The sequence below is a fragment of the Synechococcus sp. CBW1108 genome, from assembly GCF_015840335.1.
Lineage (GTDB): Bacteria > Cyanobacteriota > Cyanobacteriia > PCC-6307 > Cyanobiaceae > Cyanobium_A.
This window is the reverse complement of the sequence record NZ_CP060395.1, coordinates 1,143,781-1,200,155: the sequence shown is the minus strand read 5'-3', so window position 1 is coordinate 1,200,155 and position 56,375 is coordinate 1,143,781. Positions and strand designations below refer to the sequence as shown.

Annotated in this window: 52 protein-coding genes and 1 pseudogene (2 of these 53 only partly in view); 21 read left to right on the top strand and 32 right to left on the bottom strand. The window is 61.8% G+C overall.

Going from position 1 to position 56,375, the window contains the following annotated elements; translation table 11 throughout:
• The 9 genes from H8F27_RS06465 to H8F27_RS06425 all read right to left on the bottom strand — a co-directional run.
• Positions 1-206: the 5' end (the start) of a tyrosine-type recombinase/integrase gene (locus H8F27_RS06465; RefSeq protein ID WP_197152343.1), read on the bottom strand. The gene continues 1,534 nt to the left of window position 1, outside the view; only the first 206 of its 1,740 coding nucleotides appear in the window; the start codon lies at positions 204-206; the stop codon falls past the left edge of the window.
• A 170-nt stretch (positions 207-376) separates the two neighbouring features.
• Positions 377-2,134 carry a diflavin flavoprotein gene (locus H8F27_RS06460; RefSeq protein WP_197153404.1) on the bottom strand — a complete coding sequence of 586 codons (1,758 nt, stop codon included), beginning with the start codon at positions 2,132-2,134 and terminating at the stop codon, positions 377-379.
• A gap of 65 nt (positions 2,135-2,199) precedes the next feature.
• On the bottom strand, positions 2,200-4,977 hold the full coding sequence (locus H8F27_RS06455) for a cyclic nucleotide-binding domain-containing protein (RefSeq protein WP_197152334.1): 2,778 nt from the start codon (positions 4,975-4,977) through the stop codon (positions 2,200-2,202).
• Positions 4,978-5,142: 165 nt separating this feature from the next.
• A complete protein-coding gene (locus H8F27_RS06450; protein WP_197152333.1) occupies positions 5,143-5,580 on the bottom strand; it encodes an Hsp20/alpha crystallin family protein in 438 nt (145 codons plus the stop codon).
• A 133-nt stretch (positions 5,581-5,713) separates the two neighbouring features.
• Entirely contained in the window at positions 5,714-6,220 is a 507-nt protein-coding gene (locus H8F27_RS06445) for an MEKHLA domain-containing protein (RefSeq protein WP_197152331.1), read from the bottom strand.
• Positions 6,210-7,115, bottom strand: coding sequence for an SWIM zinc finger family protein (locus tag H8F27_RS06440; RefSeq protein WP_197152330.1), 906 nt, complete (start codon positions 7,113-7,115; stop codon positions 6,210-6,212). The genes H8F27_RS06445 and H8F27_RS06440 overlap by 11 nt, the downstream gene beginning before the upstream one ends.
• Positions 7,112-7,435: a nucleotidyltransferase family protein gene (locus tag H8F27_RS06435; RefSeq protein WP_197152328.1), complete on the bottom strand. Its 324-nt coding sequence runs from the start codon at positions 7,433-7,435 to the stop codon at positions 7,112-7,114. The genes H8F27_RS06440 and H8F27_RS06435 overlap by 4 nt, the downstream gene beginning before the upstream one ends.
• A complete protein-coding gene (locus H8F27_RS06430) occupies positions 7,432-7,872 on the bottom strand; it encodes a nucleotidyltransferase substrate binding protein (RefSeq protein ID WP_197152326.1) in 441 nt (146 codons plus the stop codon). Before H8F27_RS06430 ends, H8F27_RS06435 begins: the two co-directional genes overlap by 4 nt.
• Positions 7,862-10,981: a DEAD/DEAH box helicase gene (locus tag H8F27_RS06425; RefSeq protein WP_197152324.1), complete on the bottom strand. Its 3,120-nt coding sequence runs from the start codon at positions 10,979-10,981 to the stop codon at positions 7,862-7,864. The genes H8F27_RS06430 and H8F27_RS06425 overlap by 11 nt, the downstream gene beginning before the upstream one ends.
• Before the next feature lie 243 nt (positions 10,982-11,224).
• On the opposite strand from H8F27_RS06425, the gene alaS reads away from it, so the two are divergent.
• The 5 genes and pseudogenes from alaS to H8F27_RS06400 form a co-directional block, all read left to right on the top strand.
• A complete protein-coding gene (alaS, locus tag H8F27_RS06420) occupies positions 11,225-13,924 on the top strand; it encodes an alanine--tRNA ligase (protein WP_231596559.1) in 2,700 nt (899 codons plus the stop codon).
• A 123-nt stretch (positions 13,925-14,047) separates the two neighbouring features.
• Complete coding sequence (locus H8F27_RS06415) at positions 14,048-14,254, top strand: hypothetical protein (RefSeq protein WP_197152320.1); 207 nt, start codon at positions 14,048-14,050, stop codon at positions 14,252-14,254.
• A 129-nt stretch (positions 14,255-14,383) separates the two neighbouring features.
• Positions 14,384-14,554, top strand: coding sequence for a hypothetical protein (locus H8F27_RS06410; protein ID WP_197152318.1), 171 nt, complete (start codon positions 14,384-14,386; stop codon positions 14,552-14,554).
• 132 nt (positions 14,555-14,686) lie between these two features.
• Positions 14,687-15,940, top strand: a complete 1,254-nt coding sequence (locus H8F27_RS06405; protein ID WP_197152316.1) for an ATP-binding protein — start codon at positions 14,687-14,689, stop codon at positions 15,938-15,940.
• Between the two features lie 358 nt (positions 15,941-16,298).
• Positions 16,299-16,669, top strand: a pseudogene (locus H8F27_RS06400) (alanine--tRNA ligase); the annotation flags it as partial.
• A 158-nt stretch (positions 16,670-16,827) separates the two neighbouring features.
• Here the strand turns inward: H8F27_RS06400 and H8F27_RS06395 are convergent.
• Complete coding sequence (locus tag H8F27_RS06395; protein ID WP_197152315.1) at positions 16,828-18,534, bottom strand: ShlB/FhaC/HecB family hemolysin secretion/activation protein; 1,707 nt, start codon at positions 18,532-18,534, stop codon at positions 16,828-16,830.
• Between the two features lie 337 nt (positions 18,535-18,871).
• Here H8F27_RS06395 and H8F27_RS06390 point away from each other — a divergent pair, with 337 nt between their 5' ends.
• The 3 genes from H8F27_RS06390 to H8F27_RS06380 are packed head-to-tail and all read left to right on the top strand — an operon-like array spanning position 18,872 to position 24,095.
• Positions 18,872-22,111, top strand: a complete 3,240-nt coding sequence (locus H8F27_RS06390; protein ID WP_197152313.1) for a hypothetical protein — start codon at positions 18,872-18,874, stop codon at positions 22,109-22,111.
• Positions 22,112-22,125: 14 nt separating this feature from the next.
• Complete coding sequence (locus tag H8F27_RS06385) at positions 22,126-23,403, top strand: CHAT domain-containing protein (protein ID WP_197152311.1); 1,278 nt, start codon at positions 22,126-22,128, stop codon at positions 23,401-23,403.
• 5 nt (positions 23,404-23,408) lie between these two features.
• Positions 23,409-24,095: a hypothetical protein gene (locus H8F27_RS06380; RefSeq protein WP_197152304.1), complete on the top strand. Its 687-nt coding sequence runs from the start codon at positions 23,409-23,411 to the stop codon at positions 24,093-24,095.
• Position 24,096: 1 nt separating this feature from the next.
• Here the strand turns inward: H8F27_RS06380 and H8F27_RS06375 are convergent, their stop codons facing one another.
• Both H8F27_RS06375 and H8F27_RS06370 read right to left on the bottom strand, forming a co-directional pair.
• Positions 24,097-25,914 carry a CHASE2 domain-containing protein gene (locus H8F27_RS06375; protein ID WP_231596558.1) on the bottom strand — a complete coding sequence of 606 codons (1,818 nt, stop codon included), beginning with the start codon at positions 25,912-25,914 and terminating at the stop codon, positions 24,097-24,099.
• Positions 25,915-25,961: 47 nt separating this feature from the next.
• Positions 25,962-27,455, bottom strand: a complete 1,494-nt coding sequence (locus H8F27_RS06370; protein WP_197152300.1) for a mechanosensitive ion channel family protein — start codon at positions 27,453-27,455, stop codon at positions 25,962-25,964.
• Between the two features lie 89 nt (positions 27,456-27,544).
• Between H8F27_RS06370 and H8F27_RS06365 the strand changes: the two genes are divergently transcribed.
• Complete coding sequence (locus tag H8F27_RS06365) at positions 27,545-28,216, top strand: SIMPL domain-containing protein (RefSeq protein ID WP_231596557.1); 672 nt, start codon at positions 27,545-27,547, stop codon at positions 28,214-28,216.
• Here H8F27_RS06365 and H8F27_RS06360 read toward each other — a convergent pair.
• The 11 genes from H8F27_RS06360 to H8F27_RS06310 form a co-directional block, all read right to left on the bottom strand.
• The gene (locus tag H8F27_RS06360; protein WP_197152291.1) at positions 28,185-29,306 is read right to left on the bottom strand and encodes an adenylate/guanylate cyclase domain-containing protein; all 1,122 of its coding nucleotides are present in this window, start codon (positions 29,304-29,306) and stop codon (positions 28,185-28,187) included. The genes H8F27_RS06365 and H8F27_RS06360 overlap by 32 nt on opposite strands.
• Positions 29,307-29,315: 9 nt before the next feature.
• On the bottom strand, positions 29,316-30,368 hold the full coding sequence (locus tag H8F27_RS06355; protein WP_255517746.1) for a chemotaxis response regulator protein-glutamate methylesterase: 1,053 nt from the start codon (positions 30,366-30,368) through the stop codon (positions 29,316-29,318).
• Positions 30,369-30,389: 21 nt separating this feature from the next.
• Positions 30,390-31,217 (bottom strand): protein-glutamate O-methyltransferase CheR, encoded by an 828-nt coding sequence (locus tag H8F27_RS06350; RefSeq protein ID WP_197152286.1) that lies wholly within the window; start codon positions 31,215-31,217, stop codon positions 30,390-30,392.
• Positions 31,218-31,261: 44 nt separating this feature from the next.
• On the bottom strand, positions 31,262-32,839 hold the full coding sequence (locus H8F27_RS06345; protein ID WP_197152285.1) for a methyl-accepting chemotaxis protein: 1,578 nt from the start codon (positions 32,837-32,839) through the stop codon (positions 31,262-31,264).
• A complete protein-coding gene (locus tag H8F27_RS06340; protein WP_197152283.1) occupies positions 32,836-33,357 on the bottom strand; it encodes a chemotaxis protein CheW in 522 nt (173 codons plus the stop codon). Before H8F27_RS06340 ends, H8F27_RS06345 begins: the two co-directional genes overlap by 4 nt.
• 10 nt (positions 33,358-33,367) lie before the next feature.
• Positions 33,368-35,074, bottom strand: a complete 1,707-nt coding sequence (locus tag H8F27_RS06335; RefSeq protein ID WP_197152281.1) for a methyl-accepting chemotaxis protein — start codon at positions 35,072-35,074, stop codon at positions 33,368-33,370.
• A 1-nt stretch (position 35,075) separates the two neighbouring features.
• Positions 35,076-37,181 carry a chemotaxis protein CheA gene (locus tag H8F27_RS06330; RefSeq protein WP_197152278.1) on the bottom strand — a complete coding sequence of 702 codons (2,106 nt, stop codon included), beginning with the start codon at positions 37,179-37,181 and terminating at the stop codon, positions 35,076-35,078.
• Positions 37,182-37,298: 117 nt separating this feature from the next.
• Positions 37,299-38,750 carry a mechanosensitive ion channel family protein gene (locus H8F27_RS06325; protein ID WP_197152276.1) on the bottom strand — a complete coding sequence of 484 codons (1,452 nt, stop codon included), beginning with the start codon at positions 38,748-38,750 and terminating at the stop codon, positions 37,299-37,301.
• Between the two features lie 36 nt (positions 38,751-38,786).
• Positions 38,787-39,125 (bottom strand): DUF3307 domain-containing protein, encoded by a 339-nt coding sequence (locus tag H8F27_RS06320; RefSeq protein WP_231596556.1) that lies wholly within the window; start codon positions 39,123-39,125, stop codon positions 38,787-38,789.
• A 4-nt stretch (positions 39,126-39,129) separates the two neighbouring features.
• The gene (gene speA, locus H8F27_RS06315) at positions 39,130-41,088 is read right to left on the bottom strand and encodes a biosynthetic arginine decarboxylase (protein ID WP_197152274.1); all 1,959 of its coding nucleotides are present in this window, start codon (positions 41,086-41,088) and stop codon (positions 39,130-39,132) included.
• 40 nt (positions 41,089-41,128) lie between these two features.
• Positions 41,129-41,284: a hypothetical protein gene (locus H8F27_RS06310; protein ID WP_197152266.1), complete on the bottom strand. Its 156-nt coding sequence runs from the start codon at positions 41,282-41,284 to the stop codon at positions 41,129-41,131.
• 7 nt (positions 41,285-41,291) lie between these two features.
• On the opposite strand from H8F27_RS06310, the gene H8F27_RS06305 reads away from it, so the two are divergent.
• From H8F27_RS06305 to ndk, 5 genes are all read left to right on the top strand, one after another.
• The gene (locus H8F27_RS06305) at positions 41,292-41,429 is read left to right on the top strand and encodes a hypothetical protein (protein ID WP_197152264.1); all 138 of its coding nucleotides are present in this window, start codon (positions 41,292-41,294) and stop codon (positions 41,427-41,429) included.
• Between the two features lie 21 nt (positions 41,430-41,450).
• Positions 41,451-42,221 (top strand): ATP-binding protein, encoded by a 771-nt coding sequence (locus tag H8F27_RS06300; RefSeq protein ID WP_197152262.1) that lies wholly within the window; start codon positions 41,451-41,453, stop codon positions 42,219-42,221.
• Positions 42,222-42,331: 110 nt separating this feature from the next.
• A complete protein-coding gene (locus H8F27_RS06295) occupies positions 42,332-42,604 on the top strand; it encodes a type II toxin-antitoxin system Phd/YefM family antitoxin (protein ID WP_197152260.1) in 273 nt (90 codons plus the stop codon).
• A gap of 2 nt (positions 42,605-42,606) precedes the next feature.
• Positions 42,607-43,038, top strand: coding sequence for a putative toxin-antitoxin system toxin component, PIN family (locus H8F27_RS06290; RefSeq protein WP_197152259.1), 432 nt, complete (start codon positions 42,607-42,609; stop codon positions 43,036-43,038).
• 103 nt (positions 43,039-43,141) lie between these two features.
• A complete protein-coding gene (gene ndk / locus H8F27_RS06285; protein WP_197152257.1) occupies positions 43,142-43,600 on the top strand; it encodes a nucleoside-diphosphate kinase in 459 nt (152 codons plus the stop codon).
• 34 nt (positions 43,601-43,634) lie between these two features.
• On the opposite strand, the gene H8F27_RS18235 is transcribed toward ndk, so the two are convergent.
• The 5 genes from H8F27_RS18235 to istA all read right to left on the bottom strand — a co-directional run bounded on the left by H8F27_RS18235 (position 43,635) and on the right by istA (position 48,335).
• On the bottom strand, positions 43,635-44,402 hold the full coding sequence (locus tag H8F27_RS18235) for a glycosyltransferase 87 family protein (RefSeq protein ID WP_197152255.1): 768 nt from the start codon (positions 44,400-44,402) through the stop codon (positions 43,635-43,637).
• Between the two features lie 48 nt (positions 44,403-44,450).
• Positions 44,451-45,404, bottom strand: coding sequence for an IS1595 family transposase (locus H8F27_RS06275; protein WP_197147974.1), 954 nt, complete (start codon positions 45,402-45,404; stop codon positions 44,451-44,453).
• A gap of 66 nt (positions 45,405-45,470) precedes the next feature.
• Positions 45,471-45,659 carry a hypothetical protein gene (locus H8F27_RS17515; protein WP_231596555.1) on the bottom strand — a complete coding sequence of 63 codons (189 nt, stop codon included), beginning with the start codon at positions 45,657-45,659 and terminating at the stop codon, positions 45,471-45,473.
• Between the two features lie 371 nt (positions 45,660-46,030).
• Positions 46,031-46,744, bottom strand: coding sequence for an IS21-like element helper ATPase IstB (gene istB, locus H8F27_RS06270; protein WP_231596186.1), 714 nt, complete (start codon positions 46,742-46,744; stop codon positions 46,031-46,033).
• Positions 46,698-48,335: an IS21 family transposase gene (gene istA / locus H8F27_RS17510; protein ID WP_231596554.1), complete on the bottom strand. Its 1,638-nt coding sequence runs from the start codon at positions 48,333-48,335 to the stop codon at positions 46,698-46,700. Before istA ends, istB begins: the two co-directional genes overlap by 47 nt.
• A gap of 69 nt (positions 48,336-48,404) precedes the next feature.
• On the opposite strand from istA, the gene H8F27_RS17505 reads away from it, so the two are divergent.
• Positions 48,405-48,674 carry a hypothetical protein gene (locus tag H8F27_RS17505; protein ID WP_231596553.1) on the top strand — a complete coding sequence of 90 codons (270 nt, stop codon included), beginning with the start codon at positions 48,405-48,407 and terminating at the stop codon, positions 48,672-48,674.
• 41 nt (positions 48,675-48,715) lie between these two features.
• The gene (locus H8F27_RS06265) at positions 48,716-49,462 is read left to right on the top strand and encodes an IS5 family transposase (RefSeq protein WP_231596552.1); all 747 of its coding nucleotides are present in this window, start codon (positions 48,716-48,718) and stop codon (positions 49,460-49,462) included.
• Between the two features lie 397 nt (positions 49,463-49,859).
• Here H8F27_RS06265 and H8F27_RS06260 read toward each other — a convergent pair whose 3' ends face one another.
• Entirely contained in the window at positions 49,860-50,417 is a 558-nt protein-coding gene (locus H8F27_RS06260) for a WcaF family extracellular polysaccharide biosynthesis acetyltransferase (RefSeq protein ID WP_197152253.1), read from the bottom strand.
• A 211-nt stretch (positions 50,418-50,628) separates the two neighbouring features.
• On the opposite strand from H8F27_RS06260, the gene H8F27_RS06255 reads away from it, so the two are divergent.
• Entirely contained in the window at positions 50,629-51,018 is a 390-nt protein-coding gene (locus H8F27_RS06255) for a DUF6444 domain-containing protein (RefSeq protein ID WP_197152251.1), read from the top strand.
• A gap of 236 nt (positions 51,019-51,254) precedes the next feature.
• Here the strand turns inward: H8F27_RS06255 and H8F27_RS06250 are convergent, their stop codons facing one another.
• Positions 51,255-52,481: an IS256 family transposase gene (locus tag H8F27_RS06250; protein WP_197152249.1), complete on the bottom strand. Its 1,227-nt coding sequence runs from the start codon at positions 52,479-52,481 to the stop codon at positions 51,255-51,257.
• A 158-nt stretch (positions 52,482-52,639) separates the two neighbouring features.
• On the opposite strand from H8F27_RS06250, the gene H8F27_RS18230 reads away from it, so the two are divergent.
• On the top strand, positions 52,640-52,981 hold the full coding sequence (locus tag H8F27_RS18230; protein ID WP_197152247.1) for an IS66 family transposase zinc-finger binding domain-containing protein: 342 nt from the start codon (positions 52,640-52,642) through the stop codon (positions 52,979-52,981).
• A 134-nt stretch (positions 52,982-53,115) separates the two neighbouring features.
• Here H8F27_RS18230 and H8F27_RS17985 read toward each other — a convergent pair whose 3' ends face one another.
• Together H8F27_RS17985 and H8F27_RS17980 are read right to left on the bottom strand one after the other, a co-directional pair.
• On the bottom strand, positions 53,116-53,499 hold the full coding sequence (locus H8F27_RS17985) for a transposase (protein ID WP_197152245.1): 384 nt from the start codon (positions 53,497-53,499) through the stop codon (positions 53,116-53,118).
• 4 nt (positions 53,500-53,503) lie between these two features.
• A complete protein-coding gene (locus H8F27_RS17980; RefSeq protein ID WP_197153402.1) occupies positions 53,504-54,145 on the bottom strand; it encodes a transposase in 642 nt (213 codons plus the stop codon).
• Positions 54,146-54,763: 618 nt separating this feature from the next.
• Between H8F27_RS17980 and H8F27_RS06230 the strand changes: the two genes are divergently transcribed.
• The 3 genes in view from H8F27_RS06230 to H8F27_RS06220 are tightly spaced (at most 40 nt apart) and all read left to right on the top strand, a layout consistent with a single transcriptional unit that may run on beyond the window.
• The gene (locus H8F27_RS06230) at positions 54,764-55,234 is read left to right on the top strand and encodes a reverse transcriptase domain-containing protein (RefSeq protein ID WP_197152243.1); all 471 of its coding nucleotides are present in this window, start codon (positions 54,764-54,766) and stop codon (positions 55,232-55,234) included.
• A 26-nt stretch (positions 55,235-55,260) separates the two neighbouring features.
• Entirely contained in the window at positions 55,261-56,214 is a 954-nt protein-coding gene (locus tag H8F27_RS06225; protein WP_197147974.1) for an IS1595 family transposase, read from the top strand.
• Positions 56,215-56,254: 40 nt separating this feature from the next.
• Positions 56,255-56,375, top strand: the beginning of a protein-coding gene (locus H8F27_RS06220) for a hypothetical protein (protein ID WP_197152241.1). It continues 200 nt past the right edge of the window; the window shows 121 of its 321 coding nt (coding positions 1-121); its start codon is at positions 56,255-56,257; the stop codon falls past the right edge of the window.

The window sequence follows — 56,375 nt, the reverse complement described above, 5'->3', positions numbered from 1 at the left end:
CTGGTGTCAAAAACGAACTCTTTTTCAAGGTAATGGGTTGTGCCCTTTTGCTCTTCCTCTTCCTTTGCCTCTTTGGCGGCGTCTCTTTGCTTGATTTTGCCCAGGACGTTGATGACATCAATGAAGTCGCTGGCATCCAACCCCTTCAGGTCAAGGAGATTTGACAGGGCGTCGATGCTCCGCTGCTGCTGGTCGGGCGGGGTCAATTTTCAAATCTTCCTTAAACGGGTCTGGAAATTCCGTGCCCGAATTCCCAGTGGACGCCCAAATCCTACCGCTTTTTTGAAGCGTCTTCAAATCCCTACCTGCTACGAGCGTATTGGGTAAACCGTTGTGAGAGAGGTCGATCTGGGCGATTGCCCCCCTAAAGTGGCAATCAGTAGTGGTTCCCCACCTTGCGGTGGTGCACGGCGGTGCTGGCCTCGGTATCGGCCACGTTGCCCTGCTCTACCTCGGCGTAGATGATCCAGTGGTCGGGGCCTTCGAGCCGCTGCACTACGCGGCAGCCCAGGTAGGCCAGGGCATCGCCGAGCACCGGTCCGCCGGTGGCGGCGCCCTCGAGGGTGCTCACCCCGGCGAAGCGGTCGGCGCCGGGCGGGAAGCGCTTGAGGAAATGGCGCAGCAGCTCCTGGTGGTTGTCCTCCCGCAGGATGTTGAGCACGAAGCGATCGTCCACCTGCAGCAGGGCTTCGATCGCCCGGTCCTTGGCCACCGCCACCGTGAGGCCGGGGGGCTCAAAGCTGGCCTGACTCACCCAGCTGGCCACCATGGCCGAGCTGCGCGTACCTTCGGCAGTCTCCTGCCGGGCCGTCACCACGTACAGCCCGCCGGCGAGGCGGCCGAGGGCCTTGTCGAGGTCGGCATCGAGGGACTTCATCGCCGCGATGGTCTTTGCCTTGGTGAGCAGCTGGCCCAGGTCGGTGCCGGCCTCCTCGCAGCGCTGGTAGTCGCTGCCGCCCGGCACCTGGCGCACGCGCAGGGGTTCAAAGGCGATTTTCTGGCCGAGGCCGCGCAGCTGGCTGGCGACCGTGTCGATGGGTTCATCGTCGCCGCCGAAGGCGTCGTAGCAGCCCACCCACTGCTTGGTTTTGAGGGCCGCCAGCAGGGTGCCGATCGAGGCCTGCAGCTCGGCATCGGCGCTGGCGGGCCAGGTGGGCACCACCACGGCACTGGCCTCACCGATCAGGGCGGAGAGCTCCTGGGCGTCGCTGGCGCGCAGATCCACCAGCTGCACGGCGGCGCCGGCCTTGCCGATGCCGCGGGCGATCGCCTGGCTGAGCCGGTCGCAGAAGCCGTACTGGCTCACGTAGCAAACCGCCGCGTAGGCCTCGCCCGTGCTGCGCTCGCTGCTCCAGTTGCGGTAGTCATCCAGCCAGAGGCCCAGGTGATGGCGCAGCAGGGGCCCGTGGCCCACGGCGATGGTGCTGATCGGCGGCAGGGCGTCCATGCGCTTGAGCGCCTGCAGCACGCTGCGGGCATTGGGGCCCATCAGGCAGTCGTAATAGAAGCGAAAATCGGGGGCGATGGCGCCGGGGTCGGTGTCGAACAGTTCCTCGGAGCAGTAGTGCAGGCCGAAGGCATCGCAGGTGTAGAGAATGCCGCTGCCGTGGTCAAAGGAAAAGATCGTGTCTGGCCAGTGCAGGTTCGGCGCACTCAGGAATTCGAAGCGGTGTTGAACGCCGCTTGCGGGATTGGTGCCCAGATCGAGCTCTTCGCCGCTTTTCACCGCCCGGCTTTTGAAGGGCCGGTGCAGCTGGTCGGCCAGATAGGCGATCGCCACCTTGGAGGCCACGATCTCGAGCTCGGGGTTGAGGTCAAGCAGGTGGCCGATCAGGCCGGAGTGGTCGGGTTCGGTGTGGGAAACGATCAGGTGATCGATCGCTTTGGGGTCGATCTGCTCCTGCAGCAGGGGCAGCCAGGTGGCCTCAAATTTGAGATGGCTGGTGTCGATCAGGGCGGTGCGCTCGCCCCGCACCAGGAAGCTGTTGTATGTGGTGCCGTTGCGTAGGCCGAATTCGATATCGAAGCGGCTGCGGTCCCAGTCGAGCGAGCGGAGCGCAGTGGTGTCTGGCCCGATCGACTCGCACTGCAGGCTCAGGCGCGGGGTCGCGGGGGCTTTGGTGCTGCTGGCCATTGCGCTCGCTGCCATGGGATTTCCATCTCTGGAGCTAACTCTAGGGAGGGTCGCCCCAGCTCTGGTCACCCTTCGCTGCCCCTGCGGCGCAGTCGCTGGTGCTGGTGCTGCTGGCGTTCGGTCTCCAAGGTCCGCTGCAGGGATTCGCAGCTGATTGCCAGTTCGCGGATCAGCGACTGCTCGAAGACCGGCGACACGTCGAGGAGTTCATTGAAGCCGTTGCGGCTAAACATCAGGGCGGTGCAGCCCTCGGCGCTGGCCACAGGCTTGGCCTGCGCCCAGCCGCTGCGGTCCCCGAAATAATCGGCCAGCCCCACGATTGAGCCGGGCCCATGCTCGGCGAGGGTTTTCGGGGACGAACCCGGGATCAGGCTCTGGCGCTGAGCGCAGCGGCCCGCCAGCAGGATCAGCACCCCGCCGCCAGGGCGCTCGAGCGGATCCCCCTGGCGCCACTGTCGCAGGCTGCAGAGGCGATGCAGGGCCAGCAGGGCGCTGGGCTCGAGGCGCTGGATCAGGGGCTGATCGGCAATCGCCGTGAGGATGGCGCGGCTCGCCAGCTCTTCACCCTGAAGGAAAGCTGTCAGCGTCCCGCTGGCCAGCAGGCCGCTGCGAGCTGCCTGAGTGAGGCGTTGCGCCCGATCGGCGTCCAGTTGACGCAGCACCATCAGGGCCCAGAGCGCCACGTTGGGGTCGCTATCGAGCCAGAGCCCCTCCAGGGTCCCCTCTGCTTCCGGCAGGGGGGAGACCTTGGACGGACTCAGCACCTCACCATCGAGCCAGGTGTTGATCGCCGTAGTGGTGGCATCCTCACTGGCGAGGAAGGCCAGCACGTTGGGCGAGAGGCCGCGCAACATGGCCAGGCAGGCTTCATCGGGCCCTTGCTCCCCTGTGGCCGTGAGGCCGCTGTGGATCAGGGCCACCAGGTCCGGCAGGAACCGGGCGATTTGGCGGTCGTGGCTGAGCACCAGCGGTGCGGCTAATGGCAGTCGCTGGCTCAGGTCGGCCAGGCTCTGTCGGCGGGCCAGGGCCTGGCCCACGGTCTGCACTCTCTGGTTGAGTTGCCGTTCTCTGAATTGGGATCCTGGGCCGAAGTCGTTCAGCAGCTGGGCCCAGCTGGCCTCATCGAGGCCACTTTCCATATGGATGCGGTTGAGCCGCTCGCGGCCATGGGCATCGAGGCGGTCGAGATGCAGCACAGTTGATCCGCTCAGGATCAGCAGGTCTTCGATCTCCTGGGCGGCAGCGTTGCGGCAGAAGTTCAGGCTGGCGAGATCCTCGGGACTCAGGCTGGTGAGCCGGGGGTCTTCGCTGGTGAGGATCTCCAGGGCACTCTGGTGATCGGCGTCATCGAGCCCCAGGCTGCTGCGCAGGTCGGCCAGGGTCTTGAGGGAGGCGGTGCGATCCAGGCGCCCCTGGCTGAGCAGATCGCGCAGCACATCGAGGTAGATGCTGCGGCGCTGGGAGGTTTCCTGTGCCGGCAGGGCATTGGCCAGCACGAACACCTCGCCGGGGCTGAGATCATCGAGTTGGCGCCCGGCGAGCAGGGGTTGCAGTTCCGCCCCGAGCTTGGCCAGGCGCCGCCGCAGGCTGGTGCTGGTGCTCTCCCGTTCGTACAGGACGCGGTCACGCCCCCAGCTGCGATGCAGCCACACCGAACTGATCGCCACTATCAGTAATTGCAGCTCGAGCGACTTCAGCGCTCCGCCGCTGTCGAACAGATTGCCTTTGAAGAAGAAGTAGGTGTTGATTGCCGTGAAGGTGGCCAGCAGCCGGGTGCGGTGGATCGCCCGTTCCCTGGCCAGCTCCGGGGTGGCGGCCTTGAGCCGCCGCCGCTGTAGCTGTTCGATCTGGTGGAACAGCCGTTCTGAGACAAGTCCCCCGGCGCTCAACAGGGCCGGCACGGCCAGGATCCGCGGCAGCTGGGGCCAGTCCGCCGGCAGCAGCGATTGCCAGGCCATGGCCGCAAGGCGGCCGTCGTAGGTGAACAGGTTGCTGCGCAGGTAGTCGATCCCATGGCCGCTGGCTCCGGCCGGGGCGTAGCTCTGGATCAGCAGAAAGAACGCCAGGATCAGGCCGGGACAGGAATACCAGGCCCAGGCCATGCCCCGCTGGCCGCTCAGGCTCTGCCAGTAGGTGCGCTCGGCGTCGATGTCGAAGCAGGGTTTGGCGCAGGCCACGCAGGTGCTGATCTCCTGGCCCTGGGCTCCCACCGTGCGGCACATCGACTGGGGCGTCTTGCTGCCGCCGAGGTGGGCCTGGGAGCTGAAAAGGCTGCGTGGTCCGCTGAGGATGTTCTGGGCTGGCGCGAAGGGGCAGAGGTATTGGCAGAAGGTTTTGCCGCCGTAGGCCCAGCCGCTGATCAGGGCTGCCAGCAGGGCCGCCGCAAACAGCAGGGCCAGGATCGGCCCGTTGCTATTGGCGATCAGCAGCCGCAGGCTCAGGCCGGCGATCAGCAGGCTCCACTGCAGCTGGATGTGGTGGCGCGCCAGCCAGGATGACTCCGAGATGGCCGCCACTTGGGGTTTGCCGGCCCGATTCAGCACCGTGCGCTGCCAGCCCAGGGCCCGGAAGAGCTGGGAGACAAATGAAAGCGGGCAGATGCGCCGCCAAAGCTCATGGCTGAGCACCACCGCCAGGATCACCAGCGGCAGGCCCACATTCCAGAAGAGGTCGTTGCCGATGCCAGGGCGACAGATGGTCGACTGCTCGCAGATGAGGGAGAGATAGGCGGGCCCCAGCCCCGGCTTCAGCAATAAGGCGATCAGGGTGATCCAGCCCAGCAGCAGGGCCCAGCGGGCAATCCTTGCCTGGGTTTCAGGCCAGCGGTTGAACCAGGTGATCAAGGCAGCTCCCAGGCGATGGTGAGCAAGGTTGCGTCCATCAAGGGCAATAATCTTTCATCCATACGTTGGCTGCCCGGCGCAGGCGGCGGCCCAAAAAAAGGCCCGGCATTGGGCCGGGCCTGGGAGGGTTCGCTTCTTTCTCGTGTCTCCTGACGGGTGTGGCGCTCAGCTTTCCACCTGCACTTGCACCGTGGTCATCGTTTGGGCCTTAGGAGCGGTGACGCTGAGCACGCCGTCGCGGTAGTGGGCCTCGAGGCCCTCGCGGTTGATGCCGCTGGGGAAGCGGAAGCTGCGGCTCCAGGTGCCGTAGCGGATCTCGCTGATCAGGGCGGCGGGCTCGCCGACATCCACGGTGGAGCGCCGTTCAGCGCTGATCACCAGGGTGCGGTCGGTGGCCTTGACGTCGATGGAGCCTTTGTCGACGCCTGGGAGTTCCAGGGCGATCGTGTAGGCCTCGAGTGTTTCATGCACTTCGGCGGCGGGAACTCGCTCAGCCTTTTGCGTTTCGGCGCTGTGCAGTTGCTGCTCGAGCTTCTTGAACAGATCGGATTCGAGCAGGTCGCTGCGGATCAGATCGAAGGGTGATTGGCGCAGGGTAAGCATCGGAAGGGCTCCGGGACTTCGTCAATCTGCAGCCGCCGGCCAGTAGCCAACAGGGTGCAGACCGCCCTTGGCGGTACGGCCCCCACGGCTTGGTTCGGCATTCACACCCAATAGCCACCATCACAAGCCAGCCTCATAACAGCCACCAGCGATTGAAGCGGGCGGCCTGGCCGCAGGGCCGATCGGTGCCATCGCGCAGGCTCCAGAGGCAAGCGCCTTCGATCGCGAAGCGGCGGCCGGTGCTGTCGATGCGGATGCCCCGGTAGCCCCTGAGGCATTCCTGGGCCTGGGCGGCCAGCAGGGCCTGGCGGCGGCTGGCCCGCTCGGCCGGCTCGGCGGTGAGCCGCGAGGGCATTCCCACCATTTCCCCCCAGGGCCGCCGCCACAGGCGCAGGGCGGCGCGGTTGGCGTAGATCAAGCGGGGGCCCGGCTCGCTGCTGGGATCGGCGCCGTCGTGGGCCAACACCACCACCTCGGCGGCGAACAGCTCCTGGGCAATCAGCCGGGGCGAGGCATCGGCGGCCAGGCCGGCGAGCAGGGGCGTGGCGAAGGACCGCTGGTGGCTGCTCAGCAGCTGGCCGGCCAGGGCCTGGGCTTCTGGGCTCAGCCAGGGCGGCGGGCCCAGCCAGTCAGCTGTCATCGCCGTTGACCGGCCCCATGGCCTTGGCCATGGCCAGGGCGGCCAGCTGCTGGCCGTGGGCCTGGAGGTGCTCGAGGAAGTGCTGGTTGGCTTCGGGGAAGCGGGGTTCTTCTGCCAGGGGCAGGGGCCCGGCGGCATCGAGGCCCGTGTCGCCCTCGAGGGCTGGAGTGATTACCACCAGATCCGGATCGAGGGCCGCGTCGTAGCGCCACCAGCGGTTTGGGTTCTTGATGGCGGGATGCACCGGGTGGGGAGCGGCCTCGGCGACTGGCTGCGAGCCCTTGGCGGCGGCAGCCTTTTTAGCCTGCCGTGCCAAGGCCCGGCGGCGGCGTTTGGCCAGGTCGGCCAGCAGTTGACCCCTGGTGCGGCCACGCATCTGGAACAGCACGAAGGGGTCTTCGCTGAAGCGATCCCCCATCAGATAGAAGACGGCGCTGACGTGCTTGCAGGGGTTGGCCTTGTCGGGGCAGCTGCACTCGCTGCGCACCTCCTGCAACTTGAATGGAAACAGGCGCTTGCCGCTGGCGGCGAAGGCCCGTTCGATGTCCTGGGGCATGACGCCGGCCAGCAGCTGGGCCGACCAGCGGGCCTTCTGGGTGAGGGCATCGAGCACGTAGCCCCAGTCGTCGTCGCTGAGCACATCGAGCCAGAGCTTCACCTTGTAGGGCTCCTCGCTGCTGCCCTGCACCCGGGCATGCACCCGCCTGCCCTCGAAGCGGATCGAGGTGACATTGCCGCTGCGGGCGTACTCCCAGGCCCGCTCCAGTCGCTTCTTGAAGCGGTAGCCGTTGATCAGCTCCATCCACTGCTCCACCCACCAGGGCTGCTGGGCCAGGCCCTGGTCGCCGAGCTGGGTGTTGATGGCGCTGGCGTAGGTGGTGGGGGTGAGGGTCATGGGAAGGGGATGCCGACGCGTTCGATGTGTTCGCGCAGGGGGGCGTAGCGGAGCGATTCCCAGTGCGTCACATCAAAGAGATAGGGGGTGGGCAGTTGGTCGAGGGCTTCGCGCAGGGCGGCGCTGCAATCCTCGTCGGCGCTGTAGGCCAGATCGATATCGGAGCCCCTCCAGTGGCGGCCCATCGCCCTTGAGCCGTAGAGCTTCAGCCAGTGGATCTGGGGGAAGCGCTTCAGGCAGGAGCGGATCTCGGCCACCGTGCGCTCGGGGATGCCGTGGTTGGTGGCGGCAGGGGCAGAGCTGGTGGCTGGCGCACTCATGGGGCCTCCTGCCGTTTGGTTGTCAGCATGTCGTGCAGTTGCTGTAGGCCACCGAGATAGCGCTCCTGGATCTGATCCACTGCTTTGCGGGCTCTGGCGTCGTCGTAGGTGTGGGCCATCAAGTTGCGCTCTTCCAGCATGTCGATCCAGAGCTGGCCATCAATGATCAGCCCCGTCGCGAAGGCCTGTTTGAGCACTTCGCGGGGCAGCTTGGCATCGATACCGTTGTAGGCGAGGAAATCCTTGAGGGTTTTCCAGCTCAGTTCAAAGGTGAATTCATAGGCCTTGATCACGGCCATGCGGATCAGCTCGTTGTCTGGATCCTGCTGGTGGATTTCCAATGCCCAGCGCAAGCGCTGGTAGGCCCTTTGAAGGTTGTCGAAGCGCTGTTTCCAGCGAACATCAGAGCTCTGGGCCTCCATCGCTTCAATCCTCATCACTGAGGGTGACCAGATCTTTGAGCTGGCCCACATCGAAGCCGCCCAGCCAATCTTCGCCGGAGCCGACGATGTCTTCGGCCAGCTTGGATTTTTCCTTGATCATCCGGTCGATCCTTTCTTCCACCGAGCCGCTGGTGATGAACTTGTGCACCAGCACCCGGTTTTGTTGGCCGATGCGGTAGGCGCGGTCGGTGGCCTGGTTTTCCACGGCCGGGTTCCACCAGCGGTCGATGTGGAACACGTGGCTGGCGCGGGTGAGGTTGAGGCCGACGCCACCGGCCTTCAGCGACAGCAGAAATAGCTGGGGGCCGCGGGGGTCGTCCTGGAAGCGATCGACCATGGCCTGGCGCTCGGTTTTGCTGGTGTTGCCGTATAGGAACGGCACCTCCTGGCGCCACTTGCGCTGCAGGTGGGCCTGGAGCAGCAGGCCCCATTCGGCGAACTGGGTGAACAGCAGGGCCCGATCGCCCGCTTCGATCACCTCTTCGAGGATCTCCTCGAGTCGCTGCAGCTTGGCGCTGCGGCTACTGAAGCTGCCGTTGCCGGCGGCGAGCACGGTGTCGGCATTTTCCTTGAGGGCCAGGGCCGGGTGGTTGCAGATCTGCTTGAGCTTGGTGAGCAGGGCCAGCACCTGGCCGTGCTTCTGGCCCAAAGGCGCCCGGGCGATGGCATCGAGGCTCGCTTCGACTGTTTTGTTGTAGAGCTTTTTCTGCTCCGGAGCCAGGCCCACCCACTCGTTGAGCTCCACCTTCTCCGGCAGGTCGGAGATGATCAACTTGTCGGTTTTGAGCCGCCGCAGGATGAAGGGCCCCACCCGGGCCTTGAGATCGCGCATCGAGGCCATGTCGCCGTAGCGCTCGATCGGCAGCCGGTAGCGCTGGCGGAAGAAGGGCTCATCGCCGAGCACCTTGGGGTTGAGGAAGTCCATCAGCGCCCACAGCTCGCTGACCCGGTTTTCCACCGGCGTGCCGGTCAGGGCAATCCGGAAACGGCTGCCCCCCTTGCTGAACCGGCTGGGGCGGGCCAGGTCCCGGGCTGCTTGGCTCTGCTTGGCGGTGTGGTTTTTGATCGCCTGGGCTTCGTCGATCACCATCCCTTGCCAGTCGATGCTTTCGAGCAGTTCGCTGTCTCGCTGCAGCAGGCCATAGCTGGTGAGTACCAGATCCACGCCCTTAAGGGCTTTTTTGAGGGCCTCGGGGCTGGAGGGCCGGCGCGGGCCGTAGTGCTCCTTCACCCCCAGCTCGGGGGTGAAGCCGTGGGCTTCCCGTTTCCAGTTGGTGAGCACCGAGGTGGGCGCCACCAGCAGCACCGGTCGTTTGAGTTCGTCTTCGGCCTTGAGGTGCTGCAGGAAGGCCAGCAGCTGGATCGTTTTGCCCAGGCCCATGTCGTCGGCCAGGCAGGCGCCCTGGTCGAAGCGGTGCAGGAAGGCCAGCCAGCCCAGGCCCCGCTCCTGATAGGGCCGCAGCTGGCCGGAGAAGCCGGGGGGGGCCGGCAGGGGGTCGGGGGCCTTCTGCTGGTGGTATTGCTCCAGCACCGCCTGCAGCCGCGGGCCGGCGTCGAAGCGGTGCACCGGTAGCCGGTGGAAGGTGTCGCCTTCGCTGGCGGTGAGCCGTAGGGCGTCGTCGAGGCTCAGGCCCGGATTGGCGCCGCTGAATTTTTTGGCGTTCTTGAGATCGAGGGGCCGCAGCTCGATCCAGGCCCCCTTGTGCTGCACCAGGGGGCTGCGTTTGGCCTCCAGGCGATCCAGGTCCCGCAGGGAGAGGGTGACCCCTCCGATCATGAATTCCCATTCCCAGGTGAGCGATTCGCCCAGGGTGAAGCCGCGCGATTTCTCCGGCAGTTCGGCGGTGATCGACAGGCCCAGCCGGCTGGCCAGGCCCCCGGAGAGGCTGGCGGGCAGCAGCACGCCCACGCCCTCGTCGCGCAGCTGGTGGGCGCCGGTGCGCACCAGCACAAACGCCTCGGCTGGCGTGATCTGCATCGTTTCCGGGGTGGCCGAATCGAGCCCCCGCACAATCGGTTCAAACACCCTCAGGGCCCGGCCCATACCTTCGAGCAGCAGCTCGCTCGGTTGGGGCACGGCCACTTCGCCCATCTGCAGGCCCCGATCGCCGGCGGCCCACACGGCGGCGGCGGGCACCCGCAGGCTGGGGTCGGCTTCCGCCTGCAGCCCGAAGCGCAGCTCCCACAGCTCCTCGCCCTCAGCGGGGGTGAACAGCTCCAGGCAGGTGCGGGCCGGCTCCACCTTGCCCGCCACCCCTTCGCGCCAGTGGTGGGTGGCGATGCTGAGCCGCTCCAGCTCCTCCTCGCCCAGGTTGAGGCTGCCATCGCCCTTGCCCAGGGCCTTCTGCCAGGCTGCCAGCAACGGATCGAGCCCGCCTGCGTTGGGGCTGAAGCCCACCCGCAGCTGGCCATCGAGCAGGGCTTCCAGCAGGCTGGCTACCCGCAGGCGGCCGCTGCCGGGGCGGCGGCAGGCCAGGGAGGGATCGCCCAGGGGGCCGGCGGCCAGGGCGCAGGTTGCGACCTGGGGCAGGCCGCTGGCCAGGTCTTCGAGGCGGCGGCGGTCGTCTTCGCGGTTGAGCAGGGGCAGCCAGCGGGCCTTGCCCTCTTCGAGCTGGGGCAACCAGCGCCCCCGGGCGATCAGGCTCAGGGCCCAGCGCTGCAGGTGGCTCCACCAGCGCAGCTCATCGGCCATCTCCGGGTGCTCGCCGGCCAGGGGCAGCTGGCTGAGCCATTCGCCCGCGTTGGCCGAATCCAGGGCCCAGCCCTGCACCTGCCAGGGCCACCACTCCAGTTGCTTGGGGATCGGTTCACCGGCCTGCAGGGGCAGGCCGCTCCAGCTGCTGGCGCTGGTGCGGCGCCCCTTGGCGGCCTGGCTGCGGCTGGGCAGGCTCAGGGTGGCGCTGGCCGGCCGCAGGGCCTCGCTCCAGAGGCCGTTGTCGTCGAGCCAGGTGGCCAGATCGTCTTCGTTGAGGGCCAGAGGATGCTCGGGGGCCTCCAGCTTCGGCACCGCCGGCGTGGCCACCCGCCAGGTGTCGGCCCACAGAAATAGGCGACCACCCGAACCTTCGGGGGGAAACAGCCAGGTGGCGTGCAGCAGGCTCATGAACCCGGCCTTACGGCCGTCGGGCGGGCAGGAGGCGTGGGGCCAGGCGCTGCGCTGAATGCAGCACCAAGGTGCTGCCGATCAGCGGCAGCCAAAGCGGCAGCCACCCGCGGATCGGCACCATCATCACAGTTGATCGGGCGGATGCCAGGTTGCGGGGTTGGCTTTGGGCCCCAGACAGGGCCAGCGGGCGCCGGCCAATGCTGGGCGATCATGCCTGGTTCAGGCTTCTTCTGCTCCCCCATGGCCGCTGCCCCCCGCCGTGCCTGCCCCCGCACTGGCGCCGAGATCCGCGCGGCCTTCCTCGACTTCTACGAGCAGCGGGGCCACCAGCCCATCGCCAGCGCTTCGCTGATTCCGGACGATCCCACGGTGCTGCTCACCATCGCCGGCATGCTGCCGTTCAAGCCGGTGTTTCTGGGCCAGCAGCAGCGGCCGGCGCCGCGGGCCACCAGCTCCCAGAAGTGCATCCGCACCAACGACATCGAAAACGTGGGCCGCACGGCGCGGCATCACACGTTTTTTGAGATGCTCGGCAACTTCTCCTTTGGGGATTACTTCAAGGAGCAGGCGATCGCCTGGGCCTGGGAGCTCTCCACCGAGGTGTTCGGCCTCTCGCCCAACAACCTTGTGGTGAGCGTCTTCCGCGAAGACGAAGAAGCGGAAGCCATCTGGCGAGACGGGGTGGGGGTGAACCCCAAGCGCATCATCCGCCTGGATGAGGCCGACAATTTCTGGGCCTCGGGCCCCACCGGCCCCTGCGGCCCCTGCTCAGAGATCTACTACGACTTCAAGCCCGAACTCGGCGACGACGGCATCGACCTTGAGGACGACTCGCGCTTCATCGAGTTCTACAACCTGGTGTTCATGCAGTACAACCGCGACGCCGGCGGCACCCTCACGCCGCTGGCGGCCCGCAACATCGATACCGGCCTGGGCCTCGAGCGCATGGCCCAGATCCTGCAGGGCGTGCCGAACAACTACGAAACCGACCTGATCTATCCGCTGATTGAAACGGCGGCCCAGCTGGCGGGGGTCGACTACAGGGCCCTCGACACCAAGGGCCAAACCAGCCTCAAGGTGATCGGTGACCATAGCCGCGCCATCACCCAGCTGATCTGCGATGGGGTGACGGCCTCAAACCTGGGCCGCGGCTACATCCTGCGCCGCCTGCTGCGGCGCGTCGTGCGCCACGGCAGGCTGCTGGGCATCGACAGGCCTTTCCTGGCGGCGATGGGCGAGGCGTCAATCACCCTGATGCAGGCGGCCTACCCCCAGCTGCTGGACCGCCGCGACGTGATCCTGGCCGAACTCGCCCGGGAGGAGGCCCGCTTCCTGGAAACCCTGGAGCGGGGCGAGAAGTTGCTGGCCGAGGTGTTGGCGGCCAAGCCCGCCCAGATCAGCGGCGAGCAGGCCTTCGAGCTTTACGACACCTACGGCTTCCCGCTGGAGCTCACCGAGGAGATCGCCGAAGAGCACGGCCTCACGGTGGATCTGGCCGGTTTTGAGGCGGCGATGGAGGCCCAGCGCCAGCGGGCCAAGGCCGCAGCGGTGAGCATCGACCTCACCCTGCAGGGGGCGATTGAGCAGATGGCGGCCGCCGCCGAGGCCACCGCCTTCAAGGGCTACGAGGCCCTGGAGCACCCCAGCTGCGTGCTGGCCCTGGTCGTGAACGGTGAACCGGCGGAGCGTGCCTTGGCGGGGGATGCAGTGCAACTGGTGCTCGATTCCACCCCTTTCTATGGCGAGGGCGGCGGCCAGGTGGGTGACCGGGGTGTGCTCTCAGGCGATGGCGTGATCGTGGCGATCGAGGGTGTGAGCCGCAACCGCTCAGTGTTTGTGCACAGAGGCCACATTGAGCGCGGCAGTTTGGCGATCGGGGCCCTGGTTACGGCCCGGGTGGATGCCGCCTGCCGCCGCCGCGCCCAGGCGAATCACACGGCCACCCACCTGCTGCAGGCGGCGCTCAAGCAAATTGTCGACCCGGCCATCGGCCAGGCCGGCTCCCTGGTGGATTTCGATCGCCTGCGCTTCGACTTCCACTGCCCCCGCGCCGTGACCCCGGCCGAGCTCGAGCAGATCGAGGCCCTGATCAACGGCTGGATCAGCGAGGCCCACACCCTGCAGGTGGCGGAGATGGCGATCGAGCAGGCCAAGGCCGCCGGCGCCGTGGCGATGTTTGGCGAGAAGTACGCCGATGTGGTGCGGGTGGTGGATGTGCCCGGCGTTTCGATGGAGCTCTGCGGCGGCACCCACGTGGCCAACACCGCTGAGATCGGCCTGTTCAAGATCGTGAGCGAGAGCGGCGTGGCTGCCGGCATCCGCCGCATCGAGGCGGTGGCCGGCCCGGCGGTGCTGGCCTACCTCAAGGAGCGCGAGGCGGTAGTTAAGCCCCTGGCCGAGCGCTTCAAGGCCCAGCCCGGCGAGATTGTGGAGCGGGTGGCGGCCCTGGCCGAGGAGCTCAAGGTCACGCAAAAAGCCTTGGCGGCGGCCCGCAGCGAGCTTGCGAGCGCCAAGGCCGCGGCGCTGGCGCACACGGCCGAGCCCCTCGGCGACTACCGGTTGCTGGTGGCGCGTCTCGATGGCGTCGACGGCGCCGGCCTGCAGAACGCCGCCCAGGGCCTGGCCGACCAGCTGGGCGACGGGGCGGCGGTGGTGCTGGGCGGCCTACCCGATCCGGCCGATCTGGCCAAGGTGATCCTGGTGGCGGCCTTCGGGGCGGCGGTGGTCGCGGCCGGCCCCAAGGCCGGGGCCTTCATCGGCGGCGTGGCAAAAGCCTGCGGCGGCGGCGGTGGCGGCCGCCCCAACCTGGCCCAGGCGGGCGGGCGCGATGGGGCGGCCCTGGATGGTGCGCTGGAGCAGGCGCGGGAGGAGCTGAAGAGCACCCTGCTGGGGGGTGAGCTGGAGGCCCTGCCATGTCAGGGGAAAGCTCCAATCACCTGAAATCAGAACCCACCAAAAGTCTGCAGTGACGGCCAGTGGTGGGCCGAATCTCTGAGCCAGCCTGATCGCAAAGGCCACCAACAAAAAAATGAAGGGAACCAATCTGCTTCGTGGGGCAGGCAGGTGTCGGCGGTGGAAATCGCTGATCCGGCTGTGGTCAGGCTGCTGATTGCCGGTGAGAACCCGGAAGGTGGCGCCTTCCCAGCAGGCCTTCTCTCCGTGGGGATCCTGCTGCCAGTAGAAGGCGTGGATTTCCTCAAGATCCAGCTCGCCGGCCAGATCCAGCAAAAAGAACACCAGGTGGTTCTCTGGCAACCAGTCCACTGGTGATGGCAGCAGCAGCGGCTGCTCGGGGTTCCAGGGCCGGAAGGACTTGGGCTTGACCATGCCCCATTCTCTTGCCCAGATCCATTGCTGCCACTGGGATCTGGGCAGATTTCAGGGCGTCTGTGGAGAAGGATGGCGCTGAGCGTGGAGCATTGGTTTGAGGGCCAGATCCGGCCCCGTTACGCAGACCCCAGCGATGAAAAGGCCTTCCTGATCAGCGACATTCAGGAGTGGATCAACACCCTCAACATCCAGGATCTCGATGGCCCGCTGGAGGTCTTTCGCCGTGGGCTGCGCATCTGATCGAAATCGGATTCGGCAAACACCCCATGGAGGGGACGGCGAACTCAGCAGGAAAATGCCGGCAAAAGCAGCATCAAAGAGGCGGCAAAAGCAGCAGTAAGCTGTCGGCAACCACCCCGTCAAGGCGCAGGGATGCCGGCGTATCGCCCCCGAATCGTCGATGCCGAGCTGCTGAATCAGCTCCAGTCCGCAGGGGCTGTCGTGATCGAGGGACCGAAGGCCTGCGGCAAGACCATGACGGCAACCCAGCAGGCGGCCTCCAGGGTGCTGCTGGACGTAGACCTCGCGGCTCGGCAGGCACTGGCCGTTGATCCAGCGCTGGTTCTGACAGGCGCCAGGCCCCGGCTGCTGGATGAATGGCAGGTGGAACCTGGGCTGTGGAATCAGGTGAGGCGGGCCGTGGATGCCGCGGATCAGCCAGGCCAGTTTCTGCTGACTGGATCGTCGGTGCCGGCCGATGACGCTGATCGCCACACCGGCGCTGGGCGGTTCTCCTTCCTGCGGATGCGTCCGATGACCCTGTTCGAAGCAGGTGTCTCCGTGGGTGGGGTGTCGCTGAGGCAGCTGTTCGCGGGTGAGGCCCCACGATCGGCCGATCCCGGCCTCACGGTGCAGGATCTCTGCGAGCTAATAAGCATCGGCGGATGGCCGGCACAAGAGGGGCGGCCGGTGAAGGCGGCGCTGCGGGCCGCCCGCGACTACCTGGAACAGGTGCGGCAATTTGACATCAGCCGGGTGGGGGAGCATCGCCGTGATCCCGTCAAGGTTGGGTATCTGCTGCGGGCCCTTGGCCGGCATTCGGCCACGGAGGCGCGCCTGGCAACTCTGGCCGCCGATGCGATGGGTGGGGGCGCGGCACTGGATGAGCGCACCGTGTCCGACTACCTGCAGGCGCTGGAGCGGCTGATGGTGATCGAGGATCAACCCGCCTGGGCCCCCCACCTGCGCTCCAGAGCAAGGCTGCGTAAGGCACCGAAACGGCATTACGTGGATCCCTCACTGGCTGTGGCAGCGCTGGGAGCTGGCCCGGAGCGGCTGCTGGCGGATCTGGAGTTGTTGGGCCTGCTGTTCGAATCCCTGGTAATCAGGGATCTGCGGGTATTTAGCCAGCCGTTGGATGGGGAGGTGCTCCATTACCGCGATCACTACGGTGTGGAGGTGGATGCGATCGTGCAGCTGCGCGACGGCCGCTGGGGAGCGATCGAAATCAAGCTGGGCGAAGGGCAGGTGGAGCAGGCAGCCGCTGGCCTGCTTCACTTCGCCCGCCAGATCGACACAAGCCGAACCGGCCCGCCGAGTTTCCTCGCTGTGATCTGCGGCAAGGGCTATGGCTATCGACGTGGGGATGGGGTTGTGGTGGTGCCGGTGGGGGCGTTCGGGCCCTGATCGCGGCTTCGGCGCTGGACCCGTTCGATGTCCTGCGTGGCCACAGATTCCGTGGTCCTCACAAGTTGGGTATCGGCCTCGGGCTTCCCAATCTCGGTGCGAATGTTTAATTTGATGTGCTGCCGGTAGTAATCGTCAGCCTGCGGTGGCGAATCGGACAAGCTGGCGCTCTGGGGTTGCCAGCCACCTGCCACCATCTTCAAGCTCTGGAGCCTTTCCTTGGGGTTGGGCTTCATCTGATTGGTTCCATGTTTTGAGTAATACCATATTTCGAGTAAGTTTATATTTTGAGCCAATCCCACATTTTGACTCGATTCCACGCTTTGAGGCTGGTTTGGATTGTGCCCCTGCTGTTGCCTGTGGCGGCACCCACGTGGCCAACACCGCTGAGATCGGTCTGTTCAAGATCGTGAGCGAGAGCGGCGTGGCCGCTGGCATCCGCCGCATCGAGGCGGTGGCCGGCCCGGCGGTGCTGGCCTATCTCAACGAACGCGAGGCGGTGGTGAAGCCCCTGGCCGAGCGCTTCAAGGCCCAGCCCGAGGCGCTGGGCGACGGTGCGGCCGTGGTGCTGGGCGGCGTGCTGGGCGGCCTGTCCGAGCCGACCGATCTGAGCAAGGTGATCCTGGTGGCGGCCGTCCCCAGCTGGCCCAGGCGGGCGGCAAGGATGGCGCGGCCCTGGATGGGGCGCTCGAGCAGGCGCGCGCAGCGTTGCGGGTGGCGCTGGCCTGAAGCTGCACCGGTCGAGTGACGCCCTTGCTCAGGAGTCCCCAGAACCGACACCATCGACGCTTGTGACAGGCGCGGTCGCGGGTGGATGGGGGGGATGTGTGAGGTATTCCCGGCGACGGTGGACCTCCTCTGACCAGGCCGTTGAGCTGGATCGGGGTTCAGAAACGAAACTGCACCTTGGCGTAGAGACCGCTGGCCAAAACCCAGTCGTCGAGCCAGGCACCGGGGTTGTCGCCCGTTTCAAACGATTTGGCGTAACCCAGCTCCAGCGCCCAGTTCTCCCCCGCCAACCAGCGCAGCAGCAGGCCGGCACTGCCCACGGTGTCGCTGAAGTCCACGCCAGGGAGGTTGGTGCGCACGCCGCCAGCGCCTACAAACGGCACCAGCTGCAGGGCATTGGTCTTGTTCTGCCAGAAGGTCCAGGAGGTTTCCAGCACCCCCAGCCAGCCACTGTCGCCGCTGATCAACTGGCCGGGTAGGCCGCGGATGCCCACGTCGGAGCCAAGGCTGAACTGCATCGAGGGGGTGAGCCGGTTGAAGGCCCACTGGCCGCCGAGGCGGGCATTGAGCTGCCAGCTGGGAGCAAAGGCCCAGGCACCGGAGATCAGGCCGCCGATGGCGGTGGACTGGGCCGGATCGATGCCGGCCGCCTGCCATTCCGGCTTCTGATCGGAGGGAATCACCGCTGAGATGCCGCTCAACATGTAAAGGTTGCCGCTCCAGCTGGAGCTGTCGCTGATGCCGCTGCCACTCACGCCGTAGCGCAGAAAGCCGGTGGTGGGGTTGCGCACGATTTCCGGGGTGGGCGGCGGCAGCTTGTTGCCGTTGAGCAGGGTGCTGCTGGTGTTGCCGCTGAAGCCCAGGAAGGCACTCCAGCGTTCGGTGAGGCTTTCGCTGAACACCCACTCCAGCTGGCCGAGGCCCTGGTACTGGAAAGTGGAGAGACCATTGGCCGGTGGGGCCAGTTCGATCAGGTTGCGGCGGCTGAAACCGAAGGCGCCGGTGAAGGTCAACGCATCGGAGAGCGGCAGGGTGTAGCTGATCGAGGTGATGATCGAGCCCAGCTCGGGTTGGTCGTCGGCATTGAGCTCGCCGTAGAGCAGCAGAATGTCACCGCTCAAGAGGGCACCGGGTTTGACCAGGGAAGCCACGGCGCGGGCTTCCCCGGACCCACTGGTGCCGTCGTTGCGGAGTGAGAAATCCCCCTGCCAGGCCGGCGCACCAGTCTGCATGGTGATCGTGAGGCTCGCCTGGCTGGGATCACTGCCGAGACGCCCCAGGTTGCCCTTGGCGGCTTTCACGCCGGGCACCCGACGCAACAGCCGCAGGTTGCGCTCCACGCTGGGCAGGTGCAGCACAGAGCCCTGCAGGGGTTTGAGCAGCCGCAGCACCCGTCGGTTGAGCCGCTCATCCGGACTATTCACCCGCAGCTCTACCAGCCGGCCCTCCACCACCTCCAGCATGGGGCCATCGGCGCTGTTCTCCACGTAGACGCGGCTGTTCACGTAGCCATCGGCCACCAGGCGGGCGGTGAGAGCTGCGGCGCAATCCCTGAGCTTCTGGGCTGGGTCGATGACGCGGCTGCACTCTGCCAGGGTCTGCCGGATCTGCTCGTTGCTGTAGCGGTTCAGACCCTCAATTCGGGGCAGATTGTCGAGGGGCTGCTGCAAGCCTTTGCCGGGAGCTGGCCCAGGTTGGGCCTCGGGGGGCGCTCCTGGTGGCGGTTCTTTGTCGAGCTCCACCGGCGCATCCTGCGGGCTGCGGGGTGAGGCTGGACGCTCAAGGGCAGGACGGGCTTCAGGTAGGCGCAGTGGCCCCCGCTGCAGGGGGGGAGCCACCAATTGGGCCAGCAGTAAAAGAGACATGGCGAGTTGCGCCACCCGAAGTAGCCCTATTGAATCGCGCTCTCCATCTGTCGGACCGATGGGTGTGGGCCTGCGGGGCTAGCGGCACAGACCCAACAAGGTATCAATTGCTACATTTTAATGGCAAATAAGAATCTATGCTTATTGCTATCATGTTTAAGTTTGTTAGCAGTCTGATGTTTTTCCAGTGTGACTTGTTGTGATGAGTTCATGATTGATTTCCTGTAATGATTGTCGCTCGCCCATGACTTCAGCCCCTTCGCCCAGGCGGCCACGGCTGCGTAGCCGGGCAAAGGCTGTTGGCACGGGTCGTTCAACTGGACCAACCCTGGTTCGGTTGATCGAGCATCACGGTCTGACACTGCTGGCGGTTTTGGCTGCCGTGACTGCGGCCTCAGCTGGTGAGATCACAGCGACCACAGGCCCTGCCGGCCTCGGCACCGCGGTGAACGGTGGCACTGCCTGCACGGCTGGGGCCTGTCTGGTGACCGGTGGCACGGGAGCTGGCAGCAACCTGTTTCACCGTTTCAATACCTTTGACACCCGTGGTGCCATCACGGGGGTGACCTTCGCGAACGCGGGTTTCAGCAGTGTGTTGGTAGGGGTGTTGAGCCCCACGGTGATCGACAAAACGGTGGCCTTGAGCCAGGCGGGCAACCTGATCTGGCTCTCGCCGTGGGGCATCAGCCTGCAGGCGGGGGGTGGCTTCCAGAACGTCACCAACCTGACGCTCAGCACGGCCACGGGCTTGCGAGTTGGCACGGGTTTATTTGATTTTCAGAGCACCACGGCGGAGCAGGCGGCGCTGCTGAGCGGCGCGCCGTTGCTGGGCCGTGCTGGCTTGGTGAGTGAGGCCGACACCCTGGGCGGGATGGGGCTGCTGCAGAACGGGGACCTCAGCATCGATGGCGGCCTGCTCACGGTGGATCAGAGCCTGTTGCTGGACGCCCAGGGGGGGAATGTGCTGCTGGCTGGGGCAAAGCTGATGGCGGGCGAGAGCCTCAGCATCAGTGGAGCAACCCTCACTCTTCAGCAGTCTGAATTGAATGCGTCCAATGCAACCGGTGTGGGTGGTGATGTGCGACTGGAAGGTCAGGAGATAGCTCTGCGTGAGGTTTCGATTGAGGCCAGTGGCCGCGATGGCGGAGGCACCATTTTGGTGGGTGGGGGTTATCGCGGTCAGGATCCAGAGATTCAGAATGCAGAACTGGTTGAGCTGGATGCGTCCAGTCGTTTCCGAGCAGATGCCCTGGATCGAGGGGATGGCGGTTTGGTTGTTGTCTACGCCAATGACTCCGCTTCGATTGCCGCCAACTTCAGTGCCCGTGGTGGCACCGAGGCTGGCAATGGTGGACTTGTGGAAACCTCTGCTGCATGGCTGGACATCAGCGAGATTGGACTGATTGACCTTGTTGCCCCAGCGGGCTTGCCTGGGACCTGGTTGATCGACCCAACTGATTTTTCGATTGTTGCTTCGGGTAACAGGCCGAATACGATCACGGCAGCCGACCTTCAAGACCAGCTCTTCAACAGTGATGTTGTGATCGAAACCCCCAATGCAAATGGTCGCGATGTCGGAGACATCATTGTCGATGCACCGGTCAGCTGGAGTGCCAATCGCCTCACGCTCAGTGCCTTTCGCAATATCAATGTCAATCAGAATCTGATTGCCACGGGGACGGGTTACCTCAGCTTCCACTATGGACAGGGCACGGCCGATGGTGCGGGAGCAACGTATGTGGTTGCGCCTACGGCAAAAGTTGAGGTGCCCCTCGCACGATATGGCTTTCTCTGGAAAAGGGGGTCTGGAGGTGTTGAGTATCCTGTTGTGCTCGATAATGATTCACTGAGATTTTGGCCCCGTTCTACAATATCGTTAAAAAATGCCTATGACCGTTTTTCGTTCAATGGTGCTGGTATGTTGCAACAGCCTTCTTATAAAGATTCTGGCGGAGCGTGGAGAACGTTGACAGATAATCGTCCCCTGGAGTTTGCGCTAGGGATTGGCGGCGATGGCACCAATAACTGGAATACCTCAGGGACGATCCTTGCGTCTGGCACGAGCATTCATTACTTTAATCCGCGTACAAGGTTTCCAGGTTTGGGAATTTCCAATGGGCGCATGGATGTTTCGCGCTATCTCGAGGGCGTGGGCACTGTAGTGACCAAGGTAGATCTGAACCCCTCCTCAATCCCCACGGCATCCCTGCGTTTAAGCAATCAATACACATTGCCTGCGGGGTCGACATCAGTAAGAGTTGATGTGACAATTGAGAACCTTTCAAATTCGCCACTCACCAACGTCCGTTACTGGTATGGAACGGGTGATGATACGTTAGCAAATACGCTGGGCACCACTAAAACCCGCGGCAATCTAACCGATACTGGCTTTAGTTCTCTCGCTATAGCGAGTCAGTCGTCCAATGCGATTCAGATCACGGATGGTGCTCAATCAATCATTTTCTATTCCCCAAGCCCTGGAGCGGCAACCACGGGGCTGAGAGGTCGCGGCAATTTTCTTTCTTTTGTTGTCCCTGTAGACCCATCCACAGCACGTATAGAAAGTCAAGAAGATGGAAACTATGGGATTTATTTGCGTTATCCGGATATCGCACCCCAAGGCGCTGCTAGCTCATCTTATATCTACACTACTGGAAGCGTTGGTATAGCAACGTCAACGCCAACGCCAACGCCAACGCCAACGCCAACGCCAACGCCAACGCCAACGCCAACGCCAACGCCAACGCCAACACCAACACCAACACCAACACCAACACCAACGCCAACGCCAACGCCAACGCCAACACCAACGCCAACGCCAACGCCAACACCAACACCAACACCAACACCAACGCCAACGCCAACGCCAACGCCAACGCCAACGCCAACACCAACACCAACGCCAACGCCAACGCCAACGCCAACGCCAACACCAACGCCAACGCCAACGCCAACGCCAACGCCAACGCCAACACCAACGCCAACGCCAACGCCAACGCCAACGCCAACGCCGGCGCCCACACCGGAGCCAACGCCGGCGCCGGCATCGTCAGTGCCAAGTATTGATGAGGTTGTAGGTTTTTCTCAGACTCCTCTTCAGGCTCAGGAATTTCTCTTTTCCGGTAGTGATTTTACTACTGCTCCACTCACGGAATCGTTTAATCCTCAGCCATCTTCTGTTTTGACTTCTGAAATGGAAGCTGCCAATTTTCTGGGCAGTGACTTAGGTCAAGGTGAGGGTGATGAGGATCGGAGGGATCAGCAGCCCGAAGATCAGATCTTGGCTCCAGCGGGGGGGGTGGAAACACCTAGAACCACATTGGAGACTGGTTTTGCAGCCGCTGGAATGACTGCGGCCGCTCAAGCTGGGCTTGAGATTCCGGCCGTCGTCAGCTCGGTCTCCCCTGAGGAGACCCTGGATCGTTATACCAAAGCTGAAGCCAAAGCCCAGGCAGATACCGCCGACAAGCTGGGGCTTTCAGGTGACACTGGCACCCCTCCCACATTTGATGAGATCAAGGCAGTGCTGCAGCGGGTGATCCAGTCGTTTGGCGGATCCTCGTCTTTCTTGGAGTGAATACTATGGATCCGATGGCGCGTTTGCTGGCCCTGATCAGCTGCACGATTGCGGCGGCTATAGGGGTCACAGGTTTCGAATGGGGAGCGGCGCTACGGTTGCCATCAGTTCAGGCTCAGGCTCTCCCATCTCCCCAGCCCGCCCGGGCATCCTTTGACCCCCAGCGCTATAGGCCGGCGGTGCTGCGCTTGAGTTTTACCAGCCAACGCGAGGGGGAGATGGGTGAAGGCCGGCAGGGTTTTGTGGATATCACCTTGATCCCGCCTGTTGGCCCAGTGCTCGGTCGTCGCGTCGAGGTGGCCACCAGGGACTTCGCCACCTTGCTTCGGCGGCTGTATGCCCAACTCTCCCGTCTGGAGGCTCTGGAGGTGGAAAATTCCGCAGCACCGGCGCGTCAGCTGTATCGGCTGCTCATTGAGCCTGTGCGTGCTGAATTGACAGCCGCCGGTATCACCACGCTGTTGATTTCTGCAGATCCTGGGTTGCAGGCCGTTCCGTTCGCCGCCCTCCACGATGGCAAAACTTATCTTGGCCAGTCTTACGCTTTCTCGCTCACTCCCTCCCTTGGCTTGATGCGATTGGACGCTCCGGCGGGGGGCGGTTCCGGCCAGCAGATGGCTGCCGGGGCATCGCGTTTTGAGGGGCTGGCTCCCTTACCACTGGTGCCTCAGGAGGTTTCCCAGGTGGCTGCAGCCTCAAGAAGTTTGACCGGAGTGACCTACCTCAACGAAGCCTTCACGCCTGAGGTTCTGTTTAGACAGGCTGGAAATGACACCGTGGATCGTGTGCATGTGGCTACCCATGCGGAATTTCTTCCGGGGGGGGCAAGCAAGGCCAGGCTTTATACTGGAACTAGGAGCATGTCGCTGACTGAATTCGCTGCATTGCGCCAGCGGCGTGAGAGTGCACCCCTGGATCTGTTTGTGCTGAGCGCCTGCCGAACGGCCCTGGGCGATAAGGACAGTGAACTGGGATTCGCCGGCCTGGCCCTCCAGGCCGGCTCCCGCAGCGCCATCGGCAGCCTTTGGTATGTTGATGATGTGGCGACTTCAGCCTATTTCATTCAGTTTTACCGCTTTCTTGATAAAGGAGTGCCCAAGGCAGAGGCCATGCAGCTCACCCGCAGTGCCATGGCCAATGGCAGTCTTCGTGTCGCGGGGGAGCAATTGCTCGCTGCAGATGGCTCCGTGCTGCTCAAGAACCTCACACCCAGCCAGCAGCGCCGCATCGAAGCCGGCTTGAGCCATCCCTTTTACTGGGCCGGCATCACCCTCCTTGGAACCCCCTGGTAACCGAGATGCATCCTTTCACCCCCCCCCGCCGGCAGTCCCGTCCGTATCGCTTGCTGGGCCGTTGTGGACTGCTGCTGGCCGCCCTGCTGCTCGGGCTACCGGCCAGCGAGGCCCTCGCCCAGGCCAATCCCCGCAGCACGTTTCCCGGTCGCCGCATCGGTGGAGGCACCCGAGGCGAGTGCACGGCTCGCCTGCTGGCCCATCTGGTGCCCCCAGCCAGCGTCTTTGCCCCAGGAGCCAGCCGCACCCTGGGTTTGCTGGAGGGGCCGGTGGCCACCCCTAGGCCGGTGCTGCTGGAGTTGCAGCCCTTCAGCAGCGTCAGCGGTGGGGTCGATCGGGCCAGCCTGGGTCGCACCAGCCGCGATCTGCCCGCCAGCCCGGCCGGCGTCACCCTGATCAGCCTGGCTTCGTTTTCGGGTTCCATGCTCTGGGAATCCTCCTACCGCTGCGGCAACGACGGCCCACCAGGGGAAGCCGATCCACTGGCCTTCGTGGATGCCGTGGCACCGCCGGCCCTGAGCTTGTTGGTGAGTGATGTCACCCCGGCCGACCGCCCGGTGCAGGAGGCCCTTGCCCGGCTGAAGGCGGCCTGCGGTCGGGCGGTACCCCGCCAGGAGGTGGCCCAGGCCTTCGGGCTTGAGGATCTGATCAGCGCCGAATGGCCGGCCTCCTTGCCCGTGCGCTGCCTCTGAATCAGCTCGAACCGCGACCCCGCATCTCCCAGACCTCCAGGGGTTCGTTGCGTCCTTTGACCTGCACGGCCCCCCAGGCGCGCCAGTTCACCGGTAGGTCATCCGGCAGCAGTTCTCGGGTGCTTGAGGTGACGAGCACCCTGCAGGTCGTGTCATGACGGTCCTTGTCCAGGCTCTCCAGGCGGGAGGCGCAATTCACCGTGTCGCCGATCACGGCGTACTCCAGTCGCTCGCTGCTGCCGATGGAGCCAGCCAGTACCGGCCCCGAATGGATTCCCATCCGCATTCGCATGGGTGGTTTTCCCTGGGCCTCCAACTGCCGGTTCAAGATGGTTAGCTCGATCTGAATTGCCAGGGCTGCGTCGATAGCAGCTCTGGCGTCGGTCTTGCTGCCCTGACTCATCGGTGCGCCGAAGACCGCTAGAACACCATCTCCGGTGAACTTGTTCACCATGCCCTGACGGCCACTGATTGCCTTGACGAGGCAGGCCATCCCCTGGTTGAGCCAGGCCAGCAGTTCAGCGGGAGGAAGGCCCTCCGAGACGGTGGTGAATCCGGCGATGTCCGTCAGCATGACCGTGACCTGGAGTTGGCGCCCCTCGAACCGGCCGTCCTTGAGAAGATCTTCCCGTTGGGCCCAGAGTTGTTGGGCCACCGCTGGCGAGGTGGTCTGGCCGAGCAGCCGTTCGAACTGCCGGCGTTGCAACTGGCTGGTGGCTCCCAGGCGTACCCAGGCGGCGGCGGCCACCAGTCCGAGGCTGATCACCGGCATGCTCACTCCCACCCACACGTGGCCGTAGAGGAGCAGTGCTGTGGCCATGGCGACGATGGCCAGCAGGGACACAGCCACAGCCAGCACGCTGCTGAGCAGGTTTCGCAGACCCTCCCCGAGAGCGATCCCCAGGACAATGGCCGCCAGCTCCAGCAACCGTTTCGCCCACATGGGCACCGTGAAGATCCGGAGGCTTCGATCACCATCCTTGCGGTCGATCAGGCTCGCCAGTCGGTGGGCGTGGAGTTCCACGCCTGGAACGAGCAGCTGACGCTTCCCGAGCGTGAAGCGCGTTTGCGGCACTGGGAAAAGATCCCGCAGCGAGGGGGCAGTGCTGCCGATTAACACCAGCTGATTGCTGATCTGGCCAGGGGGGATCCTGTCGCCGGCGAGCAAATCCCGCAGGGACCACTGGGGGAACGTGCCCAGGCGCCGGAATTCCAGCATCTGCTGATACCCGGAAGCGTCCAGCTGGTCATAGCCAGACGATTGCTCTTCGAGCCATGGGCCTGGCGCCATGTCGTTCTCGAGCTGGTGGCTCAGCCAGCGGGCACCCATGCCCACCTCCAGGACCCGTAGCGGCAAGGACACGGTGGCTTCATCCTGACCGCTGACGTGCACCAGGTCGCGGCGCACAACGCCGTCCGGATCCACCACGAGGTCGTTGTAGCCCCGGCGGCCCTGCGGGGTGCCCGGCACTGGTCCGATTGCTTCGGCCACGTTGAAGATCGAAACAAGGCGTGGGTCATCCCGGAAGCGTTGTCGCAGGCATTCCTGATTGGGGCCTACCCCCTTGTCGCGGTAGATGTCTAGACCGATTGCCAGGGCTCCGTTCTGCAGCAGTCGATCGACCGCTTCACACAGCAATCGGTCGTCGATCGGCCAGCCAAAGCGACGGATGTCACCTTCGTCGATGCCGATCAATAGAATTGGTTTGCCGATGCCGGATGGAGCTGGACGCAGGCTGGTGACCAGGTCGTAGAAGACCAGATTGAGGGTCTCGTTGATAGGCAGGCGATTCAGCGTCAGCAGCAGCGCGGCTGCCACGCCATAGGGCGAAAGTGCAAAGAACTGAGCTTGCAGCCACCTGAACATCATGGTTTTTTCCAGGCCAGCAGCAGCCGTTTCATGGACTCGACCAGGGCATTGTTCGCTTCCTGGGGTGGTTCCAGGCTGAGGTTGTTCAGTTCGGCTTCCCGGGTGCTCACGATTAAGGCCAGGCGCTCCAGCAGGGAGGGTTCCTGTTCCAGCAGGGTTCGCATGCAATCACGGCTCACCCGCAGCAGCAGACATTCCCGAACCGCCCGCACCGTGGCGCTGCGCGGGGAACCGGTGAACAGGGTCATTTCACCGAAGACGTCGCCAGGCCCGAGCTGGCATACCTCAACACGTTCTCCACTCGCCATCTGCTTGGTCACTTCCAGCGTGCCGCGCAGCACCTGGTAGAGCGATTCCCCCTCCGCCCCCTCCAGCACGATCGCCTCCCTGGGGGCGAAGCTCATCAGCCGACTGAGTCTGATCACCAGCTCCAGCTGGTTCTGATTGAGGATGCCGAACAGGTCTGAATGGCCAAGGGCAGTGGCACAGGCCTCAGGGGAGGGGAGCCGAAGCCTGGCTGAGGCCTCCTGGGGTCGGCGGCGCTGGATTTCCCGAACGGGATAGGGCACCCGCTGGCCGTCCCGTTCGAGGGCATACCAGATCTGGCTCAGAAGGTCGCTGCGCAGATCCAGGTGGGCGCGATCCCCCGATTCGCTCTGCCAGACCTGCAACTCATAGGTGATCGCACTATCGCCGAAGGCCTTCAGAGATGCCTTCGCAGCGGGCTCGCCCAACACCCTGGCGTTCTGACGGGCCACGCTTTCCAGCATGGCCAGAGCCCGGTCAGGTGGGTAGTCATAGTCCAATCCCACCTCGAAGCGGTTGCTGATCACCCCGCTGGCTGAGCGATTGATGATCAGCTCGGCGGTGATTTTGCTGTTGGGGATCACCAGCCGGCACCCGTCGAGGGTCAGCAGCATGGTGTCGCGCCAGGTGATCGTTTCGACGATGCCCCGTGCTCCGTCGCTGAGCTCCAGCCAGTCCCCCACACTGAAATCATCTCCCAGCTGCAATTCCAGGCCAGCAAAAAGATCTTTGAGGGTTTCCTGGGCTGCCAGGCCGAGCACGGCGGTGAGCACTGCGGAGGTGGTCAGCAAGCCCACCAGATCAACCCGGGCTAATTCGCGCACCACGATCACGGTGACCACCGCCCCGGCGCCCAGCATCAGCAGCTGCAGCATCAACTCCGGCGGTCGTCGCCACCAGCCCAGTCCAGCTGGCAGCTCCATTAGCAGCCAGAGCGCAACCCTCAGGCCGGCCAGCGCCAGAAACAGTTCGTCGAGCAGGGCCAGCCATGGCCGGTAGCCCGCTGAGACGGGCAAGTCGTTCAGCAGCGGCAGCAGGGCCCAGCAGAGCAGGGCCAGCAGGGAGAGGCGCAGCGGCAGCTCTGGCAACTTTCGCTGCCGCAGCAACCGCTGCACCAGCAACAGACCGGCCCCGATGAGCACGGCCGGAACCAGCGACGGCAGGAGCTTTTGCAGCAATGCCATGGCTTGCGGCGCGACCTCCGGCTGGTCACCATGCTGATGGAAGATGACGAACCGTGCCAGGACGTTGCAGCTCGCTCTTTTCAGCAACCTTGACGAGCCTGCTGGTGGCCCTGCCCGCGGCCGGCTTGGCCCAGGCCCAGGTGCATCTCTCCTGCGTAGGTACCCTGGTAGAGGCCCGCGGCAGTGCGGAACGCAAGCGGACCACGGCCAGCCTTCGCTTCTCCCTGGCGGTGGAGGCCGAGGCCGCAAGCAGTGATGCCGCCCTAGCGCAGCTGCAGGGCCATCTCTCTGCGGTGCGCAGCAGCCTGCAGACGCTGCAGGTGAGGGAGCTGCAGGTCAGTTCACCATCCACCACCTGGCAACGGCCCGCCAGTCGCACCGGCCCTAAGCGGGTGGTGGCCAGCCTTCAGGTGTCTGGCCAGCTAGCGCCGGCCAGGCTGCAGGCCCTGGTGCGGGGGGTGGGTTCCCTGCCCGGGGTCCGGCTCGCCCCGGTGGCGACCGAGGCCGATCGGCCGGGGGATAGGGCCGCCCGGGCAAAGTTGCTGCGGGCCGCCTATCAGGACGCCCTCGCCCAGGGGTTGGAACTCGCTGGCGCCATGGGGCTTAAGGGGGTGCTCAAGCCCATTGAGGTGCTGCTGGAAGGGGGCTCCAGGCCTGGGCTGAAGATGGCGATGGCAGCGGAGGCAGCCCCTTTCGATCCGGCCGAGCTGGGAGCGCCTGTGGATCGGCTCAGCCTGCAGGTGCGTTTCTGCGCCCGTTGACATAGAAGGTGGCAACCTCGCCCAAGCCCTTGGCCTGGACCAGTCCGCGGGATTCCAGGGCAAAGGTGTCATCCAGCAATTCGGCCGTCTGGGTAGAAATCTGTACCCGCCCCGGGGTGCCGCTCGATTCCATCCGGCTGGCCACATTCACCGTGTTGCCCCACAGGTCATAGGTGAATTTGTTTTTGCCAATCACCCCCGCTACCACCGGGCCACTGTGGATGCCAATGCGCATGTTGAGATCTGTTTGGTTGGCCTGGTTGAACTGATCCATGGCCGCCAACATCGCCAATGCTGTGGAAACCACGGCTTTGGCATGGTCGTCGCGCGCTTCCGGTAGGCCGCCCACCAACATGTAGCTATCGCCGATGGTCTTGATCTTTTCGAGGCCTGCCTGCTCGACCAACTGGTCAAAGTTTGAGAAGAGGCTATGCAGCACTTCAACCAATTGTTTGGCGGTCATGCCCTGGGATAGCCGGGTAAAGCCCACCAGATCAGCAAACAAGACAGAAACATTGGCATGGCTGTCGGCGCAACGCTGCTCGCCACCCTTGAGCCGCTCTGAAATGGCAACCGGCAGAATATTAAGCAGGAGCAGCTCTGATTTTTCCTGTTCCTGAATCAGCCTGAGGTGTTGGGATTCCAGCTGTTTTCGCTGGATGATTTCCAGATCGCGCAGCCTTTTTTTCTCCAGTGATGAGGTCAGTCGGGCCCTTAGCAGCACCTGGCTGAAGGGTTTGGGTAGGTAGTCCTCGGCGCCCATTTCAATACAAGCCACCACTTCTTCGATCGATTCACCACCAGAGATCACAATCACGGGCAAGCCCCTGAGCTCTGGGTTGGCCTGCATGCGTGCCAGCACGGCCAACCCATTCATCTGGGGCATTTCCATATCCAGCAGCATCAGATCAAAGGCTTCCTGCTGGAGCCGCTCCAGGGCATGTTGGCCATCAACGGCCTCCTCAATCTGCCCAATTCCCAGTTGACGCAAGGAGCGGGCAATGCCCATGCGCAGCATTTTGCTGTCGTCCACCACGAGGATGCGGGCAGCTCTGAGCAACTCTGCGCCCGGCAGTTCAGCTTCGTCCATGCCAGTGGCTCAGGGTTTGATGGTGTTGAGGGTTTCCACAATGGCCTGGGGCATGGCCTGCAGGTGGACGCTGCGGTCGACCACTCCCAGTTCAACAGCGGCCCTGGGCATGCCGTAGATCACACTGCTGGCTTCGTTTTGGGCCAGGGAACAGCCGCCCGCCTCCTTGATTGACCCCAGGCCGCGGGCCCCATCTCGCCCCATCCCGGTGAGCACCACCCCCAGGGTGTGGGCTCCGGCGACTGCCGCTGCGGAGCGGAAAAGCACATCCACGGCCGGCCGGCAGTGGTGAACTGGCGGGGTTTGCAACAGGCGCACCCGGTATTGATCCTGCTTGACGATCATCATGTGATAGTCCCCGGGGGCAATCAGGCAGACGCCCGGCAGCAGTGGATCATTGTCGGCTGCTTCCCGCACCTCCATGGCACTGAGGTCGTTGATGCGTTCGGCCACGGCCTTGGAGAAGTAGGCCGGGATGTGCTGCACGATGGCAATGGGCGGCAGATCGGCTGGCAGGGCGGGCAGGATGTAACGCAAGGCCTCGACGCCGCCAGTTGAGGAGCCGATCACCACCAGGCGGCGATCCATTCCCGCAGGCGCTCGGGGCCGGCTGGGCAGGCTGGGCTGGAGTTTGGTTGTGGGCAGGGGGGCAAGATCCCTGCGGGCCCTGGCGGCGGCCTTGATGTGAAAAGCCAGTTTGCCGGCCAGGGCGCCGATGGAGCTGCTGCCGTCGGGTTTGGCAAGCACCTCCTTGGCTCCCGCCTCCATGGCATCGAGGGCCAGCTTGGAGCCTTGCTGGGTCAGGGAGCTGATCACCACTACGGGTAGGGGGGAGTTCTCCTGCTTGAGCTGGCGCAAAAAGGTAAGGCCATCCATGCGTGGCATCTCCATGTCCAGCGTCAGCACATCGGGATGGAGTTTCGGAATTTTGTCCATGGCGATCAGGGGATCGTTGGCAACGCCGACAACCTCGATATCAGGATCCATCTGCAGGGTGTCGGTGATGGTCTTGCGAACGAGCGCAGAGTCGTCAATCACCAAGACTCGGATTTTTCTGGTCATGGGGAGTAGAGATGCAAGCGACTAAGAGCTTTTGCGGTAGACACCGCCACCTAGGGATTGGAAATCATGCTTGAAGCAGGCCAGGCTATCGCAGTGCCCTATCACCAGAAAGCCGCCCGGTGTGAGCATGTGATGCAATCTGGAAACCAGCTGGGATTGGGAGTCTTGGGCAAAGTAAATGAGCACATTACGACAGAAAATAAGATGAAGTTGCGCCGGCAGCGGATAGCTTTCCTGGAACAGATTAATTCTTTCAATTTTGACGTGGTCGAGAATTTCCGGCTTGACCCTGCATTTACTTTCATAGATATCGCGGCCGCGTTTGAAGTAGCGCTGTAAAAATTGAGGCTGGGGTAGGTTTAGGTTCGCTTCCTGATAAATAGCCGTTGTGGCGGCTTTTATGGCTTTGCTGGAAATATCACTGGCATATACCAGCCAGTCAGGCTTGGGGCCTGCCTGCTTGGCCAGGTGCTCACTGATGGTGATTGCCAGCGAATAGGCCTCTTCACCTGTAGAACTAGCTGCAGACCAGGCTAATAATTTGCTGGCAGCGCCCGGGCATTCCGCCAAAATCTGATCTAGTATTTCTGAGCCAAGTCGATCAAAGTGCTGCCGTTCCCGGAAAAACTGGGTGTGGTTAATGGCAACAAGGTCGATTAGTGTATGGATCTCCGCATTATTCTGGCCTTGGCTGATATAGCGGTAATACTCGTCCCAGGATTTGATCCCTAGTTGCAGCAGCCTGGATTTCAGGCGGCTGGTTAGCATTGTTTGCTTGTTGTCGCCCAGCTTGATGGAGCTATGCTTATGAACCAGTTCACAGATGCCCTGGTAGACAGAGTTAGACATGGGCTGCTCAGGCGGCCCCTGCCTTGCTGTGCTGCTAACAACCATCAGTAGTTGCTAAAATGCTCATCTAAATTGGAATCTGGCCGATCTTGCGGGCCGGTTGGTTCTGGTTTTGCCGAACTATTTTTGCCATCCAGCTCACTGGCCAGCTCGTTTGAGGAGCCATCTATCACCGCACGCAGCGCTCCAGCGGTCTGCTGCTGCATCGATGCTTGCTGGCGCATTTCTTCGGCTGCGCTGGCGATTTGCTCTGTATTGATGGCGCTGGATTGGGCCACTTTGCTCATTTCCTGAATGGCAATAGTGACTTGCTCAATGCCCTGGGATTGCTCTTTGGTTGCCAGGGCAATTTCGGAAACAAGGTTGTGAGTTTCCTGAACTTTGCTGCCAATTCGGCTGAATGATTCCCCCACACCAGTTAAACATTGGGCCCCTTGACGACTGCTTTTGATCGATGCCTCGATCTTGGTTTCTGATTCGTTGGCCGCGGCCGCACTGCGCTGGGCCAGGGAGCGAACCTCCTCGGCCACTACCGCAAAACCCGCACCGGCTTCCCCAGCCCTGGCAGCTTCTACGGCAGCATTGAGGGCAAGAATGTTTGTTTGAAAGGCGATCTCATCAATGCTTTTAACAATTTTGACAACCTCATTGCTTGAGCGCTCTATTGCGGCCATGGCTTCGGTCATCTCCTTCATGCTGGCCATGCCCTCGCTGGCACTGAGCTGGGATTCGCTGGCTAAAGTTCTAGCGTGATCAGCATTGCGGGCTGAGGAGTGGATCATGCTTGACATCTCCTCCAGGGAGGCACTGGTTTCTTCAATGGCACTGGCCTGCTCACTTGCGCCCTGGGCCAGCTGATTGCTGGAGTCGGCAATCTGATTGGAAACCTGGAGGAAGCGCCCTGAGCCCTTGCCAAGATCATTGACAATCCTATCCAAAGGGCTGGCGAAATCCCTTTGCATCAGATAGAGCACTGTATAGGCTGATGCCAGCAGCAGAAGAGTGATCAGCAGCAGGATTTGGTTTGCCCGCTGGGCGCTGGCGGCGGCTTCCTGCTCGCTGTTAATGATTTCCCGGTTAGAAATGTCGACCAGCTTAGCATTCATTTCGCTGTGCTCATAGAACAGTCTGTCTAGCTCCTTAAATACCGCCAAAGCGGTCTGCCTGTTGCCTGAAGTCAGCGCTGGCAGCAGGCTTGAGCCGACTAAGTTTATGTAGCTGCTGGCCGGGGTGTTTGAGTCTTTGGTCAGCAAAAATCGTTCTTCTTCGGTGACATACTTGTTAGCAGTCCAATATTTGAGCCTCTCTTCATAGGCTTGCTGAAGCCTTGGCAGGGCACTGCTAAGCCTTGAAATATTCGCCGATCCGGACACAGTCTTCCCATTTTCGCTGTTGCTGGCATCCAGCATGGCCCGGGTAACGTAATAATGCAGCTCGATAATGTAGTTTGGTGGCGGCAATATGTCTGCTATTAAATCTTTGCTGGCAACAATTTTTTCGTAGGCAGGGCTGTTGATCGAGATCGTTCTGCTGAGAATGGTGCTAGCTATTAATTCGCCAACTAATGCGACTGTTACCAGGGCAGCATTGGCCCGAATTAGAACTTTTAGATTGAGCTTCATTGGTCTTGCTCCGGTGCCAAGGCGGGAGTGGCTTGGAGGTTGCCGGCATCTTTGAGAAGTTCAGCGACGCTGAGAATTGCTAGAACTGAATCTTTATACTTGGCCATCGCTTGAATGAATTTGCTGTCAACCGTGTCGCAAAAGTCTGGTACGGGTTCGATGGCGCTTTGTTCAATAAATACCACCTCGTCTACTAGGTCTACCTGCAGTCCGACTAATTGGTCTGGGCTTGCGGCGGTGTGGTGATGCACAACGATAATGCAGGCCCGCTCTTTTGCTTCCGAGCCGGGCAAATGGAGGCGCTGGCGCAAATCAATAACTGGCACAATCTTGCCGCGGAGATTAATTACGCCGAGAAAATGTTCAGGCATTCGCGGCACCGGGGTGATCGGGCAAAGCCGAATAATCTCCCGCACCTCTGCTACGGCGAGGCTATAGCGTTCTTGGCCCAGCTGGAAGTTAAGGAACTTTCCCGCCTCAGGAAGATCGTTGTATACGGCTATGTCGTCTATTGCCATCTCCCCTGCCTTAGTAATCACTGAAGTGCTCATCATAGTTTGATTCCGCCTGGCTTTGCCCCTGATGCAGCGCGGATGATGGCTGCGGCTGTGTCCCCAGAACCCTGCGCGGCTTGGCTTGGCTTAGGTGGGTGTGTTTGCTATGGCTAGATGGGGAGCTGGTGGTGCCATCAATTACTATTTTTAAGTCTGCCGTTATTTCGTGTTGTCTCATGGCTTGGCTGCGCATTTGTTCGGCTGCGCCAACAATCTGCTGACTGGCGCCTGCGCTTTGTTCGGCAGCCCTTTTCATCTCTTCAATTGAAGACAAGTTGTCTTGGGCAACCTTGCTCATTTCCTGTAGGGCCGTGGTGATGTGCTCAATGCCTTGGGCTTGCTCTTTAGTGGCCAAGCTAATTTCAGATACAAGGGAATCGGTATGTTTAACTTTGTCACTAATTTTGGCGAAGGAATCGCCCACCCCGTCTAGGCAGCGCGCCCCTTCCCTGCTACTTAATATAGATGCCTCAATCTTCTGGGAGGATTCGTGGGCGGCTGCCGCACTCCTTTGCGCTAAAGACCGCACTTCTTCTGCTACTACAGCAAAGCCCGAGCCTGCCTCGCCAGCCCGTGCCGCCTCTACGGCTGCGTTGAGGGCAAGGATATTGGTTTGGAAGGCAATCTCGTCGATACTTTTTACAATCTTGCCAACTTCGTTGCTAGATTTCTCAATTGCCCCCATGGCTACCGCCATCGCCTCAAGACTGGTGTTACCCAGGCTGGCGCTTGCCTGGGCTTCGCCCGCCAGGGTTTTGGCGTGATCGGCATTTCTGGCGGAGGAATGGATCATGCTCGACATCTGCTCAAGCGAGGCACTGGTTTCTTCAATAGCAGCCGCCTGCTCTGAGGCACCCTGGGCCATCTGCAGGCTGGAATTTGCCACCTGCCTGGCCCCGGTTGCGATTTCATAGCTCGCGTTTGCCACACTGCTGGTGGCCTCAATGAATTGGTCGGCGCCGTCGCCCAGCTCGCCTGCAATCTTGCTCAGTGGAGTTACGGCAACTTTTTGCATAAGGTAGAGGGTGAAATAACCCAATCCCAGTAGGGCCAAGGTGCTAAATATTATCCAGAGGGTGGCTGCCCTGATGCCATTGTCTGCTTCGGCTTCGTGTTCCTGAATTTCGGCCTTGTTAGTACCTATTACGCCGGCGAGGCCGGAGAGGTGTTCTCGATAGATAGCATCTAAATTCCGGTCGACTTCTGCAGCCCGTTTTAGATTTCCTGCCTGTAGGGCGGGGATAAGGTTGTTGCCGATGGCATTCAGGTATTCCTGGCTGACTCCACTAGTCCAGCTGCGAAACTTATTCTGCAGATCGGGCTCAAAGTTTGGATTTTCAAGCCAGAGTTGCTGTCGATCTCTGAACTTAGTGACTCTCTCGCGGTAATACTGTGCTAGGGTTCTGATTGCCGGGTTTGTGGCAATCTGGGCAGGCTCATTCTGTCCTGAGTTTTTGATTGATAGAAGGGCTCGAGCGACCTCGCCACGCAGGCCGAGGAGCTCAAAGGGGGACGGCTGAAGATCTCCTGCTAGGTCGTGGTGGTCAACAATTTTTTCATATAGCCGCTGGTTGATCCACATGGGCCGAGTCAGGATGGTCAATAGTGCGACCTCGCCTACTAGGGCCACGGTCAGCAGGGCAGCGTTGGCCTTGATTAGAAGCTTGACATTCAAATTCATGTTAATTACTTAAACTAGGGGATTCTGTCCTAGGGCTTTCGCTGCGACCCAGAGCATCCGGATCGAGGATTAGCGCCACCCGTCCATCTCCCATGATTGCCGCCCCGGAATAAACGGGTTGGCTTTGGAGGGTCTCGCCCATCGGTTTGATAACAACTTCTTGTTTACTAATGAGATGGTCTACCAGTAGGCCTTTGGCTTGACCGCCAGAGTTGATGATCAGGATAATGCCTTCGGAGGGGTCGGCTGAGCCGCTGTCGATTTTTAGCTTTTGGCAAAGACTGATCATGGGTATCAATCTTCCGCGTAAATTTACAAGTTGTCCCCGTCCCTTAAGCGTTGACAGCATGCTTGCTGTGGGCTTGAACGATTCCTGAATCGAAAGGGTTGGGATGATAAAGCGTTGATTGCCAGCTCCCACCAGCATACCGTCGATGATGGCCAGTGTCAGGGGTAGATAAATGCTGAAGGTTGTGCTTTTGCCAACCACCGATTGCACGTCGATCCTTCCTCGCAGCCTGGAGATACTTCCCCTCACTACATCCATGCCGACGCCCCTGCCGGAGACATCGGTAACTGTTTCAGCCGTAGAGAAGCCGGGTTCGAAGATTAGGCTAAGGATTTCATTGGTGTTGCCATTGAAATCGGTGTCGACAATGCCCCTTTCCCTTGCCTTTGCCAGTACCCGAGCAGGATCAATGCCGCGACCATCATCTTCAATTCTGATCAAGATGCCACCGGCCTGGTGACAGGCTTCAATTTCAATCTTTCCTGCAGCTGACTTGCCCAGGCCTTCTCTCTCGGCGGGGTGCTCTATACCATGGTCAATTGAATTGCGCAACATGTGAATCATCGGCTCGGCAAGGGCTTCGACGATGTTGCGATCCAACTCAGTATCTTCGCCCTTGGTAACCAGGCAGATTTGCTTGTTTTGGCTATTTGCTAAATCGCGAACAAGGCGGTTCATCTTTTGGAAGGTGGTTCGGATCGGCACCATTCGCAACGACATTGCATTGCGCTGTAGGTCGGCGGCAATTCGTGAAAGCTGCCTCAGTTCCCGCGAGAGCTCCTCCGATTGCTGCCCAGCCACCACCGGGTGCTCCACCACCATCGATTTAGCTATCACCAGTTCCCCCACCAGGTCGATCAGGGCGTCGAGCTTCTGGGTATCAATCTTGACAAAGTTACTGAGGTTGGCCGCCTTTGGTTTTGGGCTCGGCTTTGTCTGTGGCTCCTCTATTTCCTTGGCTGTGGCAGGGATTGGCTTATTGATTTCGGCTATTGGTGGAATGATTTTCGCTTCGTTGGCGGGCTCACTGGGCGGTTCACTGGCCAGCATGCTTGTTTCGCCGGGCTTTTCGACCGTCACCTCACCAGGATTGCCATCGAGGGTGCTCCGCACCCTTTCGATCAGCTCCCTTGTCGGTACGATGATTGGGGCCGTTTTGTTGTCGCTACGGATTGTTTGCTCTATCCCATCCACAAACTTGCGCAGGGCATCCCCCCCAGCCAGGATCAGGTTGATGACATGTCTGTCAATGACAAGACTATTTTGCCTTGCCGCATCGAGGAGAGATTCCAGGTTGTGGGCTAGGTCTTTGATGGGCTCGAGCCCCAGGAATCCAGCACCGCCCTTGAAGGTGTGAAAGGCGCGAAATACCTGGTTTAGGGTTTCCCTGTGGGCGGGATCCTCTTCTAAAACCAGCACACCTTGTTCTACCTGTGAAAGCAGATCTTTGCCTTCGTTGCAGAATTCATTGAGTAGTTCGAGGTCGTCCTGGCTTTCTAGATTGATTGTAAATCCAGCTTCGGTTTTGTTTGCTTCGGCATAGAGTGCCTTCTCAAGGGGCTGGTATTTTTGCTGGAGCGCCTCCAGTTCCCCTGCATCCAGGGCCGTGCCACGGGCTTCAAGCTCCACAAGCCAGCCACCCAGTTCCCTGCTTAATTGCAGTGCCTTTTCCCTTCCTTGGGCGGCTGCGATTTGTTGGAGTTTGCCTAGGGAGGTGATCAGCGCAGCAATGCTGCTCTGGCCGCCTGATTGAACAAAGGCGAGCTCAAGGGCAATCTCCTGCAGCAGCTCCTCCGTTGACTCATCCAGCAGGGCCATGGGCAGCACCAATCAGCACGAATATCGCCCATAGGCGTGCTCCGTGACCTTAATATTTTCCTTGTTATAACGGGCTTTGCCTGCCACGGCAATCAGAGCCCATGCTTCTCAAAACCCCTATAGGCCCAGGAACATCATTCGCATCTTGCTGAGCAGGGAGCCCTCCTGTTGGAGCTTGGTTTCAGAGCTGAGCTTCAGTAATTCTGCCCTCCTCTGGCTAATCACAGCAGCAAGCATCTCCAGCACTTTCGGCTCATGCTGCAGGAGTGGGCGCAGGTCGTCGCGTTCAACTTCCAGCACCACACAGGACCCCAATGCTTCAATTGTGGCACTGCGGGGCTCCTCGTTGAAAACACTCATCTCGCCGATAATTGCCGGGGCGCTGAGGCGGGCAAGCTCGCGCAATTCACCGTCTTGCATTTTCTTTATAACTGCAACCTCGCCGCTAACAATCTGGTAGAGGGTGTTACCTTCATCGCCTTCTACGATTATTTTCTCCCCCTGGCCAAATCGGATGCAACGTGTCAGTCTGGAGATTCCGCCAAGCTGGCTTTCGGTAAGTTGGCCGAACAGGGGGCTCTTGGCCAGAATTGCAATGCGATCTTCCAGATCGAATTTGACAGGGCTCTCCGGTCCTGAGCTACCCAGGCGTCTTTTGAATTCCGTAATCGGATAGGGCACCCGTTGATCTATGCGCTCGAGGGCATACCAGATCTGGCTGAGCACTTCCCCCCTCAGTTCGTCGTAGCCCAAGTCGGTCGGATCTTCCTGCCAAACCTCAAGTTCGTAGGTGTTGGCGTAGTCGTGATAGGCATAGACAATTGCTTCCGGCGCTGGGTTTTTCAGCACACTCGGGCAGCTTTCCGCCACTTTTAGCAGCAGCTCAGTCGCCTGGTTCGGTGGTAGTTCCCTGTCGAGATTGATGTGCAGTTCCCGCGCGATCGGCCCTTTGGGGCTAAAGCGCCGCATGTTTTTCTGCCACATCATGCTGTTTGGCAGCGTTATTAAGGCACCGTGAACATGGCGCAGGCGTGTGCTCAGCAGGGTCAGGGAAACTACCCAACCGTTGACATCATCGCCGAGCTCGAGGTAATCGCCTTCTTCAAACGGGCTGTCGACCCGCAGCATGATTCCTGCAAACAAGTCTTTTAGAGCCTCCTGGGCCGCCAGGCCGATAACGGCCGTCAAAATGGCTGATGTGGTCACCAGGCCGACCACGTTGATATCGGCCGCTCTCTGCAGCACGATCAGGGTGAGGGCGGCGCCGATGGTCAGGGCGCCGAGGTCGCGCAGGATCTTGGGCGGATGGGGCCACCAGCTGATCGGAGCCGGTAATTCCAGCGTCAGCCAGAACGCCAGTTGCAGGGCCGCATAACTTTGGCCCAGATGGAGGGTTAAATCCAGCCAGAGTTTATTCTCCGACGCTGCAATGCTTGCCGGCAGGCTGGCGTGCACTATCCAGATCAGGATCGCCAGGCCTGGTAGGCGTAGGGGCACCGGGGCCAGCTTTGTGCGCCTGCAGATCAGCCATAGGGCTACTAGCAGGATCACCAAGCCCAGGGCTGTCATCAGGACTCCCAGATTGACCATTTCAGCCGGCCATGGTTATGAGATCAGCGCCAGGCTGCAGCTTGCCCAGCTAACTTTACAGAGCAGATGGAGGCTTTGGTCTGTGGCGAGATTGATCAGCTTGCGACATTTGAGTAGGTCGATGAGGAAATGGGCTACAAATTCAGCTGCCCCCAGCCAGGGCATTCCCGTAATCAGGGCCACAGCCAGGGCGTGGGTACCGCAGTGGCTGGCCATCCAGTAGCCCCAGGCCACACCCACCTGGCCGCAGCCGGGGCATTTGCCGATGGCCATCTTGTCTGTCTGCAGGGGAAAGTCGCAGAGGCAATGGGCAAAGCCCAGCATCAGCACCAGCTCCGGCAGGGACCAATCCATTTGTTCAAGCCCAGGGCTGTAAATAGGTGGTTTGGCGCAGGCTGGCCTCCAGGTGGGCCATCAGGCGGCGGGCGTCGCTGATTCCCAGTTGGCCCCGACCGATCGCTGCCTCGCTGGCGATCCGTAGCCGCTCGAGCAGCAGCTGGGGGTCGTGCTCCATGGCCTCCAGCACATCGGCGTTGGTGTTACCACGCACCACGTGGTCGATTTGGTAGCCGCCGCTGGCCTTGAGCCGCAGGTGAACGGCGTTGGTGCTGCCGAATAGGTTGTGCAGGTTGCCCATCACTTCCTGGTAGGCGCCGCCCAGAAACAGGCCGATCCAATAGGGCTCACCGGGCCGTAGGCCGTGCAGCTCCAGCAGCGGTTTTACCTGACCCCTCCCGGAGCGCCCGTCCGGATCGATGAAGCGAGCGATTTTGCCGTCCGAATCGCAGGTGAGGTCGGCAAAGTTGCCCAGCCTTTGAGGCCGTTCGTTGAGCCGTTGGATCGGCAGCACCGGAAACAGCTGGTCGATGGCCCAGGTGTCGGGGGCCGAGCGGAACACCGAGAGGTTGGCGTAGTAGGTGGCGGCCAGGGCGGCTGGCAGGGCCTGCAGCTCCTGGGGGATGGCGGTGCCGGTGGGGAGCGAGCCCAGGCGGGTGGCGATCGCCTGGCAGCAGGCCCAGGTGAGCTGCTCGGCCAGGCCCCGCTCCGGCAGGCTGAGGTAACCCAGGCGGAAGGCGGCTAGGGCGTCCTCCTTGAACTTGAGGGCGTCGTTCCAGGCCTCTTGAAGGGCGTCTGGGCCCCCACCCGGTGCCGTGATGCCGGCGTGGGTGTCGCGTAGGTTGCGCAGGATAAGGGCTTCTCCCGCCTGGGCTGGCGGCACCACTCCCGGCTGGCCGCCGGCGCCGAGCACGTCAAACACCAGCACGGAGAAGTGGCTGGCGATCGCCCGGCCGCTCTCGCTCACCAGGGTGGGCACGGCGATGCCGTGGGGCTGGCAGCACTCCTTCACCGTGGCCACCACGTCGTTGGCGTAGTTCTGCAGCGAGTAGTTGGTGGAGGCGGCGCTGGCGGTGCGGCTGCCGTCGTAGTCGATGCCCAGGCCCCCACCCACGTCGAGGTAGCCCATGGGCGCCCCCAGGCGGGTGAGCTCGCCGTAGATCTGGCCCGCCTCCTGCAGGGCGTCCTTGAGCACGGCGATGTCGTTGATCTGGCTGCCGACGTGGAAGTGCAGCAGGCGCAGCTCGCCGAGCAGGTCGGCGGCCCGCAGGGCTTCCACCGTGGCCAGCAAGTCGGGCACCGACAGGCCGAATTTGGCCCGCTCCCCCACCGAGCTGCCCCAGCGGCCAGTGCTGCGGGCCGAGAGCTTGGCGCGGATGCCGATCAGGGGAGCGGCGCCAAGCTCCCGGCTGGCGGCGATGATCCGCGCCACCTCATCGGCCTGCTCGATCACCACCACCGGCTGACGGCCGAGGCGCCGGGCCAGGATCGCCGTCTCGATGTAGCGGCTGTCTTTGTACCCGTTGCAGATCAGCAGGGCGTCGGGGTCGTCGAGCAGGGAGAGGGCAATCAGCAGCTCGGCCTTGCTGCCTGCTTCGAGCCCGAAGTGCCAGCGCCGGCCGCTCTCCACCAGCTGCTCCACCACGTGGCGCTGCTGGTTGCACTTGACCGGAAACACGCCCTGGTAGCGGCCTCCGTAGCTGTATTGGGCGATGGCGCGCTCGAAGGCGCCATGCAGGCGCTCCAGCCGGTCTTCGAGGATGTCGTCGAAGCGGATCAGTAGGGGCAGCGATAGGTCGCGGCCCTGAAGCTCCTCCACCAGATCCACCAGGTCGAGGGAGCCGCCCCGCTCTCCCCTGGGCTGCACGATCACGTGGCCGCGATCGTTCACCGAAAAATAGGGATCGCCCCAGCGATCGAGGCCGTAGAGGGCGGCGCCGTCGGCTGCAGTCCAGGTGCCGGTGGAATTGGCGAGCACCATCGGGCCCTGGGTTGTGGCGGGTTGCGTGGCTGGAATCTAGTCAGTGGTGGCCGCAGATCCCTCCGCGCCGCAGGGCGATCAGCAACTCCCGACTGTTGCAGCCCAGGGAGATAGGAGCGCTGCAGCTATCGGGAAACTGCCTTGCGGAGTGGCCCCCGGCCGCACACTTATCATTCATGTAATGAATGAAATCCATCCACTGCGTGAATTCTCTTCCCCGTCTGCTCAGCGGCGCCCTCGCCGATCGGTTGGCGGTGATGCCGGCGGTGGTCGTCACGGCTGCGCGGCAGACCGGTAAGAGCACCCTGGTCGAACAGCTCGTTCAAGGTGAACGGCTCTAGCGCACGCTCGACGACTTCGACGTGCTCGATGCCGCCAGGCGCGATCCAGAGGCGCTGGTGGGAGGCCATGGGCCGATAACACTCGACGAGGTGCAGCGCGAGCCAGGTTTGCTCAGCGCCGTGAAGCGGGCCTTCGACCGGAACCGCAGCGCTGGTCGCTTCCTGCTAACCGGTTCGGCGAATCTGCTCCTGATGCGGCATGTTTCCGAATCGCTCGCCGGCCGCTGGGAGGAGCTGCTCGACACGCCCGATGAAGGATGGCGCGACCTGCTCGCCGCCGGGGACGGGCACGAGGAGGACTGGTGTGCACTGGCGTATCGGGGCGGCTTTCCCACACCGGCCCTCGAGCTGGCCAGACCGGCTGAGCGCGCCATCTGGTTTGACGGCTACGTGCGCACCTATCTCGAGCGCGACCTGCAGGACCTCGCCACGATCAGCTCACTGCCGGATTTCCGCCGGCTGATGCAGGCGGCCTGCCTGCGCCTGGGGCAGCTCCTCAACCAGACCGAGCTGGGGCGCGACGTGGCGCTGCCGCAACCCACGGTGCACCGCTGGCTGAACCTGCTGGAAACTTCTTACCTGCTGGTGCGCCTGCCGGCCTATGCGGTGAATCGCACCAAGCGGCTGATCAAGGCGCCAAAGCTGTACTGGGGCGACACCGGCATCGCTCTGCATCTGGCCGGATCGGAACCGCAAGGTCCCCATCTCGAAAACCTCCTGCTGCACACCGGCAGCAGCGTCGAATGGCTCACCCCCGATGTGCTGGCGGCGCCGTGGTGGCGAGTGCTCTGACCATGCCGTTACACATCGAGCTGCCGCGGCAACGACGCCATGAACGGTCTCGCCGCTTGCCAGGGCCGATCATGCTGACCATACTAACCGTATTGCTCTCACGTGTTGTCATGATCAGCGAAGCCAGTGCCGTGAGCTTCCGCCAAAACCTCGGCGACATGCTCAATCAGGTGCAATACCGCCACGACAGCATCGTGATCAAGCGCGATGGCAAACCCGTAGCGGCCCTGGTGGATGCCCGTCTTTTTGAGCGGATCCGTCGCCTGCAGGCCCGTTTTGACGGCCTGTGTGAGCGCATCGAAGCGGGCTATGCCGAAGTGCCGGAAGCGGAGGGACTGGCGGAGATTGATGTTGCCGTCGCGGCCAGCCGCGGCGGGCGCTGACAATGGCCGGCCTGGGCGTGGTGCTCGACACCAACGTGCTGCTCTCCGGCCTCGCTTACCCGGCCAGTATCCCTGGCCGGCTGATCGCTGCCTGGCGCTTCGGGGCGCTGGATCTGGTGCTGTCGGATTTCATCCTTGCTGAGCTGCGCCGCACCCAGCCAAGGTTGGTCCACCGTCATGGACTGACGCTTCCTGCCATCGATGATTTGATCGACTCCCTGGCGATTTTGGCCGACCTGGTGGAGCCGGAGGTTGTAGCGGAGAGCGACCTGACGGATCGCAACGACCTGCCGGTGCTCGGCACCCTGGTGGCGGCTCTGCGGCTCGGCTCGGCCCAGGCCCTGGTGACGGGCGACAAAGCCCTACTTGCCTTGCGGGATCGCTACCCCATTCGCACCCCCGGGGAGTTCTGGGCGGAGCATGGCGGCCCCTGAATGGCCCACAGCACGCCGGCCCCTAATGGCCAGTGCCTTTTGGCGTGCTTGCCAAGCGGCGGGGCCGGCGCTCACGATGGGCTAGCTAGTTGTTTTGACCTTCATGGCCGCCGAACGCTCCTTCATTGCCATCAAGCCCGACGGCGTTCAGCGCGGCCTGGTGGGGGAGATCTTGGGGCGCTTTGAGCGCAAGGGCTTCAAGCTGGTGGGGCTCAAGCAGCTCACCCCCAGCCGCGAGCTGGCCGAGAGCCACTACGGCGTGCACCGCGAGCGCCCCTTCTTCGCCGGCCTGGTGGCCTTCATCACCTCCGGCCCGGTGGTGGCCATGGTGTGGGAAGGCGACGGCGTCATCGCCAGCGCCCGCACATTGATAGGCGCCACCAAGCCCCTGGAGGCCGAGCCCGGCACGATCCGCGGTGATCTGGCCGTCAACATCGGCCGCAATGTGATCCACGGCTCCGACGCCCCCGAAACCGCCGAATTCGAGATCGGTCTCTGGTTCCAGCCTGGCGAGCTCAGCGATTGGACCCCAGCCGATCAGGTGTGGCGCATGGAGGGGTGATTAATTTGCCTCCCTGGCACCTATTGGGCTGTGATCATTTCGCCAATACTGGCGAATATGCTTTGCCATTAAGGATTCGAAATAGTAAAAACATCCCAATAAGTAGCCAAACGGAGGGCTGAAATGCTTGATTGGATGGAAGCCAGGTTAAAAACCTGTAGGGCGTAGACAAGCTTAGAGTTATCAAAAGTGAAAGTGCAACATTGCCTAGCATTGGGCGCTGAGCGCTAATTAGCCAGCAACATATTAGGGCTGGATATAGCATAATGTTGTCGTATATGTGATGATAGAATAATAATGCTCCCAAGATGGAGCTTATCCCAGAAAGCTCCATCGAAAGGCTAGCATTTGTCAGTTGAGCCCAGGCCATGGTGGCGGCTTCTGATCTACGTCTGTTCACGTAAAAAACGCTAATCATTGCTGCAAAGGCAGCGACCGAAGCGATTAGTACGTATTCCATAAGGCTATTGTTCGAAAGCAACAGTAATCCGGTTATATTTGGAGACCCCGTGTTTGTGAAATTTGATAGAGTTGATAGCCAGCTTTTGAGGAATTCCACTGGTGGAGTGCTAGTATGCCACAGTGCAATAACGCTTAGTCCGATCAAAATGCCAATTCCGAGCAATACCCCTTTGCGATGAGGCTTGGCAATAAATAGTATGGCAAATGTGACGGCTATTTGAGGTTTAATCATCGCCAACGCCCAGCATAAGCCCGCTAAATAGGGCTTTTTGCCCTTAAGTAGTAGCCATTGCAGGGCGAGAAAGCCTACGCATATTGCTGAAAATTGGCCTGTCCTCAAGCATAGATCAAGCCCCCTGATTGTAAGCGGCGCAAAAGCGCCACTTGATTACCCATAAGCCTCCGCAACCCTGAGATCCCGCTCCGTGCAGGGCATGCAGCAACAGACCGCATTGGCAATGCGATCAGTCATCGCAACCATCGAGAAGCGCCGGTTGAACCGGAAGCAGAAGCCGCCCAGGTAGCGCCTGGCGTACTTGTCGAAATTGAAAGCGTGGAAGGTGCCGTTGAAGCCGGTCTTGAGGTTGCCCAGCACGGTGTTGATCCAACGGAACTGCGGCAAGTCGTTTGGGTGCTTCCCACCGGTGACGATGGCGTGATGGCTGCAGCCTGCCGTGGTCACGGCACGAAAGCAGGCCAGGCCATCGGAGAGCACCTGACTGCCGGGCGCCAGATGGCGCTTGGCCCACTCAGCGATGGCCTCTGAGCTGAAGCCACTCACGGCTGTGATCCTGGCGTGAATCAGCCGGCCCGCCTCATTCAAGGAGACGGCCGCGACGATGGGGATCTTGTTCTCTGAACCCCGACCTGCCTTGCCGCCCGGCAGTTCTCCGCCGAGGTAGGAATCATCGATCTGGACTTTTCCCCGCAGCAGGTAAGCCTCCTCCCGATCAGCCATCGCCCGCAGAATCTTGTGGTGCAGCAGCCAGGCGGTGTCGTAGTTCACGCCCAGGTGGCGGCTGAGCTCCAGCGAGGAGATCCCTGTTTTGGCCTGCCCGATCATGTAAAAGGCCAGAAACCAGGTGGTCAGAGGCAATTTCGTGGCCTGCATGATCGTGCCAGCCGTGAGCGTGGCCTGATGGCCGCAGCTGCGGCACTGATAGCGCTTGAGCCTGCGGCCATAGACCAGCCCATGCTCATGGCCATTGCAGCGGGGACAGCGGAACCCACCGGGCCAGCGCGCCTTCTCCAAAGCAGCCTCACATTGCACCTCGGTGCCGTAGAGCCGCTGGAAGTCAGGCAGTGAAAGGCCTTTCTGGAACTGGATGACGTTGCGCGCCATGACTGAACTGGTATGTGCGTACCAGTCTACGGCCCAGGCTCGCGGTGCGCGGAGCGAGCTGGGTAATCAAGAAGCGCCAAGCCAACTTATTGCCTCTCCCCATGGCTTGAAGCACTGTTTTCCAACAAAAGAAATAGCTGCTAGACCGGCAAGAGTAGCGATTAATATTGTAATTTTCTCTTGGGCACCTCGAAAAATACGATCAGCCCTTGCGTCGAGGCGACTATAGCTTATAATTTGGATAGTTAATTGCATCTGTCCCGCGTCAACCCCCTTGGCCGATTGGCGTCAATCAAGTTGGCCGGTGAGGGGAACTGATCGCCCCCCAGTTGTCGCCGGCGACAACTGGGGGGCGATGACGCTGGAGGCGACACGAAAACTGAGCCACACATCAGTCCGAGCCATTGCCAGCACTGACTTCCTCTGATCGGCACCAGGCGACAACCACGTTGGCCGGTTAGGCGCCGAGACCTCTGCTGAGCCTTGCCCTGGAGCGCACGAGCCGGCGGACCGCACAGTCCGCCGGCAGCGCGGAGCTCCCCGCCGGGGTCTGGCACCATCGGCACCAGGTTGTCGCCGGACGACAATCTCCCGGGCTGTTCTCCGCTTCTCTACGGCTGCTGTGGCTATTTGCTGCCGCTGCGCCGGCTTGCTTGGGCGCGGCGGTGGCTGTCGCCGCTGATCTCGACGATGTGGCAGTGGTGCACCAGCCGGTCCACCGCCGCCACGGTCATTGAGCTGCTGGGGAAGATCTCATCCCAGGCGGTGAACGGCTGATTGGCGGTGATCAGCAGCGATCGGCGCTCGTAGCGGTGGCAGATCAGCTCAAACAGCACGCTGCTCTCCTGTTCATCCCGCCGCACATAGCCAATGTCATCGATCAGCAGCAGCGGGTAGCGATCCAGCCGCTCCAGCGCTGCCGGCAGGTTGTATTCGGCGCGGGCCTTCTGCAGCTCCTGCACCAGGCTCGTGGCGGGATAGAAGCGGCAGGCCTGATCCAGGCCGATCTGCGCCAAGGCGATGCCGACCGCCAGGTGCGTCTTGCCCACACCGCTGGGGCCGAACAGCAGCACGTTCTCGCCCCGCTGCAGCCACTCGCTCTGGCGGCTCAAGGCCTCCAGTTCCTGCCATCGGTGCGCCTCGATCCGGCCGCCATGGTCGTAGTCCGCCAGCGCTTTGCTCCAGGGCAGCTGGGCCGCGCGCAGCAGCCGGTGCTGGCGGGCCTGCTGGCGTTGCTCCATTTCCTGCTCGCACAGGGCATAGAGAAACTGACTGGGGCTCCAGCCCTCGCCCTCAGCCTGCGAGGCGATGCTCTGCCAGTGGCAGCGGATCCATGCCAACCGCAGCTGTCGCAGCAGGATCGGCAGGGCGGCTTCCGCCGCCTGGGGCCGCGGGATGGAGGGCAAGGAGGTCGTCATAGCTCTGCAGCGTGTGTTGGGAAATGCGTTGCGGCGGGTGGGGGCGATGGGGCGGCAGCCGGAAGCGTTGCTGCAGCGCCGCCAGCGACAGCCCCTGCCGTTGATGGGCCTTCTCGAGCCAAACCAGCACTGGCTCGTAGCCCGCCAGGCGGCAGCCCACATACAGCGCCTCGACCATCAATCGGGCGGCGGCGTCACGGTCACCGCCATTGCGCAGCTGCTGCCACAGCTGCCACCAGCGCTCATCGGGGAACAGCTCCCGCTGGTAACTGCAGTGCAGCAATGCCCGGGGTTTGCGCCTGAGCGCATCGATCAGATGTTCCAGATCGATGCTCCATGCCCGCCCATGGCGCTCGACACCGCCGTGGCGCCGCGCCAGTTCGCAGGCGATCTGCCGGCCCAGAAGCAGCTGCAGCCGGTCGTGGAAGATCCGCACCGTCAGCCGCTGGTCGATCAACCGCGGCGGCACCGAATACACCACCCTGCGCACCTCGATCGTGCTGGTGCGTCGCACCGTGAGCTGTTCAATGTCGTAGTCGGCAAAACGAAACCGCGGTAGTGGCCGCAGCGCCGATTTCTCTTGCTCCAGCCGGACCAGACGCGGTCGGTTGTATTGCTCGAGCACTGCAGCCAGAAAAGCCTGGTATTCAGCCAGCGACTCGAAATCACTGCTGCTGCGCAGCAGCAGCGCCTGCTCGATCCGCCGCTTGAGATGGCCATGGGGACTCTCCACACGGCCGTTCTCATGCGCCACGCCACAGTTGTTGCGGCTGTAGGCCAGGCCGTAGTGGCTGCAGAGGGCGTGATAGCGGGGGGTGATGTCGGCTGAAAAACTGCCGTTGCGGTTGCGACATGCTGCCGATAACCGATCGGTCCGCAGTTCCGCCGGCACCCCGCCGCAAGCTGCCAGGGCGTTCTGCAGACCCTCGGAGAGGGCCACAAAACTCTCGCCGCCCTGCACCACCTGCGCGTAGCTCCAGCCGCTCCATGCCAGGCGGTAATGGAACAACAGATGGGGGAATGCCTCACCTGCGATCGTCACCTCCACCCCTTTGAGCTGGGTGAAGTCACAGAAGGCGATCTCGCCGGGCTCGTAACTCAAAGGGAAGATCACCTCCGGCGCCGGGCCGTGCATTGCCTTCCACTCCCGCACCCGGCGCTGCAGGGTGCGCCGTAGCGGAATCCAGTCCACATCTTGTTTCTGCCGCTGCAGATGCTCCAGGAGCGTGATCGGCGTCAGCGCGGGTGAGCGCTGCAGCAACGGCACCAGCTCCTCCTCCCATACCCCCACCAGCGGATCGGGGCGGGTGCGGCCACGGGGCTGGTTCGCCCGCGGCTGCAGCTGATTGCATTCAATCCGGCGAGCACTGCGCACTGAGATGCCCGCCGCCGCGGCAGCAGCCTCCTGGCTGCTGCCGCCTCGTCGTTTCGTCATGAACAGGTTGCGTTGGTGGCTTGTCAGTGGTGCCGGCATCCCCTGGTCCCTGCGCATCGGCACCAGGGTCACCAGCACTCACCCCACCGGCCAACGAGCTTGTCGCCGACCGGTCAACTTGATTGTCGCCGGACATGCATCCCTGGTATGGGCCAAAGAGGCTTCTGGGACGAGCAGCATAGGGTTGCAAAGCTCAAAACTAAAAAGCCTGTTCTTGAGCGACTCTCCGAATCGATTCCTTGGGAATCATTTCGCCCACTGCTCGAAACAGGTTATGCGCAAGAGCGCAAAAGCAATGCTGGTCGGCGGAGAATTGATCCGCTGATCCTCTTCAAAATGCTGGTGCTTCAACAGCTTTTCAATTTGAGCGTAGGTGTAACCTTCCGCTTGCGGTTGATGACACTGAGCTCCAGGTAAATGATCGCCGTTCTTTTGAAGAGTTTGTTGGCTTAGGCGTAATGAACGATATTCCCGATGCTACTACTCTCGCCTTTTTTCGAGAAAGGCTTCGCAAGGCCGGAGTGATCGAAGAGCTATTTGAAAAGTTTGAGTCATATCTTCGGTCCCAAGGTCTCGAAGCCCGTGGCGGTCAGATCATTGATGCAACGCTAGTACCATTTCTAAGGCAGCGAAATAGCAGAGAAGACAACAAGGAGATCAAAGAGAATCGCATGCCTGAAGGCTGGGACGAAAACCCAAATCGATTGCAGCAGAAGGATTTGGATGCGCGATGGGTTAAAAAGAACGGCATCAATCACTACGGCTACAAGAACAATATCTGTATCGACGTGGAACATGGATTTATCAGGCGCTATGCCGTGACACCGGCCAATATCCATGACAGTCAGATGCTGCCAATGCTTCTCGATCCTGAGAACACAGATGATTATGTTTGGGCAGATTCTGCCTATGCAGGCGAGCGCTTTGAAGACCTACTGAATCTTGGCGGTTTTGAAAGTTGCATTCACGAAAAAGGCAGCCGCAATCACCCGCTAAGCGACGCAGCCAAAGAGCGTAACCGTATTAAATCAGCAATAAGAGCTTGTGTGGAACATGTTTTTGGCTGCATGACCATGTCTATGGGTGGCAAGATGACTAGAAAGATTGGACTTGAGAGAAACAAAGCATGGTGGGGTCTCAAGAACCTGACATTCAACTTCCTGCGATATCTTCTAAGGAAGGATCGTGGGCTTGCACTCGCATGAGCAATAATTAGTACGAAGCTGCTTGAGTCAATTCAGCCATTTTGATGTACAATTTATTAGACCCTTTGGCGCCGCAAGGCGTTTTTTTGCAAGCTTCTGTAGGCGTGAAATTCTTGATTTTTCGAGGTTCCCTTAAAAAAGATCAAATGGATTCAATCTCTTACGGCTAGAGTTGCTTCTTCACTCTTGAGCTTATCCCTCCTCGAGGAGTAGACCAATTGTTTCCCAAAGAATCGATTCGGAAGGTCGCTAAAGAACAGGCGTTTTAATTTTAAGCTTTAGAACTCTCTGCTAGCCTTCCAAGAGCCGTGCTGGCCAATATTAAACATGCAGTAAAGTGCTCAGAGTATATACTTGTAGCCTTTCGAAAAGCCTACATAACATTTCCCGAGATGCCCTAAGTAATATCTCGACGCCGTATGGGCACTGCAGGAATTCCTTTTGCAATCATGCCGGAAGGGATAGAATCATAAACAACAGAACCAAACTCTATAACGGAACCTCTTCCTACGCGAACTGACGGAGCAATGCGAACCATCGCACAAATCCAAACCTCGTCTTCGATATCAATTCTACCTAAACGATACGGAAAAGATGCTATTTTAAAATTATGATTACCGGTGCATAGATAAACACCTTGAGAAATACAGACATTTGATCCAATCTCAACGTGTGCAAGATTGTCAATCCAAACATTCTCTCCGATCCACAAATTTTCGCCGACACAAAGATGCCAAGGGAATTTAATTTTGATGTTAGGTTTTAATAAAACTCCATGGCCAATTGATGCTCCAAATATTCTCAAAAGTATGCGGCGCCAAAGCGATCCGGGCAACCAAGATGACATCAACAGATCGCCAAATACTATCCAAAAAAACCATCGAATTGTTGGTCTGCTATTTGAATAATCCGCAGGCAGCTCAAATCTATCTAGTACTTGATACTTTACTGGCATCTTGATTGACTTTGTGCAAGCGGGAGAATGGTAATTTGCGTTGAATAATATTGATACTTGGTGAATAGATGAATGCCATTATAAAATAAAATTTGACCTGGGATATTGTATCCGTTCAGGGGGCGTGACAGCTCGCGGTGAATATCGGCCCTGCTGAACCCTTGACGACAGCTTGATTTCCGGTTGTATCTCAGGTAGAGACCCGCCTGTGATGACCGCACATCCGGCTGGAATTCCAGAAGCCGACTGGCTGGAAACTCCCGCCAGCGTCAGAGCGCTGATCAACGCCCAGCTGCAGGAGATCGAGCTGTTGCGCGGCCAACTCTCCTCCTTCGCCACCGAGTTGGCAAACCTGCGTGAGCGGATCGGACTCAGCTCTCGCAACTCATCTAAACCTCCCTCCAATGATGGTCTGGGTTTTAAGCCGCCAGAGCGGCGCAAGGGCAGTGGCCGCAAGCGGGGCGGCCAGCAGGGCCATCCCGGCAGTGGCCCGGAACTGCTGCCGATCGAGCGGGTGGATGAGGTGGTGGATCACCACCCTGATGCCTGGGCCGTTGCGTGGTGTAAAACCCGAGGCCCGAATACCCTGATCAGAGGGTGAACAGGGTGGAATGACGGGCTGTCATTCCTGAGGTGCAGATGCACCTCGTGCTTCCACGATGAAACGAGACGATTGACTTGTCAAGTCTCTCGTCTGATCGCGGCTGTGTTGTGAGCGGCAGGAGTCTTCTATGCAGCCCAGGGGTTACAGCGCCGGCCCCCGGGCGGCGATCGAGGCCGCTGCGCCCTGTGGGGGCGCTGCCACCTCAATCACCTGGGGCCTGCGTCTTGCACCTCTCAGGCGGCGGCGCTGAGCAGGGCCGGCAGATCCTCCAGCTCCGGGATGGCAGCCATGCTTTCGGCGGAGAACATGCGGCGGCCTTCCAGCTGCCAATGCTCGTGCTGCTCCAGCAGCACCGCGCCCACCAGGCGGGTGATCGACGCGTCGTTGGGGAAGATGCCGACGACGCGGGTGCGGCGCTTGATCTCCTCGTTGACCCGCTCCAGCAGGTTGGTGCTCCAGACCTTCTTCCAGTGTGGCTGCGGGAAGTGACGGAAGGCCAGCACGTCCTCTCTGGCCTCGTTCATGAGCTCGGTGGCCTTGGGGAAGCGCTCCGCCAGCGAGGCGGCCAGGTCATCCCAGCGGCTGAGGATCTCTCCGGCATCCTCCTGGGCGAACACGCTGCGCAGGGCAGCGGTGACCATGCCCTGGTGAGCCTTGGGTACCCGCTGGAGAAGGTTGCGGGCGAAGTGGACGCGGCAGCGCTGCCACACACAGCCCTGCAGCTGGCGCCTGATGGCCTTGGTGAGGCCCACGTGGGCTTCGGAGATCACCAGCTTGACGCCAGTCAGGCCGCGCTCTTTGAGCGAGGCGAGGAACTCACTCCAGAAGCCCTCGCTCTCGCTGTCGCCCACCTTGAGGCCCAGCAGCTCACGGCGACCATCGGCGTTGACCCCCATGGCGACGACGACGGCCCTTGAGCAGACCTGCAGGGCCTTGCCCAGCCGGCCGTGGAGGTAGGTGGCATCCAGGTAGACGTAGGCGTAGCCGGACTCCTGCAGGGGCCGGTTCAGAAACGCCTGAACCTGCTCGTCGATGTCCTGGCAGATACGACTGACCTGGGATTTGGAGATACCGCTCTGGGATCCCAGGGCGGCGACCAGGGCATCCACCTTGCGGGTGGAGACCCCACAGATGTAGGCCTCCATGATCACGCCGTAGAGGGCCTGCTCCACCCGGCGACGGGGCTCGAGGATCGAGGGCAGGAAGCTGCCAGCCCGCAGTTTGGGGATCAGCAGGTCGATGTCGCCTACCTGGGTGGTCAGACTGCGGGGCCGGTAACCGTTGCGATAGCCGAGCCGCTCCTCGGTGCGCTCGTGGCGGTCGGCACCCAGCACGGCAGCGACCTCCAGCTCGATCAGCTGCTGCAGGCCGTAACGGGCCAGCTCGGGGATCAACTCACCGGCAGTGCTGCCATCCAGTAGCGGCGCGAGGTCGAGTGCGGCACAGTAAGTCTTGGGCATGGTTCGTCTGGTTGAGGTGGTTCTCGAACCAGGGAAACGGGCCTGCCCACCCCTTGCAACGCCAGCCGCTGGGCCAGCCACCTGAGGTGCGCGGCCCACCCCGGCTACGCCGGGGTGGGGGTGCCGGGGGATTTACACCAAGCCTTGGGACGCCAGCGATGCCTGCCGCGTCCTTTTGCGGTCAGCTGTTGGTCGGTATTGATCCAGAACCCTTGCGCCATCAGATGATCGAGATCCCGCCGATCACCCCGCTGGTGATCGAGCATCGCCTGCATCGCTTGGTGTGCCCCTGCTGTTCCACCAGCACCTGTGCAACGCTGCCGGCCGATGTGGAGGCCAGTCACTACGGCCCAAGGCTCAGTGCCCTGGTGGGCCTGCTGGGCAGTGCCTTCACCTTGAGTTTCAGCAAGACCCAGGCCCTGCTCCAGCAGCTGGTAGGAGGGAAGCGCCCCTCCGAGTGGTGTAACTCAGGAGGTCCTGTGCCCCTTTCTGGAGGGTGAACAGGAGCAGTCAGAGGATGACTGCTTGGAAACTGATTGTGCAGCTCCGCTCATCCACTATGAACCCTGATCGCTGAATTGACAACTCAGCGATCGAGGTGTTCTGTGTAGATCGAGGGAGGAGCTGGTGCGCTTCAGCGGATGGTTGCTGCCGCCTTCTTGGTCGGATCAGCTTCGGTGAGCTCCAGCGGCTCTTCCGGCTCCGGGATCTTGGCCATGGTGGCTTCAGAGAAAAAGCGCCGGCGTTCCAGCTGCCATTCCTCCTGCTGCTCCAGCAGCTGGCTGCCCACCAACCGCACGATCGCAGCGTCGTTGGGGAAGATCCCGACAACGTTGGTGCGGCGCTTGATCTCCTTGTTGAGCCGCTCAAGCGGGTTGGTGCTCCAGATCTTGCGCCAGTGCTCCTGCGGGAAGTGCAGGAACGCCAGCACGTCGTCACGGGCGGCGTCCATCACCGGGACAGCTTTCGGGAACTGCTTGCGCAGCATCTCGGTGACCCGCTGCCAGTGGGAGCGCACTTGCTCAGGTGCCTGGATGACGAATACTGCTTATGGCCTCCGGCCGACTGCGTCTACATGGCCGCTGCCACCATGTCCTGGCCGGCTTTCGGCACAAGCTGCGCCATGCAGCGCCCCTCGCGGTGCGACGCCAGCTACTGCCCTGGAACATCCGCCTGATCGCTGCCGTCAGCCCCAGGTGGGCGTCTGAGATCACCAGCCTGGTTCCAGTCAGGCCACGCTCCTTGATGCTGCCGAGGAACTGCCGCCAGAAGCCCTCGGCCTCACTGTCACCCACGGCGATCCCCAGCACCTCGCGGTAGCCGAGGACATTGATACCAATCGCTACCACCACGGCCCGCGACACCACCTGCATGTTCTGGCCAAGGCGGCCGTGCAGGTACGTCGCATCGAGGTAGACGTAGGGGAAATGGGCATGGTCCAGCGGCCGACCCAGAAAGGCTTTCACCTGCTCACCTGTGCCCTGGCAGATGCGGCTTACCTCCGATTTGGAGACGCCGCTGGCGCCGCCCAGCGCCTCCACCAGGGCATCAACCTTGCTGGTGGAGATACCACCGGTGTAGGCCTCCATCACCACGGCGTAGAGGGCCTTGTCGACGCGGCGGCGGGGTTCGAGCCAGTCGGGAAAGAAGCTGCCCTGCCTCAGTTACTCCTCCGGAGAAGCCTTGCGGCTATTTGTGCCACGAGTCAAACGTTCATCATGAACACTGACGCAACTACACCAGGGATGGGAGTGTGGCCTCCCGGAGCCGGCCTGCAGGGGCAGGCTCCAAACCACCCCATGCTGCTGCGTTCAAAAGGCGCGGTGGTGAGCGATGGGGAAAAGGCGGACGTGATCCGTCAGGTGAGTGATGGAAAGATGAGCGCAAGCGAATCGCCGCTGACGCAACCGCTGCGCGGAAGCCCAAGGGCTACGAAAAGGCTTTCAGTCGCTGTCAAAACGGGTGGAGGTAGCCGACACCCGGAACAGTGTGGACGTCACCTGCTTACGGTCCACATGGCAGCCGGTGTACCGCTTCGCGCAAGCCTTCGGCTACAGGCGACATGAGTCCATCACAGGCCTCGGTGTGGGACGTGGGAACCTGCCATGGGGTGTAAAGGGAAAGTCTCAAGTGGCCACAACCACGAGGGCGAATACCAAGACCCATGGCAGGGGCGGAGCAGCTCGTAGTAGTGATGAAGGGGCTGTAATGGCCCTGGAGCGAAGGGGCTGCGTCATTCGGTTCGAACACTCTCCACAACTGCCCCCGGCAGGAGGACGGAGGTGAGTTCGGACAAGTCGCTACCGATCACCAAAGCGATGGTCTGGAAGGCCTATCAGCTTGTGAAGCGGAACGGGAAGGCGGCTGGTGTGGATGGCCAGAGTCTCGATGACTTTGCCCAAGACCTGGAGAATAATCTCTATAAGCTCTGGAACCGGATGGCATCTGGGAGTTACTTCCCGCCAGCGGTTCGGCGTGTGGAGATTCCCAAGTCTGGAGGCGGTTCAAGGCCTCTGGGCATTCCCACGGTGGCTGATCGCGTTGCTCAGATGGTGGTCAAGCAGGTGCTGGAGCCCCAGTTGGAGCCGATCTTTGATCAGGGCTCCTATGGCTACAGACCGGGAAAGTCGGCCCACCAGGCCGTGGAGAGCTGCCGTAAGCGCTGCTGGAAGTATGACTGGGTAGTGGATCTCGATATCAAGGGGTTTCTTGATTACCCAGCTCGCTCCGCGCACCGCGAGCCTGGGCCGTAGACTGGTACGCACATACCAGTTCAGTCATGGCGCGCAACGTCATCCAGTTCCAGAAAGGCCTTTCACTGCCTGACTTCCAGCGGCTCTACGGCACCGAGGTGCAATGTGAGGCTGCTTTGGAGAAGGCGCGCTGGCCCGGTGGGTTCCGCTGTCCCCGCTGCAATGGCCATGAGCATGGGCTGGTCTATGGCCGCAGGCTCAAGCGCTATCAGTGCCGCAGCTGCGGCCATCAGGCCACGCTCACGGCTGGCACGATCATGCAGGCCACGAAATTGCCTCTGACCACCTGGTTTCTGGCCTTTTACATGATCGGGCAGGCCAAAACAGGGATCTCCTCGCTGGAGCTCAGCCGCCACCTGGGCGTGAACTACGACACCGCCTGGCTGCTGCACCACAAGATTCTGCGGGCGATGGCTGATCGGGAGGAGGCTTACCTGCTGCGGGGAAAAGTCCAGATCGATGATTCCTACCTCGGCGGAGAACTGCCGGGCGGCAAGGCAGGTCGGGGTTCAGAGAACAAGATCCCCATCGTCGCGGCCGTCTCCTTGAATGAGGCGGGCCGGCTGATTCACGCCAGGATCACAGCCGTGAGTGGCTTCAGCTCAGAGGCCATCGCTGAGTGGGCCAAGCGCCATCTGGCGCCCGGCAGTCAGGTGCTCTCCGATGGCCTGGCCTGCTTTCGTGCCGTGACCACGGCAGGCTGCAGCCATCACGCCATCGTCACCGGTGGGAAGCACCCAAACGACTTGCCGCAGTTCCGTTGGATCAACACCGTGCTGGGCAACCTCAAGACCGGCTTCAACGGCACCTTCCACGCTTTCAATTTCGACAAGTACGCCAGGCGCTACCTGGGCGGCTTCTGCTTCCGGTTCAACCGGCGCTTCTCGATGGTTGCGATGACTGATCGCATTGCCAATGCGGTCTGTTGCTGCATGCCCTGCACGGAGCGGGATCTCAGGGTTGCGGAGGCTTATGGGTAATCAAGAGGGGTTTTTCGACTCGATCGATCATGACCTCCTGATGCGGGCCCTCCGGTTTCATACCTCCGAGCGCTGGGTGCTGCTGTATCTGCGGCGATGGTTGGAGGCACCGGTGGAATTGCCGGATGGGTCTCTCCAGGAACGGACCAGTGGCACGCCCC

What these genes read in the sequence shown, in the direction of transcription:
- H8F27_RS06460 (WP_197153404.1), bottom strand. Translation starts at nt 2,134, where the DNA reads ATGGCCAGCAGCACCAAAGCCCCCGCGACCCCGCGCCTGAGCCTGCAG.
- H8F27_RS06450 (WP_197152333.1), bottom strand. Translation starts at nt 5,580, where the DNA reads ATGCTTACCCTGCGCCAATCACCCTTCGATCTGATCCGCAGCGACCTG.
- H8F27_RS06445 (WP_197152331.1), bottom strand. Translation starts at nt 6,220, where the DNA reads ATGACAGCTGACTGGCTGGGCCCGCCGCCCTGGCTGAGCCCAGAAGCC.
- H8F27_RS06440 (WP_197152330.1), bottom strand. Translation starts at nt 7,115, where the DNA reads ATGACCCTCACCCCCACCACCTACGCCAGCGCCATCAACACCCAGCTC.
- H8F27_RS06435 (WP_197152328.1), bottom strand. Translation starts at nt 7,435, where the DNA reads ATGAGTGCGCCAGCCACCAGCTCTGCCCCTGCCGCCACCAACCACGGC.
- H8F27_RS06430 (WP_197152326.1), bottom strand. Translation starts at nt 7,872, where the DNA reads ATGAGGATTGAAGCGATGGAGGCCCAGAGCTCTGATGTTCGCTGGAAA.
- H8F27_RS06425 (WP_197152324.1), bottom strand. Translation starts at nt 10,981, where the DNA reads ATGAGCCTGCTGCACGCCACCTGGCTGTTTCCCCCCGAAGGTTCGGGT.
- alaS (WP_231596559.1), top strand. Translation starts at nt 11,225, where the DNA reads ATGGCCGCTGCCCCCCGCCGTGCCTGCCCCCGCACTGGCGCCGAGATC.
- H8F27_RS06410 (WP_197152318.1), top strand. Translation starts at nt 14,384, where the DNA reads ATGGCGCTGAGCGTGGAGCATTGGTTTGAGGGCCAGATCCGGCCCCGT.
- H8F27_RS06405 (WP_197152316.1), top strand. Translation starts at nt 14,687, where the DNA reads ATGCCGGCGTATCGCCCCCGAATCGTCGATGCCGAGCTGCTGAATCAG.
- H8F27_RS06395 (WP_197152315.1), bottom strand. Translation starts at nt 18,534, where the DNA reads ATGTCTCTTTTACTGCTGGCCCAATTGGTGGCTCCCCCCCTGCAGCGG.
- H8F27_RS06385 (WP_197152311.1), top strand. Translation starts at nt 22,126, where the DNA reads ATGGCGCGTTTGCTGGCCCTGATCAGCTGCACGATTGCGGCGGCTATA.
- H8F27_RS06380 (WP_197152304.1), top strand. Translation starts at nt 23,409, where the DNA reads ATGCATCCTTTCACCCCCCCCCGCCGGCAGTCCCGTCCGTATCGCTTG.
- H8F27_RS06370 (WP_197152300.1), bottom strand. Translation starts at nt 27,455, where the DNA reads ATGGCATTGCTGCAAAAGCTCCTGCCGTCGCTGGTTCCGGCCGTGCTC.
- H8F27_RS06360 (WP_197152291.1), bottom strand. Translation starts at nt 29,306, where the DNA reads ATGGACGAAGCTGAACTGCCGGGCGCAGAGTTGCTCAGAGCTGCCCGC.
- H8F27_RS06355 (WP_255517746.1), bottom strand. Translation starts at nt 30,368, where the DNA reads ATGACCAGAAAAATCCGAGTCTTGGTGATTGACGACTCTGCGCTCGTT.
- H8F27_RS06350 (WP_197152286.1), bottom strand. Translation starts at nt 31,217, where the DNA reads ATGTCTAACTCTGTCTACCAGGGCATCTGTGAACTGGTTCATAAGCAT.
- H8F27_RS06345 (WP_197152285.1), bottom strand. Translation starts at nt 32,839, where the DNA reads ATGAAGCTCAATCTAAAAGTTCTAATTCGGGCCAATGCTGCCCTGGTA.
- H8F27_RS06340 (WP_197152283.1), bottom strand. Translation starts at nt 33,357, where the DNA reads ATGGCAATAGACGACATAGCCGTATACAACGATCTTCCTGAGGCGGGA.
- H8F27_RS06335 (WP_197152281.1), bottom strand. Translation starts at nt 35,074, where the DNA reads ATGAATTTGAATGTCAAGCTTCTAATCAAGGCCAACGCTGCCCTGCTG.
- H8F27_RS06330 (WP_197152278.1), bottom strand. Translation starts at nt 37,181, where the DNA reads ATGGCCCTGCTGGATGAGTCAACGGAGGAGCTGCTGCAGGAGATTGCC.
- H8F27_RS06325 (WP_197152276.1), bottom strand. Translation starts at nt 38,750, where the DNA reads ATGACAGCCCTGGGCTTGGTGATCCTGCTAGTAGCCCTATGGCTGATC.
- H8F27_RS06320 (WP_231596556.1), bottom strand. Translation starts at nt 39,125, where the DNA reads ATGGATTGGTCCCTGCCGGAGCTGGTGCTGATGCTGGGCTTTGCCCAT.
- speA (WP_197152274.1), bottom strand. Translation starts at nt 41,088, where the DNA reads ATGGTGCTCGCCAATTCCACCGGCACCTGGACTGCAGCCGACGGCGCC.
- H8F27_RS06310 (WP_197152266.1), bottom strand. Translation starts at nt 41,284, where the DNA reads ATGGATTTCATTCATTACATGAATGATAAGTGTGCGGCCGGGGGCCAC.
- H8F27_RS06295 (WP_197152260.1), top strand. Translation starts at nt 42,332, where the DNA reads ATGATCAGCGAAGCCAGTGCCGTGAGCTTCCGCCAAAACCTCGGCGAC.
- H8F27_RS06290 (WP_197152259.1), top strand. Translation starts at nt 42,607, where the DNA reads ATGGCCGGCCTGGGCGTGGTGCTCGACACCAACGTGCTGCTCTCCGGC.
- ndk (WP_197152257.1), top strand. Translation starts at nt 43,142, where the DNA reads ATGGCCGCCGAACGCTCCTTCATTGCCATCAAGCCCGACGGCGTTCAG.
- H8F27_RS06275 (WP_197147974.1), bottom strand. Translation starts at nt 45,404, where the DNA reads ATGGCGCGCAACGTCATCCAGTTCCAGAAAGGCCTTTCACTGCCTGAC.
- H8F27_RS17515 (WP_231596555.1), bottom strand. Translation starts at nt 45,659, where the DNA reads ATGCAATTAACTATCCAAATTATAAGCTATAGTCGCCTCGACGCAAGG.
- H8F27_RS17505 (WP_231596553.1), top strand. Translation starts at nt 48,405, where the DNA reads ATGGGCCAAAGAGGCTTCTGGGACGAGCAGCATAGGGTTGCAAAGCTC.
- H8F27_RS06265 (WP_231596552.1), top strand. Translation starts at nt 48,716, where the DNA reads ATGAACGATATTCCCGATGCTACTACTCTCGCCTTTTTTCGAGAAAGG.
- H8F27_RS06260 (WP_197152253.1), bottom strand. Translation starts at nt 50,417, where the DNA reads ATGCCAGTAAAGTATCAAGTACTAGATAGATTTGAGCTGCCTGCGGAT.
- H8F27_RS06255 (WP_197152251.1), top strand. Translation starts at nt 50,629, where the DNA reads ATGACCGCACATCCGGCTGGAATTCCAGAAGCCGACTGGCTGGAAACT.
- H8F27_RS06250 (WP_197152249.1), bottom strand. Translation starts at nt 52,481, where the DNA reads ATGCCCAAGACTTACTGTGCCGCACTCGACCTCGCGCCGCTACTGGAT.
- H8F27_RS18230 (WP_197152247.1), top strand. Translation starts at nt 52,640, where the DNA reads ATGCCTGCCGCGTCCTTTTGCGGTCAGCTGTTGGTCGGTATTGATCCA.
- H8F27_RS06225 (WP_197147974.1), top strand. Translation starts at nt 55,261, where the DNA reads ATGGCGCGCAACGTCATCCAGTTCCAGAAAGGCCTTTCACTGCCTGAC.